Source organism: Janthinobacterium salmonicoloratum (assembly GCF_051380845.1).
Lineage (GTDB): Bacteria > Pseudomonadota > Gammaproteobacteria > Burkholderiales > Burkholderiaceae_D > Janthinobacterium > Janthinobacterium lividum_F.
This window is the reverse complement of record NZ_JBNYXV010000004.1, coordinates 339,206-396,876: the sequence shown is the minus strand read 5'-3', so window position 1 is coordinate 396,876 and position 57,671 is coordinate 339,206. Positions and strand designations below refer to the sequence as shown.

The 57,671-nt window shown below is 61.2% G+C and carries 44 protein-coding genes (2 of these 44 running past the window's edge); 24 read left to right on the top strand and 20 right to left on the bottom strand.

Features of this window, described 5'->3' with window-relative positions; genetic code table 11:
• The 3 genes from ACQ4WY_RS21410 to ACQ4WY_RS21400 form a co-directional block, all read right to left on the bottom strand.
• Positions 1 to 1,438 carry the 5' portion of an MAG1210 family protein gene (locus ACQ4WY_RS21410; protein ID WP_436505810.1) on the bottom strand. The gene continues 296 nt to the left of window position 1, outside the view, so the window shows 1,438 of its 1,734 coding nt (coding positions 1–1,438); its start codon is at positions 1,436 to 1,438; the stop codon falls past the left edge of the window.
• Entirely contained in the window at positions 1,435 to 2,160 is a 726-nt protein-coding gene (locus ACQ4WY_RS21405; protein WP_436505809.1) for a LemA family protein, read from the bottom strand. Before ACQ4WY_RS21405 ends, ACQ4WY_RS21410 begins: the two co-directional genes overlap by 4 nt.
• A gap of 730 nt (positions 2,161 to 2,890) precedes the next feature.
• The gene (locus ACQ4WY_RS21400; RefSeq protein WP_436505808.1) at positions 2,891 to 4,471 is read right to left on the bottom strand and encodes an isocitrate lyase; all 1,581 of its coding nucleotides are present in this window, start codon (positions 4,469 to 4,471) and stop codon (positions 2,891 to 2,893) included.
• A gap of 380 nt (positions 4,472 to 4,851) precedes the next feature.
• On the opposite strand from ACQ4WY_RS21400, the gene ACQ4WY_RS21395 reads away from it, so the two are divergent.
• Positions 4,852 to 5,265, top strand: coding sequence for an SMI1/KNR4 family protein (locus ACQ4WY_RS21395; RefSeq protein WP_436505806.1), 414 nt, complete (start codon positions 4,852 to 4,854; stop codon positions 5,263 to 5,265).
• A gap of 57 nt (positions 5,266 to 5,322) precedes the next feature.
• Here ACQ4WY_RS21395 and ACQ4WY_RS21390 read toward each other — a convergent pair whose 3' ends face one another.
• A complete protein-coding gene (locus tag ACQ4WY_RS21390) occupies positions 5,323 to 6,627 on the bottom strand; it encodes an MFS transporter (protein WP_436505805.1) in 1,305 nt (434 codons plus the stop codon).
• Between the two features lie 151 nt (positions 6,628 to 6,778).
• Between ACQ4WY_RS21390 and ACQ4WY_RS21385 the strand changes: the two genes are divergently transcribed.
• Entirely contained in the window at positions 6,779 to 7,495 is a 717-nt protein-coding gene (locus tag ACQ4WY_RS21385) for an SDR family oxidoreductase (protein WP_436505803.1), read from the top strand.
• Positions 7,496 to 7,509: 14 nt separating this feature from the next.
• Here the strand turns inward: ACQ4WY_RS21385 and ACQ4WY_RS21380 are convergent, their stop codons facing one another.
• Together ACQ4WY_RS21380 and ACQ4WY_RS21375 are read right to left on the bottom strand one after the other, a co-directional pair.
• Entirely contained in the window at positions 7,510 to 8,028 is a 519-nt protein-coding gene (locus ACQ4WY_RS21380; protein WP_436505802.1) for a hypothetical protein, read from the bottom strand.
• Positions 8,029 to 8,068: 40 nt separating this feature from the next.
• Entirely contained in the window at positions 8,069 to 9,217 is a 1,149-nt protein-coding gene (locus tag ACQ4WY_RS21375; protein ID WP_436505801.1) for an Lcl C-terminal domain-containing protein, read from the bottom strand.
• Positions 9,218 to 9,388: 171 nt separating this feature from the next.
• On the opposite strand from ACQ4WY_RS21375, the gene ACQ4WY_RS21370 reads away from it, so the two are divergent.
• The 14 genes from ACQ4WY_RS21370 (at position 9,389) to ACQ4WY_RS21305 (ending at position 25,737) form a co-directional block, all read left to right on the top strand.
• Positions 9,389 to 9,814, top strand: a complete 426-nt coding sequence (locus tag ACQ4WY_RS21370; protein WP_436505800.1) for a hypothetical protein — start codon at positions 9,389 to 9,391, stop codon at positions 9,812 to 9,814.
• 27 nt (positions 9,815 to 9,841) lie between these two features.
• Complete coding sequence (locus ACQ4WY_RS21365; protein ID WP_436505798.1) at positions 9,842 to 10,267, top strand: hypothetical protein; 426 nt, start codon at positions 9,842 to 9,844, stop codon at positions 10,265 to 10,267.
• 99 nt (positions 10,268 to 10,366) lie between these two features.
• Positions 10,367 to 11,323, top strand: coding sequence for a bifunctional helix-turn-helix transcriptional regulator/GNAT family N-acetyltransferase (locus ACQ4WY_RS21360; RefSeq protein ID WP_436505797.1), 957 nt, complete (start codon positions 10,367 to 10,369; stop codon positions 11,321 to 11,323).
• A 108-nt stretch (positions 11,324 to 11,431) separates the two neighbouring features.
• Positions 11,432 to 12,070: a TetR/AcrR family transcriptional regulator gene (locus ACQ4WY_RS21355; protein WP_436505796.1), complete on the top strand. Its 639-nt coding sequence runs from the start codon at positions 11,432 to 11,434 to the stop codon at positions 12,068 to 12,070.
• Between the two features lie 116 nt (positions 12,071 to 12,186).
• On the top strand, positions 12,187 to 12,981 hold the full coding sequence (locus ACQ4WY_RS21350) for an alpha/beta fold hydrolase (RefSeq protein ID WP_436505795.1): 795 nt from the start codon (positions 12,187 to 12,189) through the stop codon (positions 12,979 to 12,981).
• 147 nt (positions 12,982 to 13,128) lie between these two features.
• Complete coding sequence (locus tag ACQ4WY_RS21345) at positions 13,129 to 15,333, top strand: TonB-dependent receptor (protein WP_436505793.1); 2,205 nt, start codon at positions 13,129 to 13,131, stop codon at positions 15,331 to 15,333.
• An 84-nt stretch (positions 15,334 to 15,417) separates the two neighbouring features.
• Positions 15,418 to 16,413 carry an extracellular catalytic domain type 1 short-chain-length polyhydroxyalkanoate depolymerase gene (locus ACQ4WY_RS21340; protein WP_436505792.1) on the top strand — a complete coding sequence of 332 codons (996 nt, stop codon included), beginning with the start codon at positions 15,418 to 15,420 and terminating at the stop codon, positions 16,411 to 16,413.
• A 76-nt stretch (positions 16,414 to 16,489) separates the two neighbouring features.
• Positions 16,490 to 17,353, top strand: a complete 864-nt coding sequence (locus tag ACQ4WY_RS21335; protein WP_436505791.1) for a hypothetical protein — start codon at positions 16,490 to 16,492, stop codon at positions 17,351 to 17,353.
• 81 nt (positions 17,354 to 17,434) lie between these two features.
• Positions 17,435 to 20,230, top strand: a complete 2,796-nt coding sequence (locus ACQ4WY_RS21330) for a type VI secretion system Vgr family protein (protein ID WP_436505790.1) — start codon at positions 17,435 to 17,437, stop codon at positions 20,228 to 20,230.
• Positions 20,231 to 20,248: 18 nt separating this feature from the next.
• Positions 20,249 to 22,549 (top strand): T6SS effector phospholipase Tle3 domain-containing protein, encoded by a 2,301-nt coding sequence (locus tag ACQ4WY_RS21325; protein ID WP_436505789.1) that lies wholly within the window; start codon positions 20,249 to 20,251, stop codon positions 22,547 to 22,549.
• A gap of 57 nt (positions 22,550 to 22,606) precedes the next feature.
• On the top strand, positions 22,607 to 24,223 hold the full coding sequence (locus tag ACQ4WY_RS21320; protein WP_436505788.1) for a type VI lipase adapter Tla3 domain-containing protein: 1,617 nt from the start codon (positions 22,607 to 22,609) through the stop codon (positions 24,221 to 24,223).
• Positions 24,224 to 24,236: 13 nt separating this feature from the next.
• Complete coding sequence (locus ACQ4WY_RS21315) at positions 24,237 to 24,503, top strand: PAAR domain-containing protein (protein WP_436505787.1); 267 nt, start codon at positions 24,237 to 24,239, stop codon at positions 24,501 to 24,503.
• A 97-nt stretch (positions 24,504 to 24,600) separates the two neighbouring features.
• Complete coding sequence (locus ACQ4WY_RS21310; RefSeq protein ID WP_436505785.1) at positions 24,601 to 25,263, top strand: hypothetical protein; 663 nt, start codon at positions 24,601 to 24,603, stop codon at positions 25,261 to 25,263.
• A 39-nt stretch (positions 25,264 to 25,302) separates the two neighbouring features.
• Positions 25,303 to 25,737 (top strand): DUF695 domain-containing protein, encoded by a 435-nt coding sequence (locus ACQ4WY_RS21305; RefSeq protein ID WP_353658638.1) that lies wholly within the window; start codon positions 25,303 to 25,305, stop codon positions 25,735 to 25,737.
• Here the strand turns inward: ACQ4WY_RS21305 and bla are convergent, their stop codons facing one another.
• On the bottom strand, positions 25,738 to 26,640 hold the full coding sequence (bla, locus tag ACQ4WY_RS21300) for a class A beta-lactamase (RefSeq protein ID WP_436505783.1): 903 nt from the start codon (positions 26,638 to 26,640) through the stop codon (positions 25,738 to 25,740).
• Complete coding sequence (locus ACQ4WY_RS21295) at positions 26,637 to 29,327, bottom strand: hybrid sensor histidine kinase/response regulator (RefSeq protein WP_436505782.1); 2,691 nt, start codon at positions 29,325 to 29,327, stop codon at positions 26,637 to 26,639. Before ACQ4WY_RS21295 ends, bla begins: the two co-directional genes overlap by 4 nt.
• A 530-nt stretch (positions 29,328 to 29,857) precedes the next feature.
• On the opposite strand from ACQ4WY_RS21295, the gene ACQ4WY_RS21290 reads away from it, so the two are divergent.
• The gene (locus tag ACQ4WY_RS21290; protein ID WP_436505781.1) at positions 29,858 to 32,104 is read left to right on the top strand and encodes a TonB-dependent receptor; all 2,247 of its coding nucleotides are present in this window, start codon (positions 29,858 to 29,860) and stop codon (positions 32,102 to 32,104) included.
• 79 nt (positions 32,105 to 32,183) lie between these two features.
• On the opposite strand, the gene gluQRS is transcribed toward ACQ4WY_RS21290, so the two are convergent.
• The 9 genes from gluQRS to ACQ4WY_RS21245 form a co-directional block, all read right to left on the bottom strand.
• Positions 32,184 to 33,098 carry a tRNA glutamyl-Q(34) synthetase GluQRS gene (gene gluQRS, locus ACQ4WY_RS21285; RefSeq protein ID WP_436505780.1) on the bottom strand — a complete coding sequence of 305 codons (915 nt, stop codon included), beginning with the start codon at positions 33,096 to 33,098 and terminating at the stop codon, positions 32,184 to 32,186.
• A 126-nt stretch (positions 33,099 to 33,224) separates the two neighbouring features.
• Positions 33,225 to 33,497 carry a hypothetical protein gene (locus tag ACQ4WY_RS21280; protein ID WP_436505779.1) on the bottom strand — a complete coding sequence of 91 codons (273 nt, stop codon included), beginning with the start codon at positions 33,495 to 33,497 and terminating at the stop codon, positions 33,225 to 33,227.
• A gap of 189 nt (positions 33,498 to 33,686) precedes the next feature.
• Positions 33,687 to 33,947, bottom strand: a complete 261-nt coding sequence (locus ACQ4WY_RS21275) for a hypothetical protein (protein ID WP_436505778.1) — start codon at positions 33,945 to 33,947, stop codon at positions 33,687 to 33,689.
• Positions 33,929 to 38,887: a glycohydrolase toxin TNT-related protein gene (locus ACQ4WY_RS21270; RefSeq protein ID WP_436505777.1), complete on the bottom strand. Its 4,959-nt coding sequence runs from the start codon at positions 38,885 to 38,887 to the stop codon at positions 33,929 to 33,931. Before ACQ4WY_RS21270 ends, ACQ4WY_RS21275 begins: the two co-directional genes overlap by 19 nt.
• Positions 38,884 to 40,182 carry a DUF2169 family type VI secretion system accessory protein gene (locus ACQ4WY_RS21265; protein ID WP_436505776.1) on the bottom strand — a complete coding sequence of 433 codons (1,299 nt, stop codon included), beginning with the start codon at positions 40,180 to 40,182 and terminating at the stop codon, positions 38,884 to 38,886. The genes ACQ4WY_RS21270 and ACQ4WY_RS21265 overlap by 4 nt, the downstream gene beginning before the upstream one ends.
• Positions 40,183 to 40,184: 2 nt before the next feature.
• The gene (locus ACQ4WY_RS21260) at positions 40,185 to 42,326 is read right to left on the bottom strand and encodes a type VI secretion system Vgr family protein (protein ID WP_436505775.1); all 2,142 of its coding nucleotides are present in this window, start codon (positions 42,324 to 42,326) and stop codon (positions 40,185 to 40,187) included.
• Between the two features lie 77 nt (positions 42,327 to 42,403).
• The gene (gene tssG / locus ACQ4WY_RS21255; protein ID WP_436505773.1) at positions 42,404 to 43,450 is read right to left on the bottom strand and encodes a type VI secretion system baseplate subunit TssG; all 1,047 of its coding nucleotides are present in this window, start codon (positions 43,448 to 43,450) and stop codon (positions 42,404 to 42,406) included.
• On the bottom strand, positions 43,414 to 45,285 hold the full coding sequence (tssF, locus tag ACQ4WY_RS21250; protein WP_436505772.1) for a type VI secretion system baseplate subunit TssF: 1,872 nt from the start codon (positions 45,283 to 45,285) through the stop codon (positions 43,414 to 43,416). Before tssF ends, tssG begins: the two co-directional genes overlap by 37 nt.
• A 78-nt stretch (positions 45,286 to 45,363) precedes the next feature.
• On the bottom strand, positions 45,364 to 46,227 hold the full coding sequence (locus ACQ4WY_RS21245; protein WP_436505771.1) for an outer envelope protein: 864 nt from the start codon (positions 46,225 to 46,227) through the stop codon (positions 45,364 to 45,366).
• Positions 46,228 to 46,629: 402 nt separating this feature from the next.
• Here ACQ4WY_RS21245 and ACQ4WY_RS21240 point away from each other — a divergent pair, with 402 nt between their 5' ends.
• The 6 genes from ACQ4WY_RS21240 (at position 46,630) to ACQ4WY_RS21215 (ending at position 53,984) form a co-directional block, all read left to right on the top strand.
• Entirely contained in the window at positions 46,630 to 48,144 is a 1,515-nt protein-coding gene (locus ACQ4WY_RS21240; protein WP_436505770.1) for an ABC transporter ATP-binding protein, read from the top strand.
• Positions 48,137 to 49,213 carry an ABC transporter permease gene (locus ACQ4WY_RS21235; RefSeq protein WP_436505769.1) on the top strand — a complete coding sequence of 359 codons (1,077 nt, stop codon included), beginning with the start codon at positions 48,137 to 48,139 and terminating at the stop codon, positions 49,211 to 49,213. The genes ACQ4WY_RS21240 and ACQ4WY_RS21235 overlap by 8 nt, the downstream gene beginning before the upstream one ends.
• Complete coding sequence (locus ACQ4WY_RS21230) at positions 49,206 to 50,135, top strand: ABC transporter permease (RefSeq protein WP_436505768.1); 930 nt, start codon at positions 49,206 to 49,208, stop codon at positions 50,133 to 50,135. Before ACQ4WY_RS21235 ends, ACQ4WY_RS21230 begins: the two co-directional genes overlap by 8 nt.
• 21 nt (positions 50,136 to 50,156) lie before the next feature.
• On the top strand, positions 50,157 to 51,233 hold the full coding sequence (locus ACQ4WY_RS21225; protein ID WP_353658629.1) for a BMP family ABC transporter substrate-binding protein: 1,077 nt from the start codon (positions 50,157 to 50,159) through the stop codon (positions 51,231 to 51,233).
• A 121-nt stretch (positions 51,234 to 51,354) separates the two neighbouring features.
• On the top strand, positions 51,355 to 52,191 hold the full coding sequence (locus ACQ4WY_RS21220) for an HDOD domain-containing protein (RefSeq protein WP_099379493.1): 837 nt from the start codon (positions 51,355 to 51,357) through the stop codon (positions 52,189 to 52,191).
• 137 nt (positions 52,192 to 52,328) lie between these two features.
• Positions 52,329 to 53,984, top strand: coding sequence for a M28 family peptidase (locus ACQ4WY_RS21215; RefSeq protein ID WP_436505767.1), 1,656 nt, complete (start codon positions 52,329 to 52,331; stop codon positions 53,982 to 53,984).
• Between the two features lie 22 nt (positions 53,985 to 54,006).
• On the opposite strand, the gene ACQ4WY_RS21210 is transcribed toward ACQ4WY_RS21215, so the two are convergent.
• The gene (locus ACQ4WY_RS21210) at positions 54,007 to 55,020 is read right to left on the bottom strand and encodes a zinc-dependent alcohol dehydrogenase family protein (protein WP_436505766.1); all 1,014 of its coding nucleotides are present in this window, start codon (positions 55,018 to 55,020) and stop codon (positions 54,007 to 54,009) included.
• Positions 55,021 to 55,193: 173 nt separating this feature from the next.
• On the opposite strand from ACQ4WY_RS21210, the gene ACQ4WY_RS21205 reads away from it, so the two are divergent.
• Positions 55,194 to 56,114, top strand: coding sequence for a LysR family transcriptional regulator (locus ACQ4WY_RS21205; RefSeq protein WP_436505764.1), 921 nt, complete (start codon positions 55,194 to 55,196; stop codon positions 56,112 to 56,114).
• Between the two features lie 11 nt (positions 56,115 to 56,125).
• Here the strand turns inward: ACQ4WY_RS21205 and ACQ4WY_RS21200 are convergent, their stop codons facing one another.
• On the bottom strand, positions 56,126 to 57,340 hold the full coding sequence (locus ACQ4WY_RS21200; RefSeq protein ID WP_436505763.1) for an MFS transporter: 1,215 nt from the start codon (positions 57,338 to 57,340) through the stop codon (positions 56,126 to 56,128).
• Positions 57,341 to 57,475: 135 nt separating this feature from the next.
• Positions 57,476 to 57,671, bottom strand: the 3' end of a protein-coding gene (locus ACQ4WY_RS21195) for a formylglycine-generating enzyme family protein (RefSeq protein ID WP_436505762.1). Its footprint extends 830 nt past the window's final position; 196 of the gene's 1,026 nt are visible here — the last part of the coding sequence; the start codon falls outside the window, past its right edge — the gene reads right to left on this strand; it ends in the stop codon at positions 57,476 to 57,478.

Sequence of the window (57,671 nt, the reverse complement as noted above, 5' to 3'; positions counted from 1 at the left end):
GTTGCATGGAGGTCTTCAGGATACTTCGCGTGACGCACTCGGGATGCTTGAACATCGCCTCGCCGTGGTAATTGGCAATCGCTTCATGCTCCCAGAAACAGGGTTTGTGCGAATAAGTGTCTTTATAGATGTCCGAGTGCGGTCGATGCTGTTGGTACAATGGGATGGCAAGCAGCGGGGCGATCCCAAAGTAGAACGACTTGAAGAAATCGTTGTGATAGGCGTTGAAAAACATGCGGGCCTGGGCGAGTTCGTAGGCAAAAAATTTCTCCGGGGCGCCGCTGATATCGGTAGCGCGCATATGTCCCGATTCCAGGACGTTGATCATGCGGGTTTTTTCGAATACGAACGTGTCGCCAAAACCTGTTTGACTATCCTTGAGCAGCTTGAGCATTTCCTGTTGCGCCAACGGCGTGAACAACAGCCGGAACTGTACTTCATGGTTGCGGTCCGTGGCATCGAACAAGGCGTCGAATTCGCGGTTGGCCATCACCGTAAAAGTATGCCCCTCGTCGACATCGCGGGACTTTTCTTCCAGCTTCTTGATGGCGCGATTCTTCCGCCATTTGTCGAGGAAGCCGTCCTCCAGGCGGGAGAGTTTTGACGGGTGGCGGCTGAACACGAGATCCGGCGCCGCTTCGTTGCCGTAGACGATAAACGTCTGGTTTTCGTACTCGGGCATCGGACGCTCGATCGATGCCCGCAGAGTTTCGTGGCGGGTTCTGGTTTCCGATTTGCCTTGCGAATTGCGGTACTGTTCCGTCCAGCTGATAGCCAGCGAGCCATGGTATATCTTGCTGCCCATCGAGTGTGACAAGGTGCGTGCAAGAATGAATGGGTTGCCGTTCAGTACGCCGCTGTGCGAGAACTCGATCGAGTGGTCCTCACCAAGATTGCCATACCAGCCAAAGCTGTTGCGCAGCTCTTCCATGCGGCCGTTGCTGAAATACGGGTCGAATGCGATGCGAGGCACTGTTTGTTGCATCAGCTTCGCCACGATATCCCAGTCGTACAGGCGGTTCAGCGGCACCATCTGGCCCCAGGCCACGGCACGCTTTTCGTCGCAGGCTTCCTGCAGCCGCTTTAACTGCGCGTCGGAATCATTGATGATGCGGTTGAGCGTATGAATCGCAACGGCAAGCGCAATCGCCGGGACCATGAGCCATGGCCATGCGTGATAGGCGTAGATATAGAGTGCCGCCAGTAGCGCGGCCACGATGCTGGCGCCGCGCAGGATACGCCACCATTTGTTGCTGGAACCGGCGCTCGCGGCCTGCTTTTCGAGCACGCGTAGTTCCTGCACCGTCGTGATGTTGGCGTTCTCGTCCACGCCGGACTGGCGCACGAGGTCTTCGAAAAAGTCTGACGTATTGCTGGCGTGAGCATTTTTGAAATGGAAAGAATACTGCTCCAATGGTTCATGGACGTCGTTGATCAAAAGAAGACGCTCCGGGCGGCAGCCTTGGTTTCGGCGGAGGCAGTGAAAGGAATGCGCGTGGTATAGCCTTGCCGCGCCGCAACGATCTGCTTGGTCGGCCAGGCAAAGACGTCCTGGTTCCACATGCCGACGGTATCGTTATACAGCGTGCGCGCGGCGGTCACTTCCTTTTGCAGATAACTGTTCTGGCGCATGGCATCGGCGATGACGGCTTGTGCCTTCAGATCCGGATAGGCTTCGCACGCCAGGCTGATGCGGGAAAAAATCCCGTCGATTTTCTGGGATGCCTGATTGCGTTCGGCATCGGCGTTCTGTCCGCTCCGGTAAGCCGCTACCGACTTCATCACGTCCTTGTCGAGGTCGATCGCTTTTGCGACCAGGCCAACCACGTTGTTCAGGACGACGACGCGCTGTTCCAGGTAATTGTCGATCTGTGAAGCATCGGCCTGGATTTTCTGCTGCAGCTTGCGCAGATACGCCAGGGCGGCGATCTTCATGAACAGGAAGACCAGGCCAGGCAGTGCCCCCAGCACCAGGAGTGCCAAGCTGTACGTTTGCGGCAACGCACCGGTCAGCAGCGCCAAGCCTCCGATCAGCGGAAGGACCGCCCACAGGGCGATTTCAAATATTAGCGACCCGGTGCCGACTTGGACGGAAATCTGCTTGCTGATGACGTTGATGTCGCGCCCCTGCTCATTTATCGGGCCAGTTACTTCGTCCAAATCATTTGCCATGCTTGAAAATCCTTTGTATTGAGTGTTTTTTTATTGAGCGTTTCTCGCTCGGTTGCAAATTATTTCGCTTTAGCTTTTTAAGTGCGGGAGCGAAATGTCGATGTATTGTGTAAATTTCCCAAAATTATTTTTTTTGTCATCATATCTTGAAGGACGAGACTCAATCAAGAGCGGCCAAGCCGATATTTCATGTGAAGTTTTGGGAAAAATCTTGGATACTTTCCGGTGCGGCGACTTTCAGCCAGCCGCTTGCATAAACCCGGCAGCAGGGAGGCGGGGCACTGGATAACGTACACCCGCTTCCAGCCGGCCATAGCGTCCCAATAAATTCCTTCTTGGCCGGTAGGCAATCCCCGCCCTCCACCGTATCTTCGGCTGCGCCAGACTAGACTTTGCGTAGAAATAAATGATCAAGAATTTTTTAAGGCTTTGCAATCGGCAAATAGAGGAAATGCAGGAAGGGGCTGAAATGCAGCGGTGAAGTAACACTGTCGAGCTGGATGAACGACAGTATTAATTAATTTTTACGAATTTAAATACAGGAATGCCAGCACGGCCGGGTAGAACGATATCGAAATCGATTGCCGTTAGCATCGGCGCTATCGATTCGCGATATGCCTATGAAGCATTAACATCTATAAGCAAGCGGGATTGCCGTTCGGTTAACGAAAAAAGCCCGCCGAAGCGGGCTCTCTCACTTTACAGTCAAGCCAAAATCTCAGAACTGATTCATGGTGTTGTCTTTACCAGCCGCCTTCAGTGCAGCTTCGCCGCTGAAGTAATCTTTGTGGTCGTCGCCGATGTCGGAACCGGACATGTTTTGATGTTTCACGCAGGCGATGCCCTGGCGGATTTCCTTGCGCTGCACGCCGGCTACGTAGCCCAGCATGCCTTGGTCACCGAAGTATTCCTTGGCCAGGTTGTCGGTCGACAAGGCGGCCGTGTGGTAGGTCGGCAGGGTGATCAGGTGGTGGAAGATGCCGGCTTCGCGGGCCGAGTCGGCCTGGAAGGTGCGGATTTTCTCGTCGGCTGTGATCGCCAGTTCCGTCTGATCGTATTCCACGCTCATCAGCTGGGCGCGTTCGTAGGCGGCCACGTCCTTGCCGTCGGCCTTCATGATGTCATACACCTGCTGGCGGAAGTTCAGGGTCCAGTTGAACGATGGGCTATTGTTGTACACCAGCTTGGCGTTCGGGATGACCTTGCGGATTTCGCTGACCATGCCGCCGATTTGCGCGATATGCGGTTTTTCCGTTTCGATCCACAGCAGGTCGGCACCGTTTTGCAGCGAGGTGATGCAGTCGAGCACGCAACGCTCTTCGCCGGTACCGGCGCGGAACTGGAACAGGTTGCTCGGCAGGCGTTTTGGACGCAGCAGCTTGCCTTCGCGCTTGATGATGACATCGCCATTGCCCAGTGCATCGGCCGACACTTCTTCGCAGTCGAGGAAGGAGTTGTATTGGTCGCCCAGGTCGCCTGGTTCATTGGTGACGGCGATTTGCTTGGTCAGGCCGGCGCCCAGCGAATCGGTGCGGGCGACGATGATGCCGTCGTCCACGCCCAGTTCCAGGAAAGCGTAGCGGATGGCGCGGATCTTGGCCAGGAAGTCTTCGTGCGGCACCGTGACTTTACCGTCCTGGTGGCCGCATTGTTTCTCGTCGGATACCTGGTTTTCGATCTGGATGCAGCAGGCACCCGCTTCGATGAACTGTTTCGCCAGCAAGTAGGTCGCTTCGGCATTGCCGAAACCGGCGTCGATGTCGGCGATGATGGGCACGACGTGGGTGACGTGGCCGTCGATCTTGGCCTGGATCGCTTGTTTCTCAGCGCCTTGGGCCGCGTCCAACTGGCGGAACAGGCCGCCCAGTTCGCGTGCATCGGCCTGGCGCAGGAAGGTGTACAGCTCGCGTATCAAGCTGGTGACGGCGGTTTTCTCATGCATCGACTGGTCTGGCAGCGGGCCGAACTCGGAGCGCAGGGCGGCGACCATCCAGCCGGACAGGTAGAGGTAGCGGCGGTCGGTGCTGTTGAAGTGCTTCTTGATCGAGATCATCTTCTGTTGACCGATGAAACCATGCCAGCAACCGAGCGACTGGGTGTATTTGGATGGGTCCGCATCGTAGGCAGCCATGTCGTTGCGCATGATCTTGGCCGTGTAGCGGGCGATGTCCAGGCCGGTCTTGAACTTGTTCTGGGCGCGCATGCGGGCGGCGGACTCGGGATTGATGGCGTTCCATGCGCTACCTTGTTGCTCTTTCAAACCGGCAACAGCCTTGATGTCGTCTTGATATTGGGACATGTGTATCTCCTAAAGAAAAACTAAGTTTGAGAAAATCGTCGAGTGCGCCGCTTTGTCGATGCGAACTGCATGACTAAATAGTAGGCCGATTGGCGTCGATGTTCAAGTCTTATATAAGACATATAACTTAAATTTAATCCTTGTTTTTCAACGGCTTAATTATAATTTTTCAGGATGTGGAATGAATTTTCAAAAAGTGAGAGCACTCATGGCTGAGTCTCTTGTTTGAAATTCCGCGATGTGAAACGCTTTTTCAGAATTTGGTGCAGCGCGACAAATCCGGGCGAAAAAAATGCCACCCGAAGATGGCGTAGAGGTAAATTTGTTTTAATATCATGCTCCGCTTGTGAAAGGTAACGTCAACGATGCAGATGAACGGAATGAATTTACCCACCGAGTATGTTGCTTTTGCAGCAAGGTACCTGGATGCGGAAGGATTCTGCAATTTGGGATTGAAGGAAGAGCTCGATTCTTTCGGTAACGTCTTGCAGACGGAATTGGCTCACATCTATACGGATGCCGTCGAATTGACTGCCCAGACAGCGAAGCTTGGGGCGTGTTTCGTAGGCGATGGCTGCTATGGGGAGCCTGGAAGTATCAGTGCTGAGTCCGGAGCCACGCCGGACATCATTGATTTTACAGAAATCATTTGTTTCGGCATGGCCGGTGACGGCAGTCCATTCTGTCTCGATTACAGGGGCGCCCGGAGCGCGCCCTCTGTCATCTTATGGGACGATGATTACTGGCGAAAGATTTCAAACTCCTTTGAAGACTTCTTATTGCTTTTTTCTTGATCTGCTTGCGGCGCAGCTGCTGCAGCGCACGAAGTCACCCCCGCGCGCTGCGCGAATCTAGCGTCCCACGGTCTGCCGCTGGTCCTTGATGAACAGCGCCGTTAGCATGCCCACCATGCACACGCCGATCACGTAATAGGCGGGGCCCAGCACGTTGTTCTTCAGCATCAGGGTCACGACCACGGGCGTCAGGCCGCCGAATATCGCGTACGACAAGTTGTAGGAAAACGACAGTCCCGAGAAGCGCACCTGAGCGGGAAACGCTTGCACCAGCACGTAAGGCACGGCGCCGACGACGCCGACGAACAGGCCCGTCATGGCGTACAGGGGCAGCAGCAGGTCGGGGCGGCTGCCGACCGTGGTGTAGAAGATATACGTGGAAATGGCCAGCAGCACGGAACCGACGAAGATCACGCGCTTGCCGCCCAGGCGGTCGGCCAGCATGCCGGCGATGATGCAGCCGAAAGCCAGGCAGAGGGTCGCCACGGTATTGGCCACCAGGGTGGTGCGCGGCGCGATGTGGTGGATTTTTTGCAGCAGGGCAGGCGTCATCAAAATGACGACGACGATGCCGGCCGACAGCATCCAGGTCAGCAGCATCGACACGAAGACGGCGCCCCGGTGGCTGCGCAGCACGGATTTCAATGGCATTTCCGTCGCCAGGGCCTTGCGCTGCTGCATTTCCGCGAAGACGGGGGTTTCATGCAGCCAGCGGCGCAAATACATGGCGCCAAAACCGAAGATGCCACCCAGCAAGAACGGATAGCGCCAGGCGCCATCGGTGATTTCCGCCGGCGTGTAAACGGTGTTCAAGCCCGTCGCTACCAGCGAACCGAGCAGAATACCGACAGTCAGGCCAGCCGTCAGCACGCCGCAGGCAAAGCCCGTAAAACGGCTGGGTACGTGTTCGGACACAAACACCCAAGCGCCCGGCACTTCGCCGCCCACGGCCGCGCCCTGGAATACGCGCATCAGGAGCAGCAGCAGCGGGGCGGCCAGGCCGATGGTGGCATACGTGGGCAGCAGGCCGATCAGCAAGGTCGGCACGGCCATCATCAGGATGGACAGGGTGAACATGCGCTTGCGGCCGAGCAAGTCACCGAAGTGGGCCATGACGATGCCGCCCAGCGGACGCACCACGTAGCCGGCGGCGAAGATGCCGAAGGTTTGCAGCAAACGCAGCCATTCCGGCATTTCCGGCGGGAAGAACAGCTGGCCGATGGCGTTGGCGAAGAAGACGAAGATGATGAAATCGTAGAACTCCAGCGCGCCGCCCAGGGCGGCCAGCGACAGGGTCTTATAGTCTTGTTGGGTGAGGGGACGGCTTGCGGCGTTGATTGCGGCGGTGTTGGAAGTAGGCATGTGTCTCGTTCTTGTGTGTTATCGGAGATTGCCAGACCTAGCATACGCATTTCCGCCGCGTGAGTAAACGCGTGGGGATGGGCAGTCGCCTCAGCTGTGCTTAATACAACGCCGCTATCATCAGCGTTGACTTCATTGGAAAGGACACAGTATGCACATCATGATCGTGGGTGCGAGCCGCGGCCTGGGCCGCGCGCTGGTGGACGGTTTGCTCGCTGACGGACATGCCGTCATCGGCGTATCGCGCCAGCAACCTGCCGACGTGCCCGCTGGCCAGGGCACGCAGCTGCAATGGATCGCGGCGGACCTGGCAGCACCCGCCGAGGCCGTCGAACGCATTGCGCGTGTAGCGCCCGCCGCACTGGACGCGGTGATCTACAACCTGGGCGTGTGGGAAGAAAAGGCGTTCAGCGACGAGTACGCTTTCCTCGGCGATACGGACGACACCATCGTCGACATGGTCAATACCAACATCACGGCGACCATCCTGTTGCTCAAGCGCCTGGTGCCCCGCTTGCTGGCCAGCAGCAAGCCGCAGCTGATACTCACGGGGTCGACGTCCGGGCTGCGCCAGAGCGGCCGCCCGGAAGTGACGTTCAGCGCCTCGAAATTCGCCCTGAACGGCATCGCCGATGCCTTGCGTGAAGGCTTCCGTGCGCAGGGACTGGCCGTGACGGCGCTGCAACTGGGCTATCTGAATACCTACGATGGCTTGTCCGTACCGCTGGCGGACGCCGCCGCGCGGGGCGAGGGCGAGCTGATCCCTGTGCATGACGTCGTTGCCGTCGTGCGCATGTTGCTGAACCTGTCGAATGCCTCGTTCGTGCGCGAGCTGGTGCTGCCGGCGCTGCGCGACGAGCGTTTCTAGGTTATTTCCAGTCTTTATGCATTTTCTCCGTAGAGCTCGGACCAGCCGAGACGCTCTTCCAGCCACTCATCCGCTTCGGAGGAGTCCATCTGCAGCAGCAAGGCGCCCAGCCGCAGCTTGCCCTTGGCAAGGGCCAGCACGGCGAACACGGATTCCAGCATGACGGGGTCAAGCTGGCCCTGCAAGTCGCGTGCGGCGATGGCGGGCAGTTGCGCCCAGGCATCATGGTAGCTGTCGGCCAGCCAGTCTGGCAGGGGCGGATTGTGCCGGCGGTGGCGTTCCAGTTCGATCAGGGCGATGAGCGCATAAAAATCTTCCTCGCGCGAGTCGGCGCCGCCCAGCATGTGGACGAGCTGGGGCACGGCCGCATACGAGGCGACGCCCACGTCGCCCTGGTGGTGCAGCTCTTCCCACAGCTCATGCCAGACGTCTTCGCCCGCCTGCATGGCCTTGAGCGCTTCTGCCACGTCGTAGGGCATGCGGTAGCCGCCTTCCAGGGTGGGCCAGATGGGATCGTCGAGTGATATCAGCATGGGTTTCCTTGATGGGACAGCTCGGCTGAGCAAACGCGCACTATACAAGCACCCGGCGCACGCAGCGCGCATAGCCGTCGAACTCGCGCAAAGTCTGATAGGCGACGCCCGTGTCAAAGTCCTTGCACCAGGCTTCGTCCTCGATGTCGCCCGGCTCGCTTGACCAGTGCCAGTTGGGCCGGAATGCATCTTTCAATGTCGCATACAGCAAGGTTTGCTCGCGCCGGCTGGGCAGGCTGTGACCGAGGCTGGCGGCCCAGTTTGATACGGCTTGCCACGAGTTGTACTCCTGCTCGAACTTGTCCGGCTGCAGTAGCAGATGGTAGTCGGGCGCGCCATCCTTGCCGAGAATCAGGCCGGCATAGCGCTCGCCCTGCCGCAAGGGAACGGGTGCGGCCGCCGATGGCGCCAATTCGACCCGGCGCACGGCGCAGGCGCGGCCGCTGTAGGTCTTGCGAAAGTTGTATTGGGTGCCGTTATCGAAATCGTGGCTCCAGGCCAGGCGGGGCAGGATGGCGTCCGCTTCCGACGACCAGTACCAGGCATCCGGGAAGGCGTCGCGCAAGTTGGCGTGCAGCAAGGCCAGTTCGCTGCGCGTGGGGAGGCAGGCGCTGCGCGCCGCGGCCCAGTCGAGCGCGGCTTGCCAGGGCAGGGCGCCGCCTTCGCCGGGCAGCAGGAACAGCTGGTAGCTGGGGGCGCCAGCGTGGCCAGGCATGATGCCTGCGTAGCGTTCGCTGGCAATGGCGCCCAGCACGCCAGGGCAATGCTCGAACCAGCCACCGTCTTCTTCCTCGGCAATAAAGGCCGCGATCAGCGCCTGAGGCGCGGGCGGCGCGCCGGCCAGCAGGGAGTTGAAGCAGGTGATGGTCGAGGCGTGGGGCGTACCGGCGCCATTGGCGATACCGACGAGAAACTCGCCCGCCCAGTCGGGCAAGGTGGCGATCAGGCGCGGCAGTTCATGCAGCAGTGCCATGCAATACGCCGTCTCGCCGTAGCGCCAGGCGGCGCGGTTGGCTATCTGATAGGCGCCGTAATCGTGTTCGGCTTGCACGGATTGAAAGATGGCCAGCGCGTATTGCGCGCCTTCCTTGCCCGTCAGCGTATCGAGCATGGCGCAGTAGCGCTGGAAGCGCCGCTGGGCTTCATCGGGCGCTGTGGTGCTGTCGCCATCCTGAACGATGTTGCCCACGATAAGCAGTTCGGTTTTCCAGAGTTCAAAGGCTGTTGGCATCGGTGTGACTGGCGGGAGTGACGAAGGGCATTATTATGCCGCGCCAGCCGTGTTTTAGCGTGCCGCTTGAACATGCTACAGTCCGCCATTGCCGCCAGCCTGGCGCGGCTATGCCTGGATCAATGACTGATGCCCACCTGGACTTCCCCGCCACAACTCGTCGCCCTAGCCGCCTTTTATGCGCAGGCGCAAGCCCATCCGGAAACGCTCAGTGATGCTGTCTTCCTGGAAAATGTGAAAAACGCCCATTGGCCCACCAATTGCTGGAATTATGTGGAAGCATCGTTCGCCATCACCGCGCCTGCCTGCCTGCTGCGTCCGCATTTGACCGCTGAGCTGATCGCCTTGCCCATCGACGCCATGATCGCGGGTGGCCTGGAAGATGCGGGGCAAGTCATCGCGATCGGCCTGGCGTGCGCCACGCGCGACGCGCCGTATGTGGAGGTGAGCGAGGCGGGCAAGCGCTGGCTGACGCAGGTGTGGCCGACTTTGGGCGAGATGGCCGGGGCGGTGTTCCGGGCCAGGCTGCAAGCGGCGCTGGCCGTTGAAGATTGATGTAAATATAAACTGAAAGGTGTACTCATGATTGCAGGAAATTTCTTCCCTCCCGACTATAAAACTTTTCCTTTCAAGCAAGGAGATCTGCTGCTTTCCCAAGACGAGGGCGGCAAGTTTTCTGTTTCCAAGGTGTTGAAGATAGATACAGTCGAGGTCGGCCGCGGCGAGGCGATTTACATGGGTGGCAAGGACATCGTGGCAACGGAGGACGATCACCTGCTGATCATCGGCTGTGCATACGGTGAATACGAGTTCGGCACGGCCGAGGAGGCGCAGGCCGCTGCGCTTGACGGCAGCTGGACGGTCAGGATAGGCCACGCTCCGAATCGCAGTCCGGGCGCGGCGGAGGGGCAGTCATTGATTGGCCATGAACCTGTTCATGAAAGCGAACTGGAGGGCTACCATCTGTGGAAGGAAGCCTTTGATGCGGGCGAGGCTGGCGTATTCTGATATCGGCGTAGGCTGTTGTGTGGCGGATACTTCTTCTTGACCAAGGAAACTGGTTTACGTTAGGGTATACGTAACTACTTACATATACCCCCCTTAATCATGTCCTCCAACTTGCAAACCTATGGCTCGCTGATGCTGGCCAGCCGACTGCGTCGTCTTTCCGATCAACTGTATGCCGGCGTCGATACCAGCTATCTGGCGGCCGGCGTCGAGTTGACGTCGCGCTGTTTCCCCTTGTTGCTACTGCTGCGCGACAACGGCCCGACGGCGATCACGGCACTGGCCGCGCAGATCGGCCAGACGCATCCGGTGGTGGTTCAGCTGGGGCGTAAGCTGCTGGACGCCGGTGTGGTGACGGAGATGCCGGACGCCAAGGATGAGCGGCGCCGGCTGCTGGCGCTGTCCGACGCCGGGCACGCCTTGCTGCGCAACATGACGCCCCTATGGGACGATGTGCGCGCGGCTGTCGATGCCGTGTTCGAGCAGGGCACGCCGCAACTGATGGCCAGCCTGGACCGGGCTGAAGCGCGTTTGCAGGCGCAAGGCTTTGGCGAAACGATCGCCGCCTGCCGGCGCCAGCGCGAGCGGGCCGCCGTGGAGATCATCGATTACGCGGCGCCCTACGCGGCAGATTTCAAGCGCCTGAATATCGAATGGCTGGAACGGTACTTTTATGTCGAGGCGCTGGACGACAAGGTGCTGTCCGATCCGCAACGTTCCATCCTCGACGACGGCGGGCAGATTTTCCTCGCGCGCCTGGACGGCAAGATCGTCGGCACTTGCGCCCTGATTCGCGCCGGCGACGCCAGCATCGAGCTGTCGAAGATGGCCGTCACGCCCGAATGCCAGGGCCTGGGCATCGCGCGCCGGCTGATCGAACGGGCTTTCGACGCCTTCGAGGCCAGCGGCGCGCAACTGCTATTCCTGGAATCGAACAGCAAACTGGCGCCTGCCATCCGCCTGTATGAAAGCAGCGGCTTTACCCACGTGGCGCGGCCCGCCGGCGACGCCCATTACCAGCGCGCCGACGTCTACATGGAGTGGCAGGGCAGGTAGCGCACGCCAGGGCGCCACGCGGCGCTCCCCATCGGCCGTCTCACGCGTTACAATAGGAGCTTCCAATAACGGAACTATGGTTCCACTATTCAAAGACGCCGACGCCGCATGCCTTCCTTTCCGATGCCCTTCCCGCAGATGATCGTTCCACCGGAGCCCACCCAGGCGCGCAGCAAGCAAGCGTTCGAGCGCCTGCTGCTGGTGGGCGAACAATTGCTGGCGGAAAACCGTTTCGATGAAATCGGCGTGGCCGACCTGGCCCGGCTGGCGGAAACTTCGGTGGGCACGTTTTATCGCTTGCTGGGCGACAAGGACACCCTGAGCCGTTTGCTGCTGCAGCGCTTTTTTTCCGACATGGTGGAAAAGGTAGAGACCCTGACGGAGTTGCGCCAGTGGGAAACGCGCAGCCTGGAAGACTTCATCCGCGCCATGGTAGCCATGTTTGTGGCCGTGAATGGCGGGCGCAGCGGCGTGTTGCGGGCCTTGATCACGCGCGCGTCGCAGGATGCGCAATTTCGCGATAGGGTGCACCAGATCAATCATTTGATCTCGCAACGCACGGTCGCCGTGCTGGCCAGCAAGTCCTCCAGCATCCGCCATCCGAACCCCACGCAGGCGATGATGGTGGTGCCGCCCGTGCTGCTGGGCATCCTGAACCAGCACACCTTGACGGGTTCGCTGTCCTTTTTATCGGGCGCGGCACTGGAAGATGAACTGGTGCGTGTTGCTTTAAATTACCTGACTTAAGATATTTATCGATTTAACTTGAAATCGGAATTCGGATTCCGTATTATGTTTTCCAACAGCAGGAAAACATATTCCTGCACCTGAACACAAAGCATGTTCAACAGCAAGGAGACAGAATGCGGCGTCACACGACATCCGATGTTCCATTGCATTACCTCGACCTCGGCAAGGGGCAGGGCGATCCCGTGTTTTTGTTGCACGGCCTGGGGTCCTGCGCCGAAGACTGGCGCCCGCAGATCGACGCCCTCGGCAGTCGTTATCGCCTGATCGTGCCCGACTTGCGCGGCCATGGCGCCAGTCCCGCGCCGAACGGCGACTGGCAGATCGGCGATTTCGCCAACGACCTCTTCAACTTGATGGACCAGCTCGACGTGCCGCGTGCGCACATCGTCGGCTTTTCGCTGGGCGGCATGGTGGGCCTGGAAATGGCCAACCGCGCCCCCGGCCGGGTGGCCAGCTTGTGCCTGATCAATTCCCAACCGTTCCAGGGCAGCAAACCGGCTGCGCTGCTGTTCGCCTACTGGCTGCGCCGTACGGTGATCGCCACTTTCGGCCTGAAAGCCATGGGCAAGATCATCGGCAAGAAACTGTTTCCCGATCCTGCCCAGCAAGCCCTCGTCGAGCGCTTCGCCACGCAAATGGCGGGCATGGACAAGCGCGCCTATCTGGCCGCGCTGGACGCCATTTTCCACTGGGATATCGATATTCATTTTGACGCCCTGGCCATGCCCGTCTTCATCATGGCGGCCGACCAGGACTACACGCCCGTCGCCAGCAAGCGGGCCTTTGCCGCTCAGTTTCAGCAGTGCGAGATCGAGATCATCGCGAACTCGCGCCACGCCACGCCCCTGGACCAGGCGCAGCGTGTGAATACCTTGTTGCAGTCCTTCCTTACTACACATTCAAAATAAACAGGCCACTCGCCGCACGGGCAGAGGGCCGGCTTCAGTCGTCGCAGGGCAGGTGCTCGCTTCACGCGCGCGGGTACCGTTACGTCTTGCGATGCTGGAGTCCGGCCGTCCTCCCTGGTGGCAAGCAAGCCTGACATTGGAGACGCTATGAAACTTGCTTTGAAATTATTGCCCGCCGCCCTCGCCGTTGCCGGCGCATTTGCCACCCAGGCCCAGGCGCAGGAAACCAGCCCTGCCATCGCAGTCAGTGCCCAGGAAGCCAGCGATGCGAAAGAACGCATGGAAACCGTGACGGTCTCTGCCCGCCGCCGCGAAGAGCGCCTGCAGGACGTGCCGCTGGCCGTCACGGCGTTTTCCGCCAAGGCCCTGGAACGGGCGAATATCCAGAACCTGGCCGACTTGCAGGAGCGCGTGCCGAACCTGACCGTGTACGCCTCGCGCGGCACGAATACCACCCTGACGGCCTTCATTCGCGGCGTGGGCCAGGCCGATCCCGTCTGGGGCGTGGACCCGGGCGTGGGCATTTATTTTGACGACGTCTACATGGCCCGTCCGCAAGGCGCGCTGCTCGACGTGTTCGACGTGCAGCGCATCGAAGTGCTGCGCGGCCCGCAAGGCACCCTGTACGGCAAGAACACCATCGGCGGCGCCATTAAGTACATCTCGCGACCCTTGGCGAAGGAAAACGGCGCTTCGGCGGAAGTGGGCATCGGTAATTACAACCAGCGCAACTTCAAGGCCGCCTTCAACCTGGCCAACGAGAACGGCACCTGGCGCGCGCGCCTGGCGGCTGCCAAACTGGACCGCGACGGTTTCGGCCGCAACACCTTCAATGGCGAGCAGGTCAGCGACCAGGACAGTACGGCCGCGCGGCTGTCCATCGGCTACTTTCCGCAGGACATACCCTTGACTGTTGTGCTGAGCCTGGACGCCACGGACGATAAATCGGGCGTGCGCGGCTTCCAGCGCATGGGCGTGAGCGCTTTCGACCCGCTCAAGCGGCCTGCCAGCAAGGACGCGTATGACATCCAGAGCGGCATGCCTGGCAACAACTTCACGCACAACCGGGGCGGCTCACTGGTGGCCAACTACACCTTGTCGAACGAATGGTCCGTGAAAGTGATCGGCGCCAAGCGACGCAGCACGTCCGAGCAAACCATCGACTTCGACGGCTTGCCGCAGCCGATTGCCGACGTGTTCGGCGACTCGCGCGACGAGCAGAAGAGCCTGGAATTGCAGGCCTCGTACAGCGGCGACTACGGCGCCGGCGTGATCGGCCTGTACCGCTTCGAAGGCACGGCCGGCGGCGGCATTTACAACAACTTTCTGGGGCGCCAGTTCACGGCCGCCGTCAGCACGGTGGAGACGGACAGCACGGCGCTGTACACGGACTGGACCTGGCCGCTGGGCAAGGTGTGGAGCATCAATGCGGGCTTGCGCCATACGCGCGAGGAAAAGCGCGCCATCGTGCTCAACCGCGCTTTTGCCGACGTGGGCTTTACGCGGCCTATCCAGACGGCGGCCGACTTCGACAAGTCGCTTTCCGTCAGCAATACCTCGCCGAAACTCTCCGTGCGCTATGAAGCGTCGAAGACGACGAATTTCTACAGCAACCTGTCGCGCGGCTTCAAGTCGGGTGGCTACAACGTGCGTGCCAACAACCTGGTGGTGCCCGATTCCGCGCGGCCGTACAAGGATGAAAAACTCGACGCGCTGGAAGTGGGCATGAAGTACGCGGCGCCGGACGATACGTTTGACGCCAACGTGGCCTTGTTCTACAACCGCTACAAGGATATCCAGCTGTCCGTCTTCACCAGCTATGTGCAGCCGGGCGGCGTGCCGGGCTTCTATGGCGACTTCACGAATGCTGGCAAGGCGACCGTGAAAGGGGCCGAGTTCGAATTTTCGTGGCGGCCAAACCGCGAGTGGGAAGTCAACGGATTCCTGGCCCTGCTGAACGCCGGCTATGACGAGTTCATGAGCGGCGGCAAGAACATTGCGGACACGCAAAAGTTCAGCAACACGCCGCGCCGGCAAGTGGGCTTGAACCTGACGCGCACGGACCGCAATGTGTTCGGCGGCGCCTTGCGCAGCATGGTCGGCTATGGCTACCGCAGCAAGGTGTATCCGACCACGGACTTGAGCGAAACCCTGGCGCAGGGCGGCTACAGCATCTGGACGGCTGGCGTCGTCTGGGAAGCGCCGAAGAACTGGACATTCAGCCTGCATGGCAGCAACCTGGGCAACAAACGTTACCGCACGGATGGCTACAACATTCCGGCCGTGTTCATCCTCGACGGTTTCTATGGCCCGCCACGCCAGATCATCGCCAAGGCAGGCTACAAATTTTAAGAGGTTGTAGAAGTGCCGGCTTGACGGGCGTCAAGCCGGTTCGTTGTCGCTGTTTTCGTCGTTAATAATAATCAGGAGACTGGCATGGCACATCTGAATCAGCAACTGCGTCACTTGTTATCTGCAATCATCGCCGCCTGCGGCTTGCTGGCCGCGCTGCCGGCTTCCGCCGGGCAGTGGGACTTCGGCCTGTACGCGAGCCTGTGGGGTACACGCGAATACCAGGTCTGGCTACCGAGCAATTACAATCCGAACACGCCGCTGCCCGTAGTGCTGATGCTGCACGGCTGCGGTTCCGAGCCCAACAGCATGGCCGCCGTCAGCCGCTACAACCAGCTGGCCGACAGCGAGAATTTCATCGTCGTCTATCCGCGCCAGAACGCCACGGCCAACCCCATGCGCTGCTGGAATTTCATGTTGCCGTTGAACCAGGAGCGGGGCACGGGCGAACCGGCCGTGCTGATGGGCATCTTGAACAAGGTCAAGAACAAGTATGCGGTGCAGGAGAGCCGCGTGTATGTGACGGGCATCTCGGCGGGTGGCGCCATGGCCTCCATCATGGCCGCCTGTTACTCGGACGTGTTCGCTGCCGTGATGGTGCATTCGGGCGGCATGTACAAGGGCGCCATCGGCATGCTCACGGCCGCCGATTCCCTCTTCAACGGCAGTTCCTTCGATCCGAAGGTGCGCGGCAAGGATGCCTGGCGCTGCTCCGGTTCGCCGCGCCGGCTGATGCCGACGATGGTGTTCCACGGCACTTCCGACATCGTCGTCAATCCCGTCAACGGCGAGCAAACCATCGAGCAATTCCTGCAGACCAGCGATTACGGCGACGATGGCCTCGACAATGACAGCGTGCGCTACCGTGCCGACAGCATCGTGCGCCAGACGGTGCCGTACGGCCGCAGCTATTCCATCGACACGTACCTGCACAACGGCGCCGTCATCGCGCAAAAGTACACGGTCGAGGGCATGAACCACGCGTGGAGCGGCGGCCCTCCTGGTTGGCCATTCAGCGATGAGCTGGGACCGGACGCCACCGTGATCAGCTGGAATTTCTTCAAGAATTACCAGCGCTGATACTGTGAGGAAATGTGCAGCTTGTACAATGGGGCGCAGCGATTGTGCCCCATTTTTTATGCCTGTGAAAAATCCCATGCCTGCTTGCCGCCTGCTGTCCTGCCTTGCCGCCGTATTGCTATCCGCTTGTGCCAGTGTCGGCCCGTCCACGCCATCGGCGGCTTACGCGCAAGCGTTCGAGCGTGCTGCCCAGCAAGACAGCATGCGCAGCGAATGCGACTGGAGCGTGCGCTACGCGCCCGTCGCCCCCAGGGACGCCAGCGTGGCGCAACTGCAGGCGATCGCCACGGCGCGCCTGGCGGCCTTGCAGCTGGCGCCCGCCTGGACCTTGTCCATGCCCGGCAGCGCGGCACACGCCTTTACGGAGTCGGAAGAAGACCGCGCCGGACTGCAATTGTTGCTCAGCATCGTCTTGCCGGCCATGGAACGCTACCCGGCCGGCGTCTTCGCGCGCACGGGCTTGCGCCACGTCGTGCTGGTGAAAGACTTGAGCGTGGACGGCCAGCGCCGCCTGGCCATGCCGGCGCCGGAAATCGACAGCGTCGTCTACGCCGACAACATGCTGGCCGCCCTGTGTCCATCGGGCATGGAGCTGCGCGTGCACCACGAGTATTACCACTTCATCGAATACCGCCTTTTCAACGATTTCTATTACCGCGACCCCGCCTGGCTGGCACTGAACCCGCCCGGCACAGCCTACGGCCAGGGCGGCGCCACGGCTTACGGCAAGGGCTTCCAGAACCTGGGCCACCCGCAGCCAGGCCTCGTCAGCCTGTACGCGGCCTACGGCCCCGAGGAAGACAAGGCGGAAGTGTTCGGCTGGATGAAGACGCCTGCGTATGCGTTGCGGCTGGAGCAGTGGACGGCGGTTGATCCCGCCCTGCTGGCGAAGCGGCAAAGGTTGATGGAAGTATTGCAAACCTTGCCGGGTTCTTACTAAATATCAAGTATTTCCCTGCCGTCCCATGGCATTGTCGGTTCTCCAGCTTGATTAGATGCAAGCGCGAATGAGGGGAACGCCATGGGTGGTGAGGAGTCGATATCGGGTGACCAGCGGCCCTTGCGCCTGCGCCTGGGTGTCTCGCCCAAGGTGCCCGCAGGTGTGCTGATACCGCAGCGCATCGCCGGCAGCGAAGCTATCTGTGGTGGCATCGAATACCGCGTGCTGTGCGTCTCGACGCATGCCGACTTGCCGCTCAGTAGTTTGATTGCCTTGCCCGCCGCTATCGATATCGTCACCGACCAGGGCCAGCTGCGCAGTGTCTGCGGCATCGTCACGCAAGCGAGCGCCGGTGACAGCGATGGCGCGCTGGCCAGTTACCAGCTGGTGCTGACGGACGCCTTCGCCATCATGGAAAAACGCTGCAATACGCGCGTCTTCCGGCGCCTGACGGATATCGAGATCGTCAAGACCCTGCTCGATGAATGGATACGCAGCAATACCGTGCTGGCGCACGCCTTCCAGTATGCGTTTGCCGATTTCTTCGAGGCGCAAACGTATCCGCAGCGCGAGTTTGTCATGCAGCACAATGAATCCGATGCGGCTTTCGCGCGGCGCCTGCTCAAGCGCAGCGGCGTCGCCTGGTTTTTTCGTGCCGAGGCCAATACGAATGCACATGCCGAGCCGGCGCATACCCTGGTGTTGTTCAACCACGCCGATGGCTTGCGAAAGAACATGGCGGACACCGTGCGCTATCACGCGGACCGGGCAACCGAAGAGCGCGACACCCTGACGTCGTGGAGCGAAGTGCGCAAGCTGCAGGCTGGCAAGGTGACGCGCCATAGCTGGAATGAAGAATACCCGCGTGCGCGGCCATTCATGACTGCCGATGCCTTGGGGCGGGGGCAACAAGGCATGCATGGCAATGCCATTGCCGCCACTCTTGATGATTACCGCGTGCTGCCGCCGCGCGCGGGCAACGATCATGAGGCATTGTGTCAGCTGGGCATGCTGGCCATGCAACAGCACGATTACGAGAGCCATTGTTTTCACGCCGAAGGCAGCGTACGCGACCTGTGTCCTGGCGAATACTTTAGCCTGGCCGATCACCCAGACATCGACGCCTTGCCTGTGGCCGAGCGCGATTTTGTCGTCACGTCGCTGCAAGTGGCGGCGCAAAATAATTTACCCAGGGAGCTTGCCGCCAGGGTGGCACGCCTGTTCGCGCGTAACCATTGGCTGGCCGATGATGCATCGCAGCCGCAGCGCGAACTGGCGGCGGCGGTGGACGATGGCCCCTTGCGCATGCATATTGAACTGACTGCTGTGCGACGCGGCGTGCCCATCGTCCCGGCATATGACACGCGTATCGACCTGCCGCCGGTTACCATGCAAAGCGCCGTGGTGGTAGGGCAGGCCAATGAAGAAGTGCATTGCGATGCGATGGGCCGGGTCAAGGTGCGCTTTCCCGCCACGCGCACGCTGGACCACCAGCATGCAGGCGGCACGGGCGCCTCCGACACGGATGCCGATTCGGCCTGGGTGCGCGTCGCGTCGAGCTGGGCGGGCAACGGTCCCGGCAGCATGCAGCAATGCGGCTATCTGGGTTTGCCCCGCGTGGGCAGCGAAGTCTTGCTGGCCTTCCTCGGTGGTGATCCGGACCGGCCCATTATCGTGGGTCAGTTGTACAACCATAGCGCGCAGCCTGTTGCCTTGAGCAAGGCAGGCGACTTGCCCGGCAACCGCTATTTGTCCGGCATCAGGAGCCGCGAGATCAAGGGCACGCGTGGCAACCAGCTGCGCTTTGACGATGTGCATGGGCAAATCAATGCCCAGCTTGCCAGCGATCATGGTTCCACCCAGCTCAATCTGGGCTGGCTGACGCAGGATCGGCGCAATGGTCAGGGCGACGCGCGCGGTGAGGGTGCCGAACTGCGCACCGACGAGCAGTTGGCCATGCGGGCGGGCAAGGGCATGCTGATCTCGGCCTGGAAGCGCCTGAACGGCGATGGCGGCCACATGGCGCGCAGCGAATATCTGGGTCTGATGGAAAACTGCCTGGAATTGTTTCGCTCGCTGGGCAGCTATGCTGCCACGCATCAGGCGCTGGAGAACGCGGACGAAGCGCAGCAGGAGCTGCAGCAAAGCTTGAAAAGCTGGGAAGGCGGCAGCAATACACAGCCCCGTGCCGAACTGGGCGGTGCCGCGGCGATTGCCCTCACGGCGCCGGCGGGCATCAGCTTTGCCAGTTCGAAGGCCATCGTCAGCTACGCCACCGGCAGCATCGATACGGTGGCGCAGCAGCACCTGCAAGCGGTGGCAGGTCAGCGCTACAGCGTGAACGCGGGTAAGGGCATCTCGCTGTTTTCGCACGCGGACGGCATCCGCGCCATCGCGCATCATGGCAAGTTCCTGCTGCAAAGCCAGCATGACGACATGGACATTAACGCGGCGAAAAATTTGAAGCTCACCGCCAGCGAAGGCAAGCTGACGGGCATGGCCGATGAAATTGTGTTGATTTCCAAGCATGGCGCTTTCATCCGCATCGCCGACGGCATCACCTTCGGCAGCAAGTTGCCGCTGCAGTTCAATGCGCCCGACTTCATCTTCAACGACCCGCAAAGCATGGACGTGCAATTGCCAAGCTTTGCCGAAGGCAAGGCCGACCAGCAATTCATTTTTCAATACGAGGGCGACGACAGCCCCGTCGATGGCGTGCCGCCAGAACCGCAACTGACACCGCAGGCGCACTTTGCCGTGAAACTGGGGGATGGGTCAGCGGCCGATGGGCGCAGCGATGGAGGCGGCAGGACGGAGGTGCTGGAGCGTGCAGTGATGCACTTGGCCGCCATCGAAGTATTCAACAACAAGGATTGATGACGCCAGGGGAGTGCGATGGGCAGCTATCCAAAAGTGCCGTACGTGGTGGGTGACGACGTGGCGATCCTGCATTGCGAACGCACCGTCTGCAAGAAGGTGAAAATACGCCGCAACCTGCCGGGCAATATTATCGTTATTCACGGCGTCAACGACGTGGGCGTCAGCTACCAGGCGGTGGAACATGGCTTGTGCGAAGGCTTGACGCAAAGGCTGGGGCGCGGCTTTACGCCAGCTTCTTACCGCATGCCAGTGGCGGCGGACAAGGACAAGCTGGAAGCTGATCCAGACGCCGTCTTTTTCAAGCGCACGATAGCCAAGGACACCAACAGCCCCGTGATTCCGTTTTACTGGGGCTACCGTGAAATGGAAGGCAAGAGTAGCACCATCAATGGCCAGTTTGTTGACCGCTACGGCAACCGCCTCGACAAGGATCTGTCCAAGGAAGGCGGTTCTTTCGGCAACGCCACCAGCAATTTGCCCGATATGTGGCGTCCGGGTATCTATGCGCCAGTCGATCCCATGGGTGATGCCTTGCGTCCATTGAGGACGGCGCCCGGCCGCATGTACATGGTGCTGGCGGCCCAGCGGCTGGCCGTACTCATTTCCATGATCCGCGATTACGATGCGGATGATACCGTCAGCATCGTTGCGCACAGCCAGGGTTGCCTGCTGTCGCTGCTGGCGCAAGCCATGCTGATGGAGAAGGGGCTGGCGCCGGCCGATAATCTGATACTTACGCATCCGCCATACAGCCTGGTGGACAGCCTGCCTCTGTTGATGCGAGGTGCCGCCTGGTTCGACGGTGGCGAGGATGCGGCGATGAAGCCCTATTACCATTTGCTCGGTGGTGCGCAGACGCTGGGTGCGCGCCTGAAGACATTAGTGAATATTGTTGCCGGCGTGGCGAAGGGTAACGGTCAGCCCTGCATGCCGCCGTTTGCGGACCTGAAGAAGGACGATCATCATGGCATGGTCGGCAGCCGCTGGCAGAGTGCCGACGACCGCGACAACCGCCGTAAGGTTTATCTGTATTTTTGCCCTGAAGACATGACGGTGGCGCTAGATAACATCCAGGGCATAGGGTGGGATGGCGTGCCCGATCAGGCATTGGGAAGTGAATTGGTGGAAGAAGAGGAGACATCCAGTCTTGATGGGTACAGTATTTCCTCCGGACATACCAAGATGGTGGAACACAAGCAGATACGCGGCGCGCTGGCGGAATTGGGTGGCAGATTTTATCAGCGGGTATTCAGCGACAAGACCCGCCTTGATCCGGCCACTGGAAAGACCACGGTGTCGTTGGTAGGCAAGCCGCCGCCTTTTGATTTCCCGTTGCGCCTGCCGAAGGAAACCGAGCAGTCGCATGTGGAGGTTTCTCTGCGAAAACACCGTGCACAACATCAAGCGGTGGCATGGCCTGTCAATACCAGGTTGAGCAAGATAGAGCAGCGCAATGGCATACGCACCATCACGGGCGAAGTATTGAAACAGCCTGTAGCCGCCGACCTGCGCGGCACAGCGCAAATCGAGCCGGCGAATATCCCGGCAACGTCCATGATGAGAAACCGTTCTGTTACCGATCAGGGACCGGCGGAGGAGGTCGATCCCTGCGATGCTACGGTTGCACTGACGAGCGGGACTGGCATGCAGCTGCGCAGCGAATATCGTCCTGATCCGGGCGGCTACCAAAAGTTTCCCGAAAGGGTGGAACACCTCAGTCCACGAGAGCTGGCATTGATGACGGCAAGCTACAACAAGGAAAAAGGACTGGACGTGAAAGACAAGCTTGATCAACGCGAGATTGTCTCGGCGCAACGTTACCCTGACAGTAATGTCGTGGCGAAAATTCAAGAAAGTCCGAACGAGGCACGCTTGCGCTGGCAGCGGGAAGTCAGTGCCAAATCTTTCCACAGTTCCATTATCGGTAGCGCGAAAAATCATAGCCAGGTGACCGCGTATGACGTGGCGATTGGCAGCGGCAAGGCGTCGTCGGATCCGCAGTTTTATGCGTATCTGTGTGCGGTGGCGGATTGGCGAGTGAAGGACCTAAAGAACGGCGATAAAGGGCGTAAGGGAATACGGATAAAAGAAAAGTTCATATTGGAGTTCGCGCCATATTTATCCGTAGAGCCCGGATGGAGAAGTACTGCGATCAATGGCAGCATTGACTATTACAACACAGGAATCTTGCCTGTAGGATTGCCCTTGCTATCAGGGCCGTTGTGGAAAATTGTAGTGTCAAAAACCAAAAATATAAAGGTAGTGAGCAGTGAGGGAAAAAGCAAAATAAATGAAATGTCGAAGCCTCGTCGGTAGCAACATGCTTTGACTGATTATCGTTTCTCCGGGATTGCAGACCAAAAGGTGATGGCCATGATGACGCTTCGTTGGTTGGGAATGTCGATAGTTATTGTAATTTTATTTTTTGGTTTGTTGTGGCTCAATGCCTTATCGAAGAGTCAGGCGCGTGAAATTGCGTCACAGTTGCAGGCGAAACAGCCAAAGGTGCCTGTGGAACCGGTGCGGGAGTATGTACTGGAGGTGATTGGACTTGGCGTTACTCTGGATAAGTATCGGCAAGGAAAGCTGTGGGATGCCTTGCAAACAGGAAGTCCTTACACCAGCATACGCGAACAAGATCCCAAGAAGTATCCATGGACGGGTGATGACAAGGATGGCGACGGTGGTAGCAGAGCCTACGATGCGCTGGAAAATGGCATCAATTTTACTCCGATGTATTGGAACCTACCTTCGTTTTATGCAGGAATCCCCATTCTTGACCCGAATGCACAACCGAGTTTGATTGAGCCGATGGCGGGACTCGTGGCTGGCGCTGGCACGGGGGGAATGCCCTTGCACCTATTTTCCTTGGCTTCATGGAAGCTGGATGAACATCCTGACCAATTGCTTATTGACGTATTTGATTTTTTCGACAAGCATCCTGACGTACCCTACGTCGCCTTACATTCCGAGGACAGCGTTGGCACGCGGGATGGTAATCGTAAGCCAGGCACTGCAAGGAAATTGGTAAATGGATATTTCATCCCAGATATGCCTGATGCCACGGCGGTATTCATCCTGGCACGCCGCGAACGAATAGAACCGTTGCGCCCATTTGTATGGGATGACCCGGAGAATAAGTTCGTCCAAGAGAAACTGCGTGGCATGTATTACGACGTCATGCAGTCGCTGCCTTCACGCGCGAAACAGCAGCGGCCCGAAGCCTTTAGCGAACGTCAACCCACCGTCGCCGAATGGCTCGCCGCTGCCGCCGCCTTTGCCCAGCGGCCCGATATCCGCGGCGTGGGCTTGCACACCTTCGACAAACTCAACCCCTGGGAAAATCGTCCTCCGCGCGACTGGAAACCGACGCCGTGGTTCCCCATTCCCTGGAACCGGGAACAGATGGAAACCTTCGACCGTCTGCCCTCGTTCGGTTTCGTGCATCGGCCTGTATTTGTCAAATTCGCGGATGAAGAGGGCAAGCCCGTCACGCGGCGTGACCAGCGCCAGAAGGTGTTCAATGCTGGCTGGCAGCAGGCGCTGCAGACTTTGCCTGAAACGGAGCGTCGCAACGGACCAGCGCGCATCGTGGCCGGCACGGGAAATCAGCCGGACCAGTTGCTGATGTTGGAAAGCATGCTGCACGACTACGCGGCGCAGGGCGGGCCGGAAATCGACAGCGGCAAAAGCGCGCAGTTCATTAATACCGATCATCGCCTGGGCAATACCGGTGCGGCCACCTGGTTCATGCAGATGGCCATCGGTGTGATGGGCAGCTATCTCGACGGTGGCGCCAGTGCGGCGATTAACTTACGCGACGGCAATGAAGCCAGCATCATCTTCATCACGCCGCCATCGGATGCCAAACGCCAGCAGCAGGATGCCAATGGCGATATCTTCCGCAGTCGCATCACGCCCGCCGTCGACTCGGCCAACTACGCGGCGCCATCGGTGGAAGCCATCCTGGAAAGCCAGGCGGGACAATAATTCGGGAGGCAGCATGCGCAAAGTCATCCGTTTGGGCGACGCCACGTCGCACGGCGGCAAGGTGCTCAGTTGTGCCGCCACGCATTTTACGGTCAATGGGATTCCTGTCGCCTGCGTCGGGGACTTGTGTAGCTGCCCCATCAAGGGACATCAGGGCTGCAAGATTGCCAGTGGCTCGTCCCGGCACAGCATCAACGGCATTGCCATTGCCTTCGAAGGCGACACCACCACCTGCGGCGCCAAGTTGCTCGCTGGCGGCGCCAACCTCCGCACGTCCTGACGTCCGCTCCTCCTGGTATTTCCTGGTAACTATATAATCTGCGCTTGGGCGATACCCGCCCCTGAACTCCGATTGAAGGAATGCCATGCCAGGATCCATGCCAAGATATATTGTGCGCCCCTTGGTGCTGTGTGTAGTGTCGGCCGTGTGCCTCTCTGCCAGTGCCGCCGAGGCTGTGGCGGTGGATGCGCAGCAGCGCGCGTCCTTGCTGGAATTTTATGCACAGCAATATCCGGACGAGCCCGCTGCGCGCACTGTGTTCGAGAGCGTGCCCGTGGTGGGGGGCCGTGGCAGCGAAGTGGTGGGCAGCGTGGAAACATCGCCCTACCGTGGCCATGGCGCGCTGTGTCGGACACAGCGCACCAAGTTCGTGCTGCACGGCGAGGGCAAGCAGGCGCGCTGGCAGGAGGCGGGCATGGAGTATTACGCCTGGCTCGACCGCGGCACCTGCCGCGCCGTGGCCGAACCCGTGCGCATGCTGCAGCGCGTCCCCGATGCGGAACTGGAAGGCGTGTTGCTGTACCAAAAGCCGCTGCTGGAGCGGGCGCGATTATTGATGGCAGGCAATACTGCATGCGCTCCATTGCGCGCGCTGAAGTTTTCCCTGGCGGCCGTCGACGTGGGCGCCGCCGCACCACGTGCCGAAGAGCGCTATGCGCTGGTGTTCAAGAGCGACCGCGACAGCTACGCCCGCGTCTGGCTGCGCAAGAGCGGTGCCCAATATGACGCGTGGAATGTGACTTGCCCACCGGTGCTGTAAGCTGCGCACCCTCGATTTATTTTTTTGACTGTTGCAACCATGAACCAGAATTCCACTTCCGCCCGCAGCTGGGGCACCATCGTCACGCATAGCGACGAAATGGCCATCATCTACCGCTACGTCGACGCCTTCCATGACGACTGGGACCTGTCGTCGCAGCCGGACCGCATCATCATCGCCTGGCGCTACGAGGACGAGACGGGCATGCCCGCGCCGAACGAGCGCGAGCACATGGAGGAACTGGAAGCGGCGCTGGAACCTGTGGTGGAAGCGGATGGCTTTGCCACCCTGGCGCTGGTATCGACGGGTGAAAACTTGCGCGAATGGATTTATTACACGCAGTCGGGCGAAGAGTTTTTCAATCGCCTGAACACGGCGCTGGCGTCGCGCCCGAAATTCCCGATTGAAATCCGCAGTGCGGCCGACCCCGCCTGGTCCACGTATGCAGGCTTTATGGCCGCGCTGCCGAAGTAATTACACCAATGCGGCCACCACGATGCGTGTGGCGGCCGTGATGATGTCCTGGTTGGTGTCCGCTTTTTTCTGTTCGCGCGTGTAATACACGGCGATCAGCAGCGGCGCGCCGCTTTCCGGGTAGGCCACGCCGATATCGTTGACGCTGCCGTACGCGCCCGAGCCCGTTTTATCAGCGACGCTCCAGCCGGCCGGTACGCCGGCGCGGATGCGCTTGTCGCCAGTCGTGTTACCGCGCATCCAGGCGTCGAGCTGCTGGCGCTGCGGTGCCGGCAAGCTATTTTCCAATAACAATTGCTGCAAACTGTGCGCCATCGACGCAGGGCTGGCCGTGTCGCGCACTTCGCCGGGGATGGCGCTATTCAATTCCGTTTCCCAGCGTTCCAGCTGGAACACCGTATTGCCGATGCTGCGCGCAAATGCCGTCACGGCTTGCGGCCCGCCTAAGAGTGTCATCAGGAAATTGGCCGCGCTATTGTCGCTGTACTGCAAGGTGGCGGCGCACAGGTCAGCAACGCTCATGCCGTCGGCCAGATGCTTTTCCGTTATTGGCGAGTAGGTGACCAGTTCTTTTTTCTCGTAACGTACGTGCTGATCCAGCAAGCCCGGCTGGCTGACGCTGCGGGCCAGCACGGCGGCCGCCAGCATCGCCTTGAAGGTACTGGCCAGGGGAAAGCGTTCGTCGGCGCGATAGGCGACGCGCGGCTCGCTGCCCTGGCGCCAGGCGGCCACGCCGAGGCGTCCGCCTGCGGCTTGTTCCAGCGCGGCCAGTTGCGTCTGGGCGGCGGCGATGCTGGTGGCCGGTGCGGCAAACAGCAGTGGTGTCGGGCACAGCAGGGCGGTGCCGCCGGCTAACAAGAGTTTGCGGCGGACGTGGTTCAGGTGGCTCAAGGATTCAGTCATGGATCTGTAGGTGTTTTCGGAGTGGAAAGGGTAGCCAGCAATTCGCCGATGGCGAGCAGGCTGGCCGGTTTGGTCAAATGGTGGTCGAAGCCGGCAGCGCTCGATTGGCTGCGGTCGTTTTCTGCGCCCCAGCCCGTCAATGCGACGAGCACGGCGGCGTCGCCAGCCGGTGTCTGGCGCAGCGCGCGTGCCACCTCGTAGCCGTTCATGCCGGGCAAGCCGATATCGAGGAAGATGACGTCTGGCAAGAATTGCGGCGCCATCGCCAGGGCTTGCGCGCCGTCGTGGGCCACTTGCGTGGCATGGCCCATCATGCCGAGCACGGCGGCGAGGGTATCGGCCGCATCGACATTGTCATCGACCACCAGCACGCGGAAGTATGGGCCGCTGGCGGTGCCGGCCGGCAAGGCCGGTGCGGCGGGAACGGCCACTACAGTAGGTGCGGCTGGCGCCACCGCCAGCAGTGGCAGGCGCACGCTGAAGGTGCTGCCCAGGCCGGCGCCGGGACTGGCCGCCGTGGCGCTGCCGCCATGCAGCTCGGCCAGGCGCCGCACCAGCGACAGGCCGATGCCCAGTCCGCCCTGAGCCCTGCCCATGTTTTGCCCCACTTGCGTAAACATGTCAAACACGGTCGTGATCGATTCGGCAGGAATGCCGACGCCGCTGTCCTGCACCTCGATCAGCGCCTGGTTGCCCTCGCGCCGCGCGTGCAAGCTGATATGGCCGCCGGCGGGCGTGTACTTGGCGGCATTGTTGAGCAGGTTGCCCAGCACTTGCGCCAGGCGTGTGGGGTCGGCTTCAAGCGGCAGCGCCTCTTCAGCGAGTTGCACCTGTAACTGGTGGCGGCCCGCTTCGATCAGCGGCATGCTCGTTTCCACAGCGCCCGCGATAATGGTTTTCAGGTCCGCGCGTTCCAGCTTGAGTTCGATCTGGCCCCGCGTGATGCGGGCCACGTCCAGCAAATCATTGACCAGATGCACCATCTGATTGACTTGCCGCTCCATCACGTCGCGCACGCGCGCCACGGTGGCGGGCTTGTCGGCGGCCAGGCGCATGATTTGCAAGCCGTTGCGGATGGGCGCCAGCGGGTTGCGCAGTTCGTGCGCCAGGGTGGCCAGGAATTCCGTCTTGCGCCGGTCCATTTCGGACAGGTTGTCGGCCAGTTGGCGCAATTGCTGCTCCGAGCGCTTGCGCTCGCTGATGTCGCTGAACAGCACCGTCAGCAGGCGGCTGTCGGGGCCGCCCAGGCGCGCGGCGAAGACTTCGAACCAGCGCTCCATGGCCACCGCTTCGTTTTCGTAGCGCACGGGCTCGCCAGTCTTGACGACCTGGTCGTACAGGTCGAACCAGTGCTGATCGTGGTCGGGCACGAAGCTGCGGATGGTCTTGCCGATGGCATCGTCCAGCCCCGACTGCTTGACGAAGGCGGGGTTGCCTTCCAGGTAGCGGAAATCGATGGGGCGGCCTTGCTCGTCGTACAGCATTTCGATGACGCAAAAGGCCTGGTCCATCAGCTCGATCAGCGTGCGGTAGCGTTCCTCGCTGCGGCGCAGCGCATCTTCCACCTGTTTCTGGCGCGTGATATCGAGCAGGACGCCGGGAAGTTGCAAGGGCGTGCCATCGGGCGCGTATTCCGCGCGGCCGCGCGCGATGACCGAGCGGTACTGGCCATCGCCGGCGCCGACGCGGTAGCTGGCTTCGAACTGCGTGTGCGTCTGCAACGCCTGGGCAATCTGCGCGCTGACTTGCTCGCGGTCGTCGGGATGGATGAGGTCCAGGTAGCGCGCCAGAGGCGCCGCCGTGGCCGCATCGGCGTTGATGGGGAACAAACGCGCCATATTGCTGTCGGCCGTGACCCTGTCGGCAACGATGTCCCAGTTCCAGGTGGCCACTTCGCCGGCCGCCAGGGTCAGGCGCAGGGTTTCCTCGTTCTGCTTGCTGGCCGTCAGGTCCAGCGAGATGCCGGACAGGGCGATCACGTTACCGGCGCCGTCGCTGGCGCAGGTGCCGCGCATGTGCGCCCAGTGCAGTGCGCCATCGGGCCATCGCACGCGGATATCGATTTCGAAATCGCTGGCGCTGGCGATGGCTGCATGCACCACCGCCTGCCAGTGCTGCAGGTCACCGTCGAGCATGGCGCCCGTCAGCTGTGCGTAGTCGATGTGGCTGTCAGGCGGCAAGCCCAGATTGGCCTTGAAGGCATCGGAGCCGGCCATGCTGCCGCTGCCCAGGTCGATCTCCCACGTGCCCATGCGTCCGCCCTGCATGGCCAGCCGCAGCCGCTGTTCCGTCTGCCGTTGCTGCGTCACGTCGCAATGCGAGCCCAGCCATTCAAGAATGCTGCCATCTGGCGCCAGCACAGGCAGCATGCGCACGAGCATATTGCGGTAGGTGCCGCTGACGTGGCGCAGCCGGTATTCCGCTTCGAACACGGTCGTCAGATGCGAGGGCATGACGTAAGGCAAGTTGCGGTCGTCCGGATGCAGGGCATTGACCCAGCCGCGGCCCAGCAGTTCGGCCTCGGTCTGGCCCGTGAAGGCGCGCCAGGACGGCTGGTCGGCATCGAACTGGCCGAAGGTTTTCGTGCTCCAGACAATGTCGCAATGGGCGCTCAGCAGCAGATGCGCCGCCTGGGCTGCGACGGTGGAGGATGGGACGGCGTTGCTGGGCTGGCTGGGTTCTGGCATGGAGGCTATCGACTATGGTGCAGGGAGCTGCCGCCGCACTGGAATGGGGCGGTATGGCAGCTCAAGTCTTGGGATATTACAACTTTTTTACCCTCGGGGCTGTCTTGCAGGACGTCAATTCCGCTTTGAGGGGCCTGGCAAAAAAGTCGCGCCATGCAGCAAGTGATCGGGGGAAATAGCAAGGAAATAGCAAGGCAATGGCGCTATTGTGGCTGAATAACCACTAGTCGGCCCATTATGTTGATGAATGAATATTTTACATAACAATATTCTTGCAGCGCATAAGGCGCTTGAATTAAATTGGCGCCTTACTCAAAAGTTGGTGTTCATCAGACATCCCAGAGATGCGGTCAGAACCGCTGTCAGCTCGGACGACAGCCAGGGCAGAGCCAGTGACGCCAGGAGTGGAGAGACATCCGCTCGCGCTGCTGCACCGTGATGGTGCAAACGATCATCCAGCGCCGTACATAAGCCGGAGACAGGTTGGACGACAGATTTCGCAATTCTTTTTTAAACTTCTGGGAAACAACATGATCAAGATGTCCAAGATGCACAAGCGTTTGTGCGCCAAAAGCGCTGCTATGCTGGCACTGTCCGCTGCCTTGCCTATCGGCTCGGCTTACGCTGATGAAGTCGCTGCTGATACGACCCCTGCCGCCAGCCAGCTGGAAACCGTGACCGTGACGGCGCAGCGCCGCAAGGAAAATATCCGCGACGTGCCCGTCTCCGTGTCGCTGCTGCGTGATGAAAAGCTCGACGTGCTGGTTTCCAGCGGTCAGGATATCCGCGTGCTGGCCGGCAAAGTGCCGAGCCTGAACGTGGAATCGTCGAATGGCCGCACTTTCCCCCGCTTCTACATCCGCGGCTACGGCAATACCGACTTCAACATCTTTGCATCGCAACCTGTTTCCCTGATTTACGACGATGTCGTGCAAGAAAATCCTATCCTCAAGGGCTATCCGATTTTCGACGTGGCTGGCGTGGAAGTACTGCGCGGCCCGCAAGGCACCTTGTTCGGCCGCAATACGCCTGCCGGCGTGGTCAAGTTCGAATCCGTCAAGCCGAACCTGGACAAGGTTGAAGGCTATTACAACGTTTCCGCCGCCACGCACAACACCACCAACTTCGACGGCGCCGTCAACGTGCCGCTGAGCAAAGAATGGGCGCTGCGCTTTTCGACCCTGCGCCAGCACCGCGACGATTACGTCGACAACACGTTTACGGGCCAGAAAAACGCGCTGGACGGCTACAACGAACACGCCGAACGCGTGCAATTGCTGTACGCACCGAATACCATGTTCAACGCCCTGTTCAATGTGCACCAGCGCAACACCACGGGCAGCGCGCGCGTGTTCTACGCCAACATGATCAAGCAGGGCACAAACGATATCGTCGACGGCTTCGATCCGAACAAGTCGTTCACAAACGCACCGAACTTCCAGCGCTTGCGCACCAACGGCGCTAGTGCCCGCTTGAGCTGGGACCTGGACGGCGTCAAGCTGTACTCGATCACCGGCTTTGAACAGGTCGGCAATTACGTGTCGCATGGCGATATCGACGGCGGCGCACCGAACGGACTTGGCCCGACCAGCCCCAACTTCATTCCTTTCCAGGTTGAAACGGCTGGCGGCATCACCAGCGTGAAACAATATTCGCAAGAGTTCCGCGCCGAATCGAAGAATGCCGGCCCGCTCAACTGGCAAGCCGGCGTGTATTACTTCAATGAAAACGCCAACGGTTTCACCGACAACTTCGATACCAACACACATGTGCTGAGCACGCACCTGGCCAGCCGCCAGAAGAACTCGGCCTGGGCAACGTTTGGTTCCGTCAACTACGCCGTCAACGATGACTTCATGCTGCGCGCCGGTTTGCGCTACACCAAGGACAAGAAGGATTTCAACACGGTGGAAGCGACCAACATCGTGCAGGTCAACCCGACCAGCGCCGATGTCAGCAAAGCCAAGGTCAACTGGGACCTGAGCGGTACCTACAAGTACAACAAGGACGTGAACTTCTACGGCCGTATCGCCACCGGTTTCCGCGCGCCAAGTATCGCGCCAGCCAGCACCAGCGTGCCTGTCACCGTGGCTGATGCGGAAACCATCACTTCGTTCGAAGCGGGCATCAAGGCTGACCTGTTCAACCGCCGCGCCCGCGTAGCGTTCAGTGTGTATGACTACCAGGTGAAAAACCAGCAGTTGACGGTCGTTGGCGGTACGTCGAACATCACGCGCTTGATCAATGCAGCCAAGACGAATGGCCGTGGCGCGGAATTGGAACTGGAAGGTTTTGTCACGCCTAGCCTGAAGATGTCTCTGGGCGGCAGCTACAACTTCACGGAAATCAAGGATCCGAGCCTGTCGATCGCCACCTGCGCCCAAACGCGTTGCACCGTGACCGATCCTCTGACCACTGGCAACCGTGCCATCATCGATGGCAATCCATTGCCGCAAGCGCCGAAGTGGACGATCACTGCCACAGGCCGTTATTCGATTCCGATGGAAAACGGTGAATTCTTCGTCTTCACGGACTGGGCTTACCGCAGCAAGATCAACTTCTTCTTGTATGAAGCAACCGAGTTCACCGGCAAGCCGATGGTCGAAGGCGGCTTGCGCGTGGGCTACACCTGGGATGCTGGCAAGTATGAAATGGCCGTTTTTGGCCGCAACATCACCGACACCCAGCGCATCACGGGCGCCATCGACTTCAACAACCGCACGGGCTTCATCAATGAGCCACGTCAGTTTGGTGTGCAGTTCAAGGGCAACTTCTAATTGCCCGATACCAGGCGCTGGCCCCTTGCGGCTGGCGCCTGCATTGCTACCCGCCCGGTTCGCGCCGCGGCGGGTTTTTTTATGTGCGCACGGGAAGTTGCGCCAGCCGCTGCGCCCAGGCGGGAATGGCTTGCCGCCAGAAGTCTTCCACCTTGTCGGCGCGCACGTCGAGGCCGAGGAAGCGGGCGGCCGGCAGCAATGCCGACGCCAGCAATTCGGCGGCCTGTGTTCCCATGTCGAAGGCGAGGGCGCCCGTTTGCTTGGACAGCTTTTCGCCGCTGTCGTTCGTGACGACTGGCACGTGCAGGAAGCCCGGATGGGACAGCCCCAGCACATCCTGCAGATACAGCTGGCGTGGCGTGGAATCGAGCAAGTCCGCGCCGCGCACCACCTGCGTGATGCCCTGCGCGCCATCGTCGACCACCACGGCCAGCTGGTACGCCCAGTAACCATCGCCGCGCAGCACGATGAAGTCACCCACCTCGCTGGCCAGATCTTGCCGCTGCGGACCCGCCCAGCGGTCGGCAAAAGCGTACACCGCATCGTCCCCCTGCGGCACCCGCAGCCGCAAGGCCCGCGCCACCTTGCCCGGCGCCAAGCCATGGCGGCAAGTGCCCGGATACACGGCGGCCCCGCCCTTGGGCGCACCCGCCTGTATCACCGAATCGTGAATTTCCTTGCGCGAACAGCCGCATGCATACACGAGCCCATCTTCCTGCAATTGCTTGAGCGCCGCCTCGTACAGCGGCAGCCTGCGGCTCTGCCACGTCGCCTCGCCATCCCACTGCATGCCGCAGCGCTGCAGGCTGGCCAGGATGCCCAGATCGGCACCCTCGACATTGCGGTCATAGTCCAGGTCCTCGATGCGCAGCAGCCACGTGCCCTGATGCACCTTGGCGTCGAGGTAACTGGCCATGGCGGCAACGAGCGAGCCCATGTGCAGGGGACCGGAGGGGGATGGGGCGAAGCGGCCGATGTAGGGGGCAGTGGGCATGCGGTGGATATCTTATTGGAATCTGATGTACTGATGCTGTGTTGCTGAATGGCTAGTCCTAAGTAGTCGAGGCGAAGTATGGTTCACGTTGAAAACCAAGTCAAATAGTTGGATATTTTGTCAGTGTTACCTATGATAATTGGATTTGATAATTTTTTTTGTTTTTTTTGAAATGGTATAGGTGATGGATCTTCCTAATGATGTTTTGCCACCTAGTATTTTTTCGCCGGGCGAAAAATTTGGCGCGAAGGTTATTTCAACATCTTCAATGTTGTTTTGGATGTATATTTCGAAATCGGAAATATTTTTTTGCTCTTTTTTGAATTCATGAAATGCTACGAGCAATATTTCAGAAATTTTTTCTTCTGAATTATCAGTATTGGCTGTATGTTGTTCCATGTCTCTACTGGATTCGAAAACAGTCTATTGGATGCCTTACTAGTTAATTGTATAGGTGATTTCAGTGTTTGAATCATGCTCTTTGATGACATTACTTGATGTGCTTTAAATGAAAATATCTTGAATGCTAGCGGGTTATACTTCGTACATCAACTATCATAGTCTATTTTTTATGGATATGATTTTTGATTATTTTTTTTCGAACCATTCATTTAATTTTTTCATGAAATATTCACAGGCTTCGTCTTCATTTTTAAATATATGAATTGAAGTCTTTATGCCACGTTCATAATAGAAAATTTCCAAAAAATTGTCATTTTTTTTCATGCACAAGCTTTCGTCCTGTAATTTTCTATTTATTGAATATGCATCGTCCGGGATGTTGTTGCTTTTTATGAGATTTAGCATTTCTGGAATTTTCATAGCGTCTTTCAAGGTATTGGTCCGCATGGTAAAACTTCTATCAATGATCCATTTTTAATTAAATCGTCGACAGGGAGAGGTAGCTCATATTGCATTCCCATGCCAACCTGGTTGAACCATGGAGCTGCTAATCCAGCGTCCACTTGGATTGGTTTTAAGACTTGATATACATGATAAGGTTTTCCATTCTGGTATGATTGGGGTAGTGCTCTATGTGAAAATTTTACTCCTTGAGGGGATACAAAAGTTCCACCTGGATATCCGAATCGATCTATGTTTGTCATTGGCAATATTGAAAATTTAGTAGGTATATCATTGAAGCCACGGTTTGCCGGCCAGCCTGGATCAGCGGCAAACCTACCATACTGATCTCTAAATCTACCATTACGATCTTTGTCAACTTTTGAGGGATTTGCTTTACCACATACTAGACCTAATGGATCGGCCGTCATGGTAGGACTTGGTGAATAGAGGTAACTGTTGATGCCGCCTAATAGACCTATTGGATCTTGCGTCAGGTAACGTCCTGGCTCTGGGTCATAATACCTATAGCGATTGTAAAACAGCCCCGTTTCCCCATCCTCATACTGTCCTTGAAACCGCAACGGCTGTTCAATTTCTCCCTCTACATGCAGCAAACGCCCCCAGGCTTTGTAGCGCCCGCTCCAGACAAGGTTCCCTTGCGCATCCGTCAACTCGCGGGGCGTGCCCAGGTGATCACAGTGGTAGTGGGTGATGCGGTCGTGTGCTGCCGCGTCATCGGCTGCCGCTAGGGTACGCTGCCATGCCGATACATGATGCGCTTCGGTGTCCGCTTGTTCTTGCGTAATGGCTGCCTGCAGTTCGGCATCGTGCCGGGTGGCGGGTAAGTCCCATTGCGCGACGCGCGGCAGGTGGACCGTGCTGGCCTGGCGGCAGGCTGGCGAACTGATCCTGGCCAGCGGTACGAAGCTGTCTGGCTCGTACAGATATGTGACCGTCTCTTCGTGTCCAAGTTCCTGTGCCAGCGTGTCGCCATCCCAGACGAAGAAGGTGGTGCTGCTACCGCAGTTGGCGGGCTGGTCCGTGGTGATGTCTTGCTGCTTGCTCCAGCGTGCTTCCTCTACCCGCTTGGCGATGCGGCGGCTGAAGGCGTCGTAGAAATAGTGGGTGCGGTGGCGTGACTGGCGTTCCGTCCTGGTGGCGTGGCTGAGGCGGTTTTCGGCGTCGTAGTGCAGCGCTAGATCGCTCCAGGTTGATTCCCTGCCCGGCGGATGGAAGCGCTTGCCGGTGGCATTGCCTTGCTCGTCGTAATCGTATTCGGTATCACCGTAGCGTTTCAGTACGTTGCCTGAGGCGGGAGCCGTGTCGACAAGATTGCCTGCCGGGTCGAAGGCAAAGTGTTCGGCCAGGCCGGGCTGCACCGCGGACAGCAGCTGGCCGACGGGGTCATAGGCGTAACTGAGTTTGCCGAGCGGGCCGGCAGCGGTGGCACCCGTCTGCAAGATGCTGCGCAGGTTGCCCTGCGTATCGTATTCGAAGCGGCGTTCGCGCACGGGGGCGGACGCATCGGGGCCGCGTGCCAGGGTCAGTTGGGTGAGGCGCGATTGCGGGTCGTACTGGCGCGTGGCGAGCAGGCCGCTGCTGCCCAGCTGGCGCTGTTTTTCGCGGTGCAGCTTGTCGCGCTCCACATCGACCACGGCCTTGCCTTGCCACAGCACGCCATGCCAATGGCGGGAACCGTAGCGCAAGGTATCGATGCGGCGGCCGTTCGGCAAGACCGTCTGGATGCGGTTGCCCAGTTCGTCATACGCATGCGTCATGACAAAGCTGGCATCCGGCGCGCGCGGGGCGTTTGGCAACCTTGCCGTTTCGGGCAGCGCTTGCAGGAAGCAGGTGCTGCGTTCTTCGATCAGCTGGCCCAGCGCATCGTGGAAGAAACGCTGTTCGGCTTGTGGCGCGGACACGGCCGTCAGCCGGCCCAGCGCATCGTAGGCGTAGCGCACCACGCCATCAGCCGTGGTCTTGACTTGCAACAAGCCGAGCGCGTCGCGCAGCAACTGCGTGCGCTGGCTGCCGCACTCGGTGGCGGTCAGGTTGCCGGCCTGGTCATAGCTGTATTGCGTGCGCTTGCCGTCGAAGCCCGTTTCCGACGTCAGCCAGCCTTCCGCGTGATATGCGAGCTGGTAGCTTTCACCCTTGGCGTTGATCAATTCCGTCAGTTGCAGCGCAGCATCGTAGCGATACTGCATGGTCTGGCCCATGGCGTCCGTGCGCTCCACGGGCAAGCCCTGGCCGTTGTAGCGGTAGTGCGTCTGCTGGCCGGCGCCATCCTCGTGCAAGACCAGATTGCCGTCCGCATCGTAGGAATACTGCTCCCGGGTTTGATCGGGCGCCGTGAGGTGGAGCAGCCGGCCCAGAGCGTCATATGCATAGCGGGTGGCATGGCCCAGCGCATCTTGCGTCGCTTCAAGCCGTCCCAGCGCATCGTAGGTATATTCGCTGGTATGGCCGGAGCAATCCGTATAGGCGGTCAGCCAGCCCTGGCGGTTGTACTGAAAATGCTTGCTGCCGCCCCTTGCGTCGACCAGTTCCACCAGTCGGCCACGCTGGTCGTAGCGGTAGCGCGTGACATGGCCCAGTGCATCCGTGATGCTGACGGGGCGGCCTGCCGCATCGTATTCGCGGCGCGTGGTGTTGCCCTGCGCATCGGTGAAGGTGAGGGGCTGGTTCTGGCCATCGTATTCGATGTTGCTGCTGTGTCCCTTGGCGTCGGTGCTGCGGGTCAGGTTGCCGGCTGCATCGTAGGCATAGCGCGTGGCGGCGCCGTTGGCATCGATATCGGCCAGCAGCATGCCATCGTGGTCCCATTCGCGCCGGCCCAGCGAGGCAGCCTTGCCATCGATGACGCGGCGCACCTCGGTGACCAACCAGTTGGCGTCGAATGTGTATTCGAGGACGCCGCCGTTAGCCGTGACGCGGCTGGTGTCGTTGTCCACGTAATCGATGCGCGTGTGCTCGCTGCCATCCCGGGCGCGCGTGGCGATGGCGCGCGCCTGGTAGCTGTTGGCCAAGGTGACGGGATAGCGCAGCGCCAGCTCCGGTTCGCTCAACGGTGATCCGCTCCATCGGGCGCGCAGCACGTCCAGGCTGATCCATTCGAGTTCGTAGGTAAAACCCGTGTAGCTGCTGCATGAGGTGAGCAGGTGGTGATGATAGGTGTAGCGGCGCGTGTCGCCCAGCACATTCGACTGGCTGACCAGGTTGTGGCGTGGCGGGAGGAAGGGCGGCTGGGTATCGTTCGTCTCAACGGCATACGCGTAGCGGACGTGGCAGAGGCGGGTACCGTCGGACAATACCTCGTCGATGCTGCCGATGTGGATGGCCTTGTCCTCATTCCCACGCATGGCCTCGAGCACGCTGCCATCGTCGCTGCGCAAGCGCAGCAGCACTTCGCCCGGTTTTGCATCCATGCATCGGTCGATGTGGATGCCGCGTCCATCGCGCCCTTCGCTACGCACGAGTGCAAAGCGCTGCGTGGCAATGGGAGCGGACGGGACCAGCATGGCGTTGACGCCGTCGTAGCCGTGCGGCAGCCAGCCGCCTTCAGCGCGCGCGTAGCGGTCGATGCTGCCGTCGCGCCACAGCAAAGTGAAGGTGTCGGCGCTGTCGCGCGTGAGCGTAAAACCTTCCTTGCGGCTGTCGTGTTGCTGGCCCGGTTCCAGGCCAGGCAGGCGCAGGGCGCGGCCACTGTCATCGTGAAACACGATGCCGGCATCGCACAGCGACAGGCTGGCGGTGTAGGGCGTGGACCAGCGCGCGCCCACCAAGCCCCAGTCTTCGCATTCGGCGCCGGAGCGGTAGCAACGTGTCCAGATTATGGGTATGGCGCCTTCCAGCGCGAAATCCGTCTGGTACAGGATTTCCTGCCCCGTGCCGAAATGCACGGGCTTGCGGCCCTTGACGGGTTTTTTTGCAGGGCCGCTATCCTTCGGGCAGCAGTCGGACGGCGGCTCCGATTTCGGCTCTTTCCTGCCGCGGCTCTTGCCGTCGTCGCCGCCATTTTTTGGGGGCGGCTTGTCGAGTTTTAGCGGCTCCTTGACAGGTTTTTTGCCTGTCAGCTTGTCCTTGATTTTTTTGATCGACGGTGCCAGTCTTTTGCCAAGGAATTTACTCAGCAGCTTGCCACCTGGAACTTTACTCAGCACGGTGTTTTGCAGCAGTGCATCTGCAGCATTGATGCCGATCGTTGCTGCGGTGTTGAGCACGTCCGGCGTCTTGCCGGTCAAAGCATAGTCTGCCATCTGGTCCAGCACCGTGGCCGATGCCTCCATCACGGTGCCTCCAGCGATCGTTACCCCACCGACGACCGCACCGGTTGCCGCCCCTGTTTCCATTGCGGCAGCTGCCGGCAGGCCAACGCCGGTTGCCGCAACCGCCGCGCCGGCCACACCCAGCACGGCGCTGCCGCTCAGGACGGTGCCGCCAACGTGCACCAGGTCTTCGGCGGCGCCATGCATATTCTTGGAGCCGTGATCCTTGTAGTCTTGAGCCGCTTCCCGTATCGCCGCCGTCAGTTCCTTGAGCACGGGCTTCGCTGCCTCCGCGCCCCGCTCATAAATCTTGCCCACGGTATTGCGCGAATTCATCCATACTTCGCGCCCCATCTGCACCAGCTTGGCGCCATTGGCGCGGTGGATGCTGCTGGCCACCTTGGTGTCGACCTGCTTGCCGACGGTGCCGCTCTTGACGCCGCCCGCCTTGCCGGCCGCGTCGCCCTTGACGGTGGGAATGACGCTGCGCTGGTGCAGGATGACGGGCTCACTGTGCGACTTGACGTTGGGCGAGGCGTTCTGTGCTTCCGCAAATTCACCGATGATGCTGTAGGGTAGCGGTGGTGTGCTGGAGCCGACGGGCGTCTTGCAAATGTCTGGACTGAGGCTGACGCAATAGAAGCGCGAAGCCTTGGTGACGGTTTCATTCGTCATGGTTTCTTGTCCTGCGCGGCGGCTTCGCTTAGCGCTTCCTGCGCCTGTTCCAGCAGTTCGATGCGGGCGATTTGCGCTGGCTCCATCAGGTGCAGCAGGCGCGATGCGACCTGGCCCGCATCGGCTGGCACGATGGCGCGCCAGACCAGTTCCACAGTGGCCGCTTCAGGATCGATCAGCACCGTATCGATGGCCAGGCGCCAGACGAGCAACTGGTCGTTCTTGTCCGCCAGCAACATGCCCAGTACTTGTCTCGGCAAGGCGAAGCGCAGCACCGTGTTGCCGCGCGGGTCTATGCGGGCCGAGGGATGGTCGTGGCGGCACAGATTGGTCAGCGTAAATTGCTCCAGGCCCGCAAGGTAGGGGCATTGCTGGTCGGGCGGTGTGCTGTTCCAGTAGGCAAAGTCGAAGTCTTCCGGCAGGGAGGGGATTTCATCGGCATCCCATTTATCCTTGACGACGATGCTGCCGGCCAGTGCGCGGCGCGGCAGCCAGCCACGGCCGATAACGGCCAGTCCCACCGGCGGCGGCAGCTCCTTGCCGTCGGCGCCTTGCCAGAACTGGGCGGCCGTGCACGGTAGCGCCGGATGCGTGATACGGGGCGCGGGCACTTCATTGAACTGTTTCACATCCAGGTACCAGTGGCGCGCGAAGCCCCGTCCCAGCGGGTTGGCCTGGCAGGAATCGTGCGCCGCCGCATTGCAGTCATCGGCCTCGATGCGGCATTGGCCGCCAAACGCATAGGCATAGTGCAGCGGCAATTGCAGGAACGCTTCCGGTGCGGATAGCTGCCAGGGATTGGGCCGCAGCAAGCCCGCCGTGGCGATGCGGGCGCAGCCTTGCGCCAGGCGCGTGAGGACGGCTTTCTTGCGGAAGCTGCGTTCGCCACTCACTTGCAGGGTCTTGTCGATCAGGGTTTTCTTTTCTGACCGCACCTTCAGGTTGACGAGAAATTGCGACATGGCCTGCCCGCGCGGCGCGTGCGCCACGCCATTGACGATCACGTCGCAGCGCGGCTTGTACGGCGCGAAGTCGCTCTCCTGTACGGTGCCCGCCTGCGTGTCGTCGCCCAGATGCCGGTCTTCCGTGGCCAGCGGCGATGGCCGCGTCATGGGCAGCAGGCTGGCCAAGCCATCCGCGCCGCAGGGACCAAGCGTGTAGCCCATGCGTGCCACCATCACATGGAAGGCCTCGCCAAACTGGTCGACCATGTCGAACTGGCTGGCCGCGTGCGGCGTGCGGTTGTCGAACAGCAGGTTGGGGACATCGAAATGGGCTGTGCCGGCGTCGTTCATCGTCAGCCCGGATTGTTGTCGATGTCGTCGCCATGGATCTGCACCTTGGACCTGCCGCGGATGATGATTTCATCGGCAACGAGTTCGATGCGTCCCGGCGTGATGGTGATGCTGGACGTGCCCACCGTCATCGTGTGCGAATCGGTGGCCGTGAGCGTGCTGTCTGCCCCGACGATGACACTTTTTGTCAGGCCGATCTGCTCCGCCTGCGCCAGCACCACGGTGGTATTCATGGCGCCAATGACGGTGGTCTGGTAGGCAGCGCCGACGGTCAGTACCTTGGCCAGGCCGATGCTTTCTTCCTTGGCCAGGGTCACCCGTTCCGAACGGTGGCCGTCGATCTGCACTTGCTCGTTGCCACCCACGTGTTCGCGGCGGTTGTCGCCGATGTCGATGTGCTCGTCGTGGTCGACGCGCTCACGGCGGTTGTTGTGCACGGTAATGTCTTCATCGTGGTCCACCGTTTCCGTGCGATCGCGCTTGACGTGCACGGTTTCATCGCGGTCGACAGTTTTGCGCCGGTCGTTGCCCACCCAGTGCGATTCGTCATGCTCGACTTCAATGCGCTGGTCTTTTTCCGCATGCAGCCACAGTTCCTCCGCATCCTTGCGGTCCTCGAAACGCAAGGCGTTGGCGTGCGCTGCGGAACCTTTTTTGGACGAGCGGCTCAGCATGCCGCTTTGCGTCTTGCTGGCCGGTAAGTCCCATGGCGGCATGTTGCGCGCGTTGTAGACGCAGCCGATGATGAGGGGCATGGCGACGTTACCGTCGAGAAATTGCACGGCCACTTCCATGCCCACCCTGGGCAGGCTGATGAGGCCGAAGTTCGGCCCGGCCCAGTTCGATACGACCCTTATCCACGGTGAACTTTTGTCGTCGAAGCTGCCCAGGCGGTCCCAGTGGAATTGCACTTTGACTCTTCCGTAACCGTCCGTATGGATTTCCTCGCCGGGCGGCCCGACGACGGTGGCCGTCTGCACGCCATAGATCTTCGGCTCGCGGCTATGGAAGTTGCGGCCGGGGCGCCAGGGAATGGCGCGGGCGATGCAGGTAAACGTGTTGCTGTAGTGCGAGGCGGCGCCGTGCCCTTGCTGGTAGTTGTTGCTGGCGTGGTGCTGCACGGACAGGATCAGGTATTCGTTGTCGGCACTATCGAAATGTCCGCCCAGGGTAAACCAGCGTCCCGGCTGCGCCGTGCGGTCGTTGCCTTGCGCCTCGAAAAGCTGGCCCAGCGCATCACGCTCTTCCATGCGGCGCTGGGCCAGCCGCTCGCCATCGTCGATGTCCTTGAAACCGTAACTGCCTGTGTTTTCATACACTTCCAGGGCTGGCACGGCACCCTGCTTGTTCAGCGAGTCGCGGCTTGCGCGGGCGCTGCGCGGGTTCTTGAAATTGAAGCTGGCCACCGTCATCTGGGCCGGGGCCATGCGTCGCACAGTGCTCCATTGATGCACGCCATCGTCTTCCAGGGAACCGGCCTGGTGCTGGAAAGGCATGGCATTCGATACACCATCGATGGGCTTGCCGGTGGTGCTGTCGTCGCATAGCCACAAGGTGTGACCGTCAAGGCGATGTTCGTAGCGGTAGTGCCAGCCCAGCTGTTCCCAATGGCGGTGCAGCAGGTTGTGGTCGCTTTCGTTGTGCTGGCAAGTGTAGGTGATGGCGGGATCCGGACCGCTGGCGGCCAGCTTGTAGTCGCGCATCAGGTAGTCATCGAAGACCTTGTCCGTCAGCGCCGCCACCGTCAAGCCGTGGAAGGCGACATTGTTTTGCCGCAAGTGCAGGTGGGACAGCCAAGGCTCCAGCACCATTTCATAGTAGGCGAAGCCGCCGTCCGTGCGCAGGAAGCGGAACTCGAATACATAGCCATTGAAGTAGCGCAAGCTGCCGTCTTCGCGCACCAGTTCGATGGTCACCATCTTGCCCATCACTTTGTCGAGGGCGATGGCGGCGTCGTCGGACAGCACTTCCACCACATGGGAAAAATCGCGCGACAGGCTTTCGCTGGCGGCCAGGCTGTTGGCCAGGAACTGGATGTTGGCAGGGCCATCGCCGTGCGGAAAGCGCAGGCGCAGCAGGCGCTGGCCCTGCATGTCGCCCACTAATGCCGTCCATGCCGCTGTCGTATCGGGGAACTGGCTCATCGCGCATCGCTTCACGGTAGGGATCGTTGGCCGACTGTAGCAATCGCGAACACAAGCGTTTTGCGTGGCCGCAAGGATCAATCGTTGAATGAGGGCATCAATTGCATTTCGTAATGTTTGTCATCGCGGTGGGGCGGCGTTGCCGCATTGCCAAGGAAACTGTTGCAGCCGAGTCCACCTTGTGGCGCGGTCGTCAATGCCAGTCCCCGCACTTCGTTGGCGCGCAGCACCAGCACGATGTCGTAGCGCACGAGCGGCTGGCCGAACAGCATCAGCATCTGCCGCAGCGCCTCGCTGCCAGGGGCGCGCGGCAAAAAGCTGGCGTGCTGCTGCGCCGTGAGCGGGCCGAGGCGCAGGCGCACGGCCAGGTCGGGGCGTCGGCAGCGTTCGCCGACGAGGGCGCGCTTGCCCAGCACGGCATTGTCCGCGCCCAGTGCCGATTGTTCGCGCGGGGCCAGCGCGTCCATGGCACCCGTCGCCTCGTCGATATGGCAGGGCACGCCAAAGTGGTCGCCTAGGATGCGCGCCATGACGATGGACGAGATGTTGCGCTGCTGTAGCAAGCCGCTGTACAGGCCGGCCGCCGCCTCGTCCTGGCCCTGGCCAGGACTGCACGCGGCCAGGGCCAGCAGGCGCGACAGGAAGTCTCCGCTATGGCCTGCTTGCTCGATGCGGTATTTTTGCCAGGCCTGGTAAAACAGGGCGACGGCGCGGCTGGAAAACATGTCGAGAAAAGCGCGCGGGCTATTCTCGCGTTCGCTGTACTGATGCGCGGCAATGCGCTCCGAATAGTGGCCGGGCAAGCTGCCTTGGCAACCCAGGAGGCCCATGAAGGCAGGCGTGAGGTGGATATGCTGGCTTTGACCGGACAGCAGCGCTTGCAGCAGGGCATCGGCATCGTCGATGCCGTTTGTCGTGAGCGCTTCGACCTGGCTGGCGGGAAAGCGCAGCGAGACGCTATTGTCGAAGCGTATGCGCTTTGCCAGCGCCGTTTGCTCATCGATGCCGTGTTCGGCCAGCCACGCCAGCAGCAGGCGCAGGGCCTGGAAGCACTCGAAGCGCTGCGGCGCGTCGAGTAATTGCTGGATCACGCTGGCGTGGCGTCGGCGCTGCGTTCTGGGCATCGTAGGAGTTCCTCGCCGCTGCGTCGGGAGAGCAGCGTCAGTTGGCTAAAGCAGTTGAGCTGGCTGTTCAGGGCGAAGTAGCGCTGCAGCACCTGGGCAAAAATATAGATGCTGCTACCGACGAAGGCTTGCTCGTCGATGCCCAGGCGGATGGCGATGCCGGGCATCAGGGTGGGAAACGGCACGGTTGGCATCCACGCGCGCGTGCTGCCGTGCTCGAGCGTGACGATGCCCTGGATCAGGCGCTGCGTGGTGGGCGAGCGGGGCAGGTCGTACAGGCTCAGCATTTTCTGGAATTCGCCCAGGCCCGCTTGCGTCAGGCTCGAGTAATTGAGGGACAGGTGCGCAATCAGGCGCCAGTGCGCCCCATTGTCCGCCAGGAAACGCACACTGGGCGTGGGCTTGCGCAGGAAGCGCGCGGGCATGCCATCGGGCACGTCTTCGGCCAGCAGGTCGCCGCAGGGCAAGCCGTAGTGCAACTGCGTGGGCAAGTCGCGGTTGCTGCACAGTAGCTGCGTCGAGACGGTGGCGCAGGCCGCGCTGCTTGGTGAAAACTGCGGGTCGATCAGGCTGAGCCGCATTTCATGACCGGGACTGATGGCCGCCACGGTTTCGTCGCGGCGCGCCAGCCAGTATTGGCCATGCTCTTGGCCACGCTCCTGGCCATATTCGGCCTGGGCGCCTTGCAGCGAGGCATACAGCGGCAAGAAGGTGCTCAGGCGCTCTCCCGCCTCATCCTTGCGCACCAGGGTGACGGCTTCGATGCTGTGGATGTCGTAGGCAAACGCATGCGTGGCATCGGCCACCAGGGCGTAGTCGGGTTCGGTATGCGTGAGGCGGATCGGCACGCCGGATTTGGCAAACAGGTTGACGACGGGCGTGCAGCCGAGCAAGAGGTTCTCGGGGCTGACGCCGGACAAGAGCCGCGCTTCGTGGCTGTCGCTGCGCACGCCCTTGAGCGGCAGGTGCAAGGTGAACTGGCGGCACTGTTTTGGCAGCAGGGCGGCGAGCCTGGACCAGGCGATATCGATGAAATGAAATTTTTCCGGAAAGGCGAAATATTCGGTCAGCAGGCGCAGGGCCGGGTGCGAACGGGCGGAAATGGGGATCAGCGCGTCGTCGTCCGCATAGCCGGCCGGCGCTAGCGGCGTGCCATCGACGGCTTGCCACGGACTGTGTTCGTCCAGCGCAACGTATGCGCCCGCGCCGCGCAGGAACAGGGCGTCGAGCAGGGCCGCGCGCACGGATGGTTCGCCATCGGCAAACAGGCGCAGGCTGGAAAAGCCGGCCTGGTCCAGATGGTAAGGTTCGCTGCTACTGGTGAATTGAATGCTGAGCAAGGCACTGGCACCGGCGGGCAGGCGCAGGCCGGGCGGCGCGTCGATGAGCGGTGAAAAATGCAGGCGAGAAATGGCCAGCGGCGCCAGGGTCACATCATATGCGCTGGTGAATTTGCAAGCCACGCCCTGCACGGGCTGCGAGCGCAGCACCGTGCCGCGCGCAACATGCGCCACCTGGGCCAGCTGGCCGCCGCCCGGCGCTTCGTCGGTGGCGATGCGCACGATGGAGCACGAGGGGAAGGGCCGCAGATAGTGCGGGTACAGGGTGTCGAGCAGGGAATGGGTAAATTGCGGATAGGCGTCGTCGAGGCGCTTGGCGACCCTGGCCGTGAGCAGGGCGACGGACTGGATCAGGCGCTCGATGTGCGGGTCTTCGCACGTCTCGCCAGCGATCAGCAGGCGCCCGGCCGCCTTCGGATAACGGCTGGAAAACTCGCGTGTGTACTGGCGGAACAAGCCCAGCTCGCGCTCGTAATACGGCAATAGTTGTTCCACGGTCGCGCTCTCCGCCAGCAGGAAAGCTTCATGCTGGCATCAGGCGCGAAGGTGGGTATTGATGCGTAACAATGAATTTTAGAAATGGTACTCCGCGCGTACCATCGGCGTCTTCGCCGTCTGGCCCACGTTGCCCGTGGTGGCGGGCGAGTTGCCGAACTTGTTCTTCCAGTACTGGTATTCCAGGCCCACGCGGAAGGTATTTTTCGGGCTGCCCAGGGCCGCGCCCACGTCGAACATCACTTGCATGTCGATATTCGTTTCCACCGCCGTCTTGCGTCCCACTTCATCGTTGCCTTTCGAGTCGATGAGGTTAAAGAAACCTTCGAACGAGAACAGGGGCGACAGGGGGATGGCCCAGGCGCCCGTCAGCATGGCGTGCGTTTTATACGTGTAGCGGCCCGTCACTTGCGAGATGGGCGGGAAGGCACCGCTGGGGGCGTTGCTTTCGCGCAGCAACAGCAGGCTGGTGTTGAAGAAGCCGGGCACGTCCCACATCAGGGTGGGGCCGGCCACCAGCATGCGTTTGCGCGAGTTGTAGCCGACGTCGTTCTTGGTGTTGACGTCGAAGCCGAGGGTGACGCCGACGCCGCGCACGGGGCCGAACTTGATGTCGCTGCCGCGCACCTTGCCGATGTCGATGGTGTTGCGGTAGACCAGATACGCCTCTTGCGCACCGGACGTTTTACCGAGCGCGCCAGGGTCCTTGCTGTCGGACATCAGGAAATCGAGATTGACGAAGTTGCTGCCGTATTTGTAGCCGCTGGCGTGCGTGATGGCAAAGATGTTTTTCTTGATGTCGTCCGGATTGAACGGCTCGCGGTAATCATTGCCGGCGCGCCAGCTCAGCGCGGTATCGCTCCATTCTGCAGCCTGGGCGGTCGCGCCCACGCCGAGGGTGGTAGTGAGGCAGAGCAACAGACACGGTATGGTTTTTGGCACTTTCGGCTCCTGATGGCGGTGTTGGAAAACGGGAACGGGGAAGGCAGGGCACAGGGGGTTAGCCCACTAGTGCGCATGAAGCGCTGCGATGGGGCAACTGTGCGCCGTTCAATCCATGATGCGAGCATCGCCGCGCCGGGCGATATGTCTTGTCTGCATACTTACTATCATTTCCTGCATATAATCATCGCACCTTCTCATCCTTGCGGGGCAAGGCGGCTGCTGTAAAGCTGATAATTTTTTTAAAAATTGTATACAGGTGTTGTTTTTTTGCGGAAATAGAAATGCGCGCCGCCAAGCCCGCCCCCAAGCGCTGCGGATGCCGATACGATAGAGAAAAGAGCTTGATTTTTCCCTCCGGCGACTATGCCGGCGACCTTGTAGCGAGGCACGAAAAAAACAATGACGGCACGCCTGGAACTCCTCGATATCAGCAAGCGCTATCCGGCCGTGGTGGCCAATGACGGCATCTGTCTCACCGTCGCGCCCGGGCAGATCCATGCCGTGCTCGGCGAAAACGGCGCTGGCAAATCGACCTTGATGAAAATTATCTACGGCGCCGTGCAGCCCGATGGCGGTCGCATCCTGTGGAATGGCCGCGAAGTGGAAATCGTCAACCCGTCGGCCGCGCGCGCGCTGGGCATCGCCATGGTGTTCCAGCATTTTTCCCTGTTCGACACCTTGACGGTCACGGAAAACATCGCCCTCGGTTTGCCCGCCGGCACCAACATGGCGGAGCTGGCGCAGCGCATCGAAGCGACGGCGCGTCAGTACGGCCTGGACCTGGAGCCGCAGCGCCACGTGCACACGCTTTCCGTTGGCGAATGCCAGCGCGTGGAAATCGTGCGCGCCTTGCTGGCCAAGCCGCAACTGTTGATCCTCGATGAGCCGACGTCCGTGCTGACGCCGGGAGCCGTGGAAAAACTGTTTACCACCTTGCGCCAGCTGGCGGCCGAAGGCTGCAGCATCCTGTATATCAGCCATAAGCTCGACGAGATCCGCGCCCTGTGCCACACGTGCACGGTGGTGCGCGCCGGCAAGAACGCGGGCGTGTGCGACCCCTCGCAAGAATCGGCGGCCAGCCTGTCGCGCATGATGATCGGTGCCGAGCCGCCCGCCGTCACGCGCGTGGCGCGCACGCCCGGCGCGACCATGCTGAGCGTGCGGCAGCTGGATTTGCCGAAGAGCCATCCGTTCGCCACGCAGTTGACGGACATCAATTTCGACGTGCGCGCGGGCGAGATCGTCGGCATCGCGGGCGTGTCCGGCAATGGCCAGCAGGAATTGCTCGCTGCCCTGTCGGGCGAGGACATGCGCGCAGCCCCTGCCAGTATCGTCCTGAACGGCACGCCAGCGGGACGCTTGCCGCCGGGACGCCGACGCGCCCTGGGCTTCGGCTTCGTGCCGGAGGAAAGGCTGGGGCGGGGCGCCGTGCCCGACATGCCGCTGGCCGACAACGTTTTGCTCAGCTTGCAGACACCAGCCACCATCCGCCACGGCTTCGTACGCCACAAGGTCATCGCGCAGCGGGCGGCCGCCATCATTGCCCGCTTTCAGGTGAAGGCGGGCGGGCCGCAAGCGCTGGCGCGCAGCCTGTCGGGTGGCAACTTGCAGAAATACATCGTTGGCCGCGAAGTCATGCGCGAACCCACCGTGCTGGTGGTGGCGCAGCCGACCTGGGGCGTCGACGTGGGCGCGGCCGCGCAAATCCGCGCCGAATTGCTGGCGCTGCGCGACGCGGGCTGCGCGCTGCTGGTCGTGTCGGAGGAACTCGATGAATTGTTCGACATCAGCGACCGCTTGCTGGTGATGTCGAAGGGAAAGATTTCACCGTCCCTGGACATGGCCGAGGCCAGCGTAGATCTCGTTGGGCAATGGATGAGCGGGCTGTGGCCGCAGGAGGCTGTCCATGGCTAAGTTTGCCTTGCGCCTGGAAGCCCGTCCCGCGCCATCGCTGCTGATGTCGTGGCTGTCGCCCGTGCTGGCCGTGCTGCTTACCGTGCTGTGCGGCGCGCTGTTGTTTATTGCGCTGGGACACGATCCGCTGGCGGGCCTGGCCGTCTTCTTCGTCGAACCCTTGCGCGACGCGCACGGCTGGTCCGAGCTGGGCCTCAAGGTGGCGCCTTTGCTCTTGATCGCCGTGGGCCTGGCCATCTGCTTTCGCGCCAACATCTATAACATCGGCGCGGAAGGGCAGCTGACCCTGGGCGCCATCTGCGGCGGCGCGGCGGCCCTGTACCTCGATGACGGTGTCGGCGGCGCGGCCATCATCGGCGCGTCCCTGCTGGCCGGCATGGCGGGCGGCATGGCGTGGGCGGGGCTGGTGGCCTGGCTGCGCGACCGCTACAACGCCAGCGAAATCCTTGTCTCGCTGATGCTGGTCTACATCGCCCAATTGCTGCTCAGCTATCTCGTGTACGGCGTGCTGCGCGACCCGGAAGGATTCAATTTTCCGCAATCGAAACTGCTGTCGGACGGTTTGCTGTTGCCGATGGTGATCAGCGATACGCGCTTGCACGTGGGCATCGTGTTCGCTCTGCTGGCCTCGCTGGGCGGCTGGCTGTATTTGTCGCGCAGCATTTCGGGTTTTCGCCTGCGCGTGGGGGGCATGGCGCCGGCCGCCGCCCGTTACGCGGGCTTTTCCTCGCGCAAGACCTTGTGGTCATCGTTGCTGATCTGCGGCGCCCTGTCCGGGCTGGCCGGCGCCTGCGAAGTACTGGGGCCGATGGGGCAGTTGACGCCCACGGTCTCGCCCGGCTACGGCTTTGCCGCCATCATCGTCGCCTTCGTCGGGCGCTTGCATCCCGTGGGCGTGATTTTTTCCAGCTTCGTCATGGCCCTGTTTTATATCGGCGGCGAACTGGCGCAGTCGCGCCTCGGCCTGCCCAGCGCGATTACGGGCGTGTTCCAGGGCATCTTGCTGTTCGCCTTGCTCGCTTGCGACGTGCTGATCCAATACAAACTGCGCTGGAGGAAACATGGATAACCTGCTTCTCACCATTGCGCCGCTGATCGCCGCCAGCATCAATGCGGGTACGCCGCTGATGCTCGCCGCGCTCGGTTTATTGGTGAATGAAAAGGCGGGCGTGGTCAACCTGGGCGCGGAAGGCATGATGCTGGTCTCGGCCATCACGGGCTTTGCCGTAGCCGTCAACACGGGCAGCCCCACCCTGGGCTTTCTGGCCGGGGCGGGCGCCAGCATGGTGCTGTCCGGTTTCTTTGCCTGGCTGACAGTGTGGCTGGGTACGAACCAGTATGCGACGGGACTGGCCTTGTCGCTGTTCGGTGCGGGCGCGTCCACGTATATCGGCCTGAAGTATGTGGGCAACAGCTTGCAGAACGGCAGGTTCGGCATCCCTTTTCTGGAAGACATTCCCGTGCTGGGACCGGCCCTGTTCCGCCAGCATGCTATGGTGTATCTGTCCTTGCTGCTGTGCCTAGCCATCGCCTGGTTTTTGTACCGCACGCGGGCAGGATTGGTGCTGCGCGCCGTGGGCGAGTCGCCAGCATCTGCGCATGCGCTCGGTTACCCCGTGCGCCGCATCCGCCTGGCAGCCGTGCTGTTCGGCGGCGCCTGTTGCGGCCTGGCTGGCGCGTTTCTATCGCTGGTGTACACGCCGCTGTGGGTCGAGGGAATGGTGGCGGGACGGGGCTGGATCGCGCTGGCGCTGACGACCTTTGCCACCTGGCGCCCCGCGCGCGTGGTGGGCGGCGCCTACCTGTTCGGCGGCATCACGATCCTGACCTTCCACGCGCAGGCGCTGGGCGTGCCCATCGCCTCGCAACTGCTGTCCATGCTGCCGTATGTGGCGGCCATCGTCGTGCTGGTGCTCATTTCCAGCAATGCCAATTACATCAAGCTCAACATGCCCGCTTCGCTGGGGAAAAATTTCAATCCCGGAAATTAATCACTCACCACAAGGAAAACCATGTCCAAGAAACTATTGTGCGCCGCCGTTTGCAGTGCTGTTTTGATGCCTGTCATGGCCGCGGCGCCCGCTGCTGCCCCATTGAATGTCGGCTTCGTGTATATCAGCCCCATCGGCGATGCGGGCTGGACCACCCAGCATGACCAGGCGCGCAAGGAAATGGAAAAGGCGCTGGGCAACAAGATCACCACCAAGTATGTGGAAAACGTGCCGGAAAGCGCCGATGCGGAGCGGGTGATCCGCGACCTGGCGCAAACGGGCAGCAAGCTGGTCATCACTACTTCGTTCGGCTACATGAATCCCACCTTGAAAGTGGCGAAGCAATTTCCTAATGTCAAGTTCATTCATTTGACGGGCTACAAGACGGCCGTCAACGTGGCCAACACGAACGCCCGTTTTTACGAGGGCCGCTACCTGGCCGGCGTATTGGCAGGCAAGATGAGCAAGACCCATGTGGCCGGCTATGTGGCGGCGTTTCCCATCCCGGAAGTGTTGCAGGGAGTTAACGCCTTCACGCGCGGCATGCGCAGCGTCGACCCCAAGGCCGAAGTGAAAGTGGTGTGGGTGAATAGCTGGTTCGACCCGGGCAAGGAACGCGACGCGGCCATCACCCTGATCGGCCAGGGTGCCGACGTGGTCACCCACCACACGGACTCGACCGCGGTGGTGCAGGCGGCGGAAGAGAAGGGCAAGTATGCGATTGCCTACCACTCGGACATGAAAAAGTACGGACCTAAGGCGCAGCTGGCCGCCGTCACCCACCATTGGGGCGAGTACTACACGAAGCAGGCGCAAGCCGTGCTCGACGGTACGTGGAAGTCCAGCAGCACCTGGGGCGGCATCAAGGATGGCATGGTCAAGCTGGAAGGCATCAACGCTGCCGTGCCCGCCGATGTGAAACAGTTTGTATTGGCGCGTGAGAAAGACTTGGTCGCTGGCAAGCTCAATCCTTTCAGCGCGCCGATCAAGGATAACGACGGCAAGGTGCGCCTGGACAAAGGCGTGCTGGACGATGCAGCGCTGACGAAGATGGATTATTTTGTCGAAGGCGTGGCAGGGAAAGTTTCCGGAAAGTAATAGGTTTGAGTTTGAACTTGCTGTAATATTGCCGGAAACGGGAGCAGGGCCGGGACGCAGTGCGCCTTCCCGGCCCATCCACACAGCAGAGCCTGAACAGGCCCGTACCGGAGATTGACCCATGGACAGACTGGAAGTATTCAAAATTATCGCGCTGCAAGCGAGCAAGGGCGAGCTGACGTTCCCCGCCAACGTCAAGGCCACCTTGAAGCTGCAGGAAGCGCTGGACGACCCCGATTGCCATATCGAAGCGGCCGCCCGCATGGTCATGGCCGAGCCGCTGCTGTCGGCCAGGGTCGTGGCATTGGCCAACTCGGCCGCCTACAACCGTTCCGGCAATGAAATCGCCAATGTGCGCGCGGCCGTTTCGCGCCTGGGCTTTGCAACCTTGAAATCGATGGTGGCGTCCGTCATCGTGCGCCAGCTGGGCAGCCAGATTACCGACCCGCAATTGCGCGCCAAGGCGGCCAAGCTGTGGGAACACACGGCCCATGTGGCCGCGCTGAGCCAGGTGATCGCCCGGAAAGTCACGCACGTGGACGTGGAAACGGCCATGTTCGCCGCCATCGTGCACGAAGTGGGCGGCTTTTATCTGCTGTCGCGCGCCGAGGAGTATCCAGGCTTGCTGGACGACAATACGGAAGACTGGATCGAATACGGCGAAAAGCTGATCGGCCGCGGCGTGCTGCGCCAGCTGCAAGTGCCGGACATGGTCTTGCAGGCAGTGGAAGGCATGTGGCACGGCGGCAGCCCGTTCCCGCCCCGCACCTTGGGCGCGACCCTGGTGCTGGCCAACGACCTGTCGCCCGTCGGCTCGCCCCTGCATCCGCCGGAAAGCGCCGCGCGGCGCCAGGCGGCAGCGAAGATCGACTTCGGCATCGGCGGCAGCACCCTGCACACCATCCTCGAGGAATCGGCCGAAGAGATCGAATCGCTGGCGGCGGCTCTGCTGGTGTAAATTACTGGGCCATGAAATCCCCGCCCTTGCCGCGGGGATTTTTTTCGTCCGCATTTTGATGCATCTTTCCCCATGGCATACAATCGCCGGCCCGGCTATCCGCCGGACCGCTTTCCTCCTCTTACCCAAAGGATATTATGCAGAAGCTGTTTTCTTCCCTGGCCGTCACGGTGCTCGCTTCCAGCCTGGCGCTGGCGTTTTCCGCGCACGCCGCCACGCCTGCCGCGCACGCCTTGCCCATCGTGCAGGAAGCCCCGCTGCGCGCCCACCTGGCCTTCCTGTCCAACGATTTACTGGAAGGCCGGGGCACGGGCCAGCGCGGCGCCGACCTGACGGTGGCCTATTTGGAAACCCAGGCGCAGATGGCCGGACTGCGACCTGTGCGTGGCAACAGCTACCGCCAAAGCGTGCAAATCGCCGGCGTGAAGTCCTTGCCACAAGACAGCAGCCTGCAAGCCGTGGCGGGCGGCAAGGCCGTGCCGCTGGCCTTTGGTCCTGACTGGGTCTGGGCCACGGGCGACTCCGTTGCCGCCCACACCTTGGACGCGCCGCTCGTCTTCGTCGGCTACGGCATCACGGCGCCGGAAGAGGGCTGGGACGATTTCAAGGGCGCCGATGTCAAAAACAAGATCGTCGTCATGATGGTCAACGATCCGCAGCCGACTGTTGCCGAGCCGAACCACTTTGCCGGCAAGGCGCTGACCTATTACGGCCGCTGGACCTACAAATTCGAGGAAGCCAAGCGCCAGGGCGCGGCTGGCGTGTTGCTGATCCACACGAAACCGTCCGCCTCGTATGACTGGAGCGTGGTGCAAAACAGCTGGAGCGGCAGCGAGCGCTTTCAATTGGCCGACCGCACTGCCGGCACGCCGCTGCAGGGCTGGATTGCGGAAGACGCGGCGCGCCGTTTGTTTGCGGCCGGTGGCCAGGATCTGGACGCCTTGCGCGCGCAAGCGGAAAGCAAGGACTTCAAGGCCGTCGCCTTGAATGCCAAGCTGTCGGGCGAGATGAAGTCCGCCGTGCGCAAGGTAGAGCAGTTCAATATCGCCGGCATGGTGCCGGGCACCGATCCGACATTGAAGGATGAAGCCGTCATCTACAGCGGCCACTGGGACCACCTGGGCAAGCAAGGCGAGGGTGACGAAAAAGCGGGAGATACGATCTACAACGGCGCCGTCGACAACGCTTCCGGCACGGCCGGCTTGCTGGCCATGGCGCAGGAAGCCGTGAAAAAGCCGGCGAAGCGCACGCAGATTTTCCTGTGGGTAGCGGCCGAGGAACAAGGCTTGCTGGGCAGCGCCGCCTATGCGGCCTATCCGCTGTGGCCGCTGGACAAGACGGCCGCCGCGCTGAACCTGGACAGCCTGAACTTTGTCGGCGCCACGCACGACATCGGCGCGCAGGGCAGCGAGCGCACGGAGCTGGGGGCCATGGCGGCCACGGTGGCCAAAGCCATGGGCATGCACATCGCGCAAGCGCGTCCCGACCTGGCCGGCGGCTATTTCCGCAGCGACCATTTCAGCTTTGCCAAGGCGGGCGTGCCCGCGTTCTCCATCAATGGCGGACGCGAGTACATCAAGGATGTGGCCGCGTCGAAAGCCAAGGCGGCTGCCTACGGCCCCCGCTACCATCAGGTGACCGATGAGTACGACGCCAGCTGGGATTTGTCCGGCATGACGCAGCAGGCGCAATTTACCCTGAACCTGGGGCAAGCCGTGGCGAACGCAGCCAAGATGCCGGCCTGGAAGGCGGGCGATGCGTTTGGCAAGGCGCGCGAGCAGGCTGCCAAATAAGCCAGGCTGGCCAGGTCGCCGCTTAGCTGGCGACCTGGATGACGACCTTGCCGAAGGCACCGCGCGACAAGTGTTCATAGGCTTGCACGGCTTCCTCGAACGCATACACATGCTCGATCACGGGCTTGATGTTGTGCTTGTCCAGGAACGGGTTCATGCGGTCGAACGAGGTGCGCGGCGCCACGGCGATGCCGCGTATCGTTGTCTGGCGGAAGATCAGCGGCATCAGCTTGAGCGCCGTGGTCTGTCCCGTCAGGAAACCGACCTGCGCGATCACGCCGGCCGCCTTGGTGGCGGCAACGGACTGGTTCAAGCCATCGCCGCCTGCCACGTCGATGGTGATGTCGACGCCTTTGCCATCCGTCAATTCCAGCACTTTCTGTTCCCATTGCGGATACGTCCGGTAGTTGATGCCGTCCGTGACGCCCAGCGCCTTGATACTGGCCAGGTTGGCGTCGCTGCTGGAGGTGGCGATGACGCGCGCGCCGTGCGCCAGGGCGATCTGCGCGGCAAAGATCGACACGCCGCCCGTGCCTTGCACCAGCACCGTCTGGCCAGGCTGCAAGTTGCCCACATCCATCAGCGCATACCAGGCGGTGAGGGCGGCGATGGGCAGGGTAGCCGCCTCGGCATCGCTCATCATTTCTGGCGCCCGCACGGCGCTGTCTTCATGGATGATCATGAATTCGGCCAAGCCACCGGGCAACGGCGAGCCGAAGCAATAGTCAGGTTCATTGGAACCTGGCGGGCCGTCGATCCAGCGCGAATACAGGTGCGAATTGACGCGCTCGCCCACCTTGAAACGGCTCACGCCGGCACCCACGGCAACCACCACGCCGGCGGCGTCGGAGACGGGAATCAGGGGCTTGGGCACCATGTGCGGCTCGTAAATGCCATCGACAATCGCCTTGTCGCGGAAATTGAGCGAGACGGCGCCCACCTTCACCAGCAGCTCGCCCGCCTGCGGCACGGGCGTCGGCACCTCTGCCATGTGCAAATTGTTCAAGCCGAAATCCTTTAACAGCCATGCTTTCATGTTCTTCTCCAGTGAGCGATGCCGGGCAAGTGCCAGGCGGTGCAACGATGAAAACAGTGTAATTGCATCCGCTGGCGAGAGTTAGTGGGTAAGAAGATGGTCACTACATCCTGAAATTCCAGAATGGCTATACTGCACACAATTGCATTCAACACTTTTGGATTGGCGGAGACATGGAAGATCGTTTTGCAGGCATACGCGAGTTTGTCGCGGCCGTCGACAGCGGTAGTTTCACGGCGGCGGCGCTGGTGCTGGGCGTGACCGGCTCGGCGGTCGGCAAGAGCATTTCGCGGCTGGAGGCGCGCCTGGGCGTGCAGCTGCTGCACCGCACGACGCGCCGCATCGACCTGACTACGGAGGGGGAGGTGTACCTGGTCAGTTGCCGGCGCGTCCTGGAAGAGCTGGAGCAGTCCGAAGCGTACCTGGCCACCGGCCACCAGCAACCCTTCGGACGCCTGCGCATCGACTTGCCGACCACCTTTGGCCGGCGCCACATCCTGCCAGCCCTGCTGGCGTTGGGCGAGCTCCATCCCCGGCTGGATTTGTCGGTTTCCCTGCGCGACAGGGCGGTGGACATGGTGGGTGAAGGCATCGATATCGCGGTGCGTATTGGTGCCTTGGGCAACCATGCGGATCTGGTGGCCCGCTGCCTGGGCGAACAGCACCTGGTGATCTGCGCGTCGCCCGCCTATCTGCAGCGGCGCGGCACACCCTTGACGCGCGCCGACCTGGCCAGCCACGATTGCCTGGCCGGCTGGCGCCGTGGCAGCCGGTCGGCATGGCTGTTAAGAAATGAACAGGGAGAAACCGCACTGCAGGAAATCCATGCGCGGCATGAATTGGCCGATGGCGACGCCTTGCTGCAGGCTTGCGTGAGCGGCAGTGGCCTGGCCCAGTTGCCGACCTGGCTGGCGGGCGAAGCCTTGCGCACCGGCGCGTTGCTGTCCGTCTTGCCCGACATTGCCGGCGCCGCCATGCCCATCCACGTGCTGTGGCAGAAAACCTGGCATATGCCACCCAAGGTCAGGGTCACGGTCGATGAACTGCTGCGCCTGGCCGCGGCTGACAGCGCCGTCTTCGCGGCCGCCGCTTAGTTCAAGCTAGTTCAGGCTACACGCTCCAGCCGCCGCTGCGTGTGGCGATACTTGCTCCACACCAGCAGCAGCAACAGCGGCATGGCGCCGCCCACCATGCACAGCGCGGGCCAGCCGCCAGCGGCGAAGCTGGCGCTGGCGAGGGCCGAGCCTGCCGACGCGCCGATGAAGCCGCCCGCGATGAACACGGTGGTGACCCTTGCCCGGGCATGCGGCGCCAGTTTATAAATGATGGATTGGTGCGTCACTTGCAAGCCCATCACGCCCATGTCCAGCAGGACGATGCCGATCAGCAGCAGCACCAGCGAATGGGCGCCAAAACCGATCAGGGCCCAGCCCGCGATCGAGGCGACGGCCAGCAGCCAGGTGGCCTGGCGCGCGTAGCCGCGGTCGGCCATGCGGCCCGCCGTGTTGGCGGCAAAGGCGCCCGTGGCGCCGGCCAGGCCGAATAGGCCGATCTGCATTTCCGAGTAGTGATACGGTGCGCCGCTGAGCAAGAAGGTCAGGCCCGTCCAGAACACACTGAAGGTGCCCAGGCCCAGGCCCGAGAACAGGGCGCGCTGGCGCAGCAAGGGTTCCTGGCGGATGATGTCGGCCAGCGACGCCATCAGCTTGCCGTATTGCAGCTTGCCACGCGGCGCTTCATTCGGCAGGATGCGGCGCAGCATGACGAGCAGGGCCGCCACGACGATGGCGGCCAGCACGTAGACAGTGCGCCAGCCGCCGCTGATCTGCGACACCGTGCCGGACACGGTACGTGCCAGCAGAATTCCCAACAACAAGCCCGTCATGACGGTGCCCACCATGCGTCCCCGGCTGTGATCGGGTGCATACGAAGCCACCATGGCCGTGACGACCATCAAGGCGCTGGCCGTGATGCCCATCAAGACACTGGCGATGGCAAAGACGATGATGTTCTGGCTGGTGGCGGCCAGCAGCAGGGCGCCGATCTTGGCGATCAGCATCCACGTCAGCAACTGGCGGCGGTTCAGCACGTCACTGAGGGGCACCAGGAACACGATGCCCAGCACATAGCCGATTTGCGTGGCCGTGACCAGGTAACCCGCTTGCGGCACGCTCACGCCAAACGAGGCGGCCAGCATGGACGTGAGCGGCTGCACGTAGTACAGGCTGGCGACGAGCACGCCGGCAGACAGGGCGAACAACAGGATGCGGGTCGACGTCAGCAGGGCGCTGGCGTCGATATGAGATGGTGCAGATTTCATGCGATACAACTTTCTTGGAATGACGCTTTTGGATGAGCATGATAGCGGGGCTGCGCATTTCCTGCCGGGCAAGGTCAATTTTGACCTTGCCCGGCATGCTGATCAGCAATCATTCAAAGGCCATACGGCCACCACTCAGCTGTCGCGCAGCACGGTGCGAAAGCCGATATGCACGGCGCCCAGGTCCGCTTCCTGCGCTTCGCGGGCCGAGGCGCGGTAGCGCACGCAAAAGTCGGGCGAGCACAGGAAGGAGCCGCCCTTGATGACCATGGGCTGGTTGGGCTGCAGCGGCACTGTGCGCCGTGCTGCCGCTGCCACGGCGGCCGTGTCG

Coding starts and splice junctions, on each gene's coding strand:
- ACQ4WY_RS21205 (WP_436505764.1), top strand. CDS start 55,194: ATGGAAGATCGTTTTGCAGGCATACGCGAGTTTGTCGCGGCCGTCGAC.
- ACQ4WY_RS21240 (WP_436505770.1), top strand. CDS start 46,630: ATGACGGCACGCCTGGAACTCCTCGATATCAGCAAGCGCTATCCGGCC.
- ACQ4WY_RS21365 (WP_436505798.1), top strand. CDS start 9,842: ATGATTGCAGGAAATTTCTTCCCTCCCGACTATAAAACTTTTCCTTTC.
- ACQ4WY_RS21220 (WP_099379493.1), top strand. CDS start 51,355: ATGGACAGACTGGAAGTATTCAAAATTATCGCGCTGCAAGCGAGCAAG.
- ACQ4WY_RS21325 (WP_436505789.1), top strand. CDS start 20,249: ATGGGCAGCTATCCAAAAGTGCCGTACGTGGTGGGTGACGACGTGGCG.
- ACQ4WY_RS21315 (WP_436505787.1), top strand. CDS start 24,237: ATGCGCAAAGTCATCCGTTTGGGCGACGCCACGTCGCACGGCGGCAAG.
- ACQ4WY_RS21290 (WP_436505781.1), top strand. CDS start 29,858: ATGATCAAGATGTCCAAGATGCACAAGCGTTTGTGCGCCAAAAGCGCT.
- ACQ4WY_RS21355 (WP_436505796.1), top strand. CDS start 11,432: ATGCCTTCCTTTCCGATGCCCTTCCCGCAGATGATCGTTCCACCGGAG.
- ACQ4WY_RS21320 (WP_436505788.1), top strand. CDS start 22,607: ATGATGACGCTTCGTTGGTTGGGAATGTCGATAGTTATTGTAATTTTA.
- ACQ4WY_RS21270 (WP_436505777.1), bottom strand. CDS start 38,887: ATGACGAATGAAACCGTCACCAAGGCTTCGCGCTTCTATTGCGTCAGC.
- ACQ4WY_RS21210 (WP_436505766.1), bottom strand. CDS start 55,020: ATGAAAGCATGGCTGTTAAAGGATTTCGGCTTGAACAATTTGCACATG.
- ACQ4WY_RS21275 (WP_436505778.1), bottom strand. CDS start 33,947: ATGCGGACCAATACCTTGAAAGACGCTATGAAAATTCCAGAAATGCTA.
- ACQ4WY_RS21235 (WP_436505769.1), top strand. CDS start 48,137: ATGGCTAAGTTTGCCTTGCGCCTGGAAGCCCGTCCCGCGCCATCGCTG.
- ACQ4WY_RS21335 (WP_436505791.1), top strand. CDS start 16,490: ATGCCTGCTTGCCGCCTGCTGTCCTGCCTTGCCGCCGTATTGCTATCC.
- ACQ4WY_RS21380 (WP_436505802.1), bottom strand. CDS start 8,028: ATGCTGATATCACTCGACGATCCCATCTGGCCCACCCTGGAAGGCGGC.
- ACQ4WY_RS21305 (WP_353658638.1), top strand. CDS start 25,303: ATGAACCAGAATTCCACTTCCGCCCGCAGCTGGGGCACCATCGTCACG.
- ACQ4WY_RS21310 (WP_436505785.1), top strand. CDS start 24,601: ATGCCAAGATATATTGTGCGCCCCTTGGTGCTGTGTGTAGTGTCGGCC.
- ACQ4WY_RS21230 (WP_436505768.1), top strand. CDS start 49,206: ATGGATAACCTGCTTCTCACCATTGCGCCGCTGATCGCCGCCAGCATC.
- ACQ4WY_RS21385 (WP_436505803.1), top strand. CDS start 6,779: ATGCACATCATGATCGTGGGTGCGAGCCGCGGCCTGGGCCGCGCGCTG.
- ACQ4WY_RS21345 (WP_436505793.1), top strand. CDS start 13,129: ATGAAACTTGCTTTGAAATTATTGCCCGCCGCCCTCGCCGTTGCCGGC.
- ACQ4WY_RS21280 (WP_436505779.1), bottom strand. CDS start 33,497: ATGGAACAACATACAGCCAATACTGATAATTCAGAAGAAAAAATTTCT.
- ACQ4WY_RS21390 (WP_436505805.1), bottom strand. CDS start 6,627: ATGCCTACTTCCAACACCGCCGCAATCAACGCCGCAAGCCGTCCCCTC.
- ACQ4WY_RS21395 (WP_436505806.1), top strand. CDS start 4,852: ATGAATTTACCCACCGAGTATGTTGCTTTTGCAGCAAGGTACCTGGAT.
- ACQ4WY_RS21260 (WP_436505775.1), bottom strand. CDS start 42,326: ATGAGCCAGTTCCCCGATACGACAGCGGCATGGACGGCATTAGTGGGC.
- ACQ4WY_RS21360 (WP_436505797.1), top strand. CDS start 10,367: ATGTCCTCCAACTTGCAAACCTATGGCTCGCTGATGCTGGCCAGCCGA.
- ACQ4WY_RS21215 (WP_436505767.1), top strand. CDS start 52,329: ATGCAGAAGCTGTTTTCTTCCCTGGCCGTCACGGTGCTCGCTTCCAGC.
- ACQ4WY_RS21295 (WP_436505782.1), bottom strand. CDS start 29,327: ATGCCAGAACCCAGCCAGCCCAGCAACGCCGTCCCATCCTCCACCGTC.
- ACQ4WY_RS21265 (WP_436505776.1), bottom strand. CDS start 40,182: ATGAACGACGCCGGCACAGCCCATTTCGATGTCCCCAACCTGCTGTTC.
- gluQRS (WP_436505780.1), bottom strand. CDS start 33,098: ATGCCCACTGCCCCCTACATCGGCCGCTTCGCCCCATCCCCCTCCGGT.
- ACQ4WY_RS21370 (WP_436505800.1), top strand. CDS start 9,389: ATGCCCACCTGGACTTCCCCGCCACAACTCGTCGCCCTAGCCGCCTTT.
- bla (WP_436505783.1), bottom strand. CDS start 26,640: ATGACTGAATCCTTGAGCCACCTGAACCACGTCCGCCGCAAACTCTTG.
- ACQ4WY_RS21340 (WP_436505792.1), top strand. CDS start 15,418: ATGGCACATCTGAATCAGCAACTGCGTCACTTGTTATCTGCAATCATC.
- ACQ4WY_RS21330 (WP_436505790.1), top strand. CDS start 17,435: ATGGGTGGTGAGGAGTCGATATCGGGTGACCAGCGGCCCTTGCGCCTG.
- ACQ4WY_RS21225 (WP_353658629.1), top strand. CDS start 50,157: ATGTCCAAGAAACTATTGTGCGCCGCCGTTTGCAGTGCTGTTTTGATG.
- ACQ4WY_RS21350 (WP_436505795.1), top strand. CDS start 12,187: ATGCGGCGTCACACGACATCCGATGTTCCATTGCATTACCTCGACCTC.
- ACQ4WY_RS21400 (WP_436505808.1), bottom strand. CDS start 4,471: ATGTCCCAATATCAAGACGACATCAAGGCTGTTGCCGGTTTGAAAGAG.
- ACQ4WY_RS21200 (WP_436505763.1), bottom strand. CDS start 57,340: ATGAAATCTGCACCATCTCATATCGACGCCAGCGCCCTGCTGACGTCG.
- tssG (WP_436505773.1), bottom strand. CDS start 43,450: ATGCCCAGAACGCAGCGCCGACGCCACGCCAGCGTGATCCAGCAATTA.